At 63.0% G+C, this 55913-nt stretch carries 60 protein-coding genes (2 of these 60 only partly in view); 11 read left to right on the top strand and 49 right to left on the bottom strand.

The features are described from left to right. From ACNFIC_RS19160 to ACNFIC_RS19185, 6 genes are all read left to right on the top strand, one after another. On the top strand, nt 1–440 hold the 3' end of the coding sequence (locus ACNFIC_RS19160) for a 2-hydroxy-3-oxopropionate reductase (protein ID WP_138220274.1). Its footprint begins 454 nt before the window's first position; only the last 440 of its 894 coding nucleotides appear in the window; the start codon falls outside the window, past its left edge; the stop codon is at nt 438–440. Between the two features lie 165 nt (nt 441–605). Then, nucleotides 606–1880, top strand: coding sequence for a glycerate kinase type-2 family protein (locus tag ACNFIC_RS19165; RefSeq protein ID WP_416781637.1), 1275 nt, complete (start codon nt 606–608; stop codon nt 1878–1880). After that, entirely contained in the window at nt 1877–3292 is a 1416-nt protein-coding gene (gene pyk / locus ACNFIC_RS19170; RefSeq protein WP_138220276.1) for a pyruvate kinase, read from the top strand. The genes ACNFIC_RS19165 and pyk overlap by 4 nt, the downstream gene beginning before the upstream one ends. Before the next feature lie 183 nt (nt 3293–3475). Further along, the gene (locus ACNFIC_RS19175; protein WP_138220277.1) at nt 3476–4351 is read left to right on the top strand and encodes an urea transporter; all 876 of its coding nucleotides are present in this window, start codon (nt 3476–3478) and stop codon (nt 4349–4351) included. A 46-nt stretch (nt 4352–4397) separates the two neighbouring features. Further along, the gene (locus ACNFIC_RS19180) at nt 4398–5219 is read left to right on the top strand and encodes an ion transporter (protein ID WP_138220278.1); all 822 of its coding nucleotides are present in this window, start codon (nt 4398–4400) and stop codon (nt 5217–5219) included. A gap of 218 nt (nt 5220–5437) precedes the next feature. After that, nucleotides 5438–6439 carry a sulfate ABC transporter substrate-binding protein gene (locus ACNFIC_RS19185; RefSeq protein ID WP_138220279.1) on the top strand — a complete coding sequence of 334 codons (1002 nt, stop codon included), beginning with the start codon at nt 5438–5440 and terminating at the stop codon, nt 6437–6439. A gap of 53 nt (nt 6440–6492) precedes the next feature. Here the strand turns inward: ACNFIC_RS19185 and ACNFIC_RS19190 are convergent, their stop codons facing one another. Beyond that, complete coding sequence (locus tag ACNFIC_RS19190; RefSeq protein WP_416781638.1) at nt 6493–7419, bottom strand: class I SAM-dependent methyltransferase; 927 nt, start codon at nt 7417–7419, stop codon at nt 6493–6495. A gap of 45 nt (nt 7420–7464) precedes the next feature. Continuing rightward, the gene (locus ACNFIC_RS19195; RefSeq protein WP_416781639.1) at nt 7465–8361 is read right to left on the bottom strand and encodes a DMT family transporter; all 897 of its coding nucleotides are present in this window, start codon (nt 8359–8361) and stop codon (nt 7465–7467) included. Between the two features lie 132 nt (nt 8362–8493). On the opposite strand from ACNFIC_RS19195, the gene ACNFIC_RS19200 reads away from it, so the two are divergent. The 3 genes from ACNFIC_RS19200 to ACNFIC_RS19210 all read left to right on the top strand — a co-directional run bounded on the left by ACNFIC_RS19200 (nt 8494) and on the right by ACNFIC_RS19210 (nt 11657). Then, complete coding sequence (locus ACNFIC_RS19200; RefSeq protein WP_138220322.1) at nt 8494–8931, top strand: Lrp/AsnC family transcriptional regulator; 438 nt, start codon at nt 8494–8496, stop codon at nt 8929–8931. Nucleotides 8932–9382: 451 nt separating this feature from the next. After that, nucleotides 9383–10912: an NCS1 family nucleobase:cation symporter-1 gene (locus tag ACNFIC_RS19205; RefSeq protein ID WP_416781640.1), complete on the top strand. Its 1530-nt coding sequence runs from the start codon at nt 9383–9385 to the stop codon at nt 10910–10912. 16 nt (nt 10913–10928) lie between these two features. Beyond that, nucleotides 10929–11657, top strand: coding sequence for an aspartate/glutamate racemase family protein (locus ACNFIC_RS19210; protein WP_138220283.1), 729 nt, complete (start codon nt 10929–10931; stop codon nt 11655–11657). A gap of 45 nt (nt 11658–11702) precedes the next feature. On the opposite strand, the gene ACNFIC_RS19215 is transcribed toward ACNFIC_RS19210, so the two are convergent. The 13 genes from ACNFIC_RS19215 to ccmA form a co-directional block, all read right to left on the bottom strand. Continuing rightward, on the bottom strand, nt 11703–12041 hold the full coding sequence (locus ACNFIC_RS19215) for an FKBP-type peptidyl-prolyl cis-trans isomerase (RefSeq protein WP_138220284.1): 339 nt from the start codon (nt 12039–12041) through the stop codon (nt 11703–11705). 40 nt (nt 12042–12081) lie between these two features. Next, nucleotides 12082–13023 (bottom strand): DMT family transporter, encoded by a 942-nt coding sequence (locus ACNFIC_RS19220; protein ID WP_138220285.1) that lies wholly within the window; start codon nt 13021–13023, stop codon nt 12082–12084. A gap of 184 nt (nt 13024–13207) precedes the next feature. Further along, nucleotides 13208–14146, bottom strand: coding sequence for a 2-hydroxyacid dehydrogenase (locus ACNFIC_RS19225; RefSeq protein WP_416781641.1), 939 nt, complete (start codon nt 14144–14146; stop codon nt 13208–13210). A gap of 94 nt (nt 14147–14240) precedes the next feature. After that, entirely contained in the window at nt 14241–14648 is a 408-nt protein-coding gene (locus ACNFIC_RS19230; protein ID WP_138220287.1) for a hypothetical protein, read from the bottom strand. A 12-nt stretch (nt 14649–14660) separates the two neighbouring features. Further along, nucleotides 14661–15848 carry a c-type cytochrome biogenesis protein CcmI gene (ccmI, locus tag ACNFIC_RS19235; protein ID WP_416781642.1) on the bottom strand — a complete coding sequence of 396 codons (1188 nt, stop codon included), beginning with the start codon at nt 15846–15848 and terminating at the stop codon, nt 14661–14663. Beyond that, nucleotides 15841–16317 (bottom strand): cytochrome c-type biogenesis protein, encoded by a 477-nt coding sequence (locus ACNFIC_RS19240; RefSeq protein ID WP_138220289.1) that lies wholly within the window; start codon nt 16315–16317, stop codon nt 15841–15843. Before ACNFIC_RS19240 ends, ccmI begins: the two co-directional genes overlap by 8 nt. Next, the gene (locus ACNFIC_RS19245; protein WP_416781643.1) at nt 16314–16850 is read right to left on the bottom strand and encodes a DsbE family thiol:disulfide interchange protein; all 537 of its coding nucleotides are present in this window, start codon (nt 16848–16850) and stop codon (nt 16314–16316) included. Before ACNFIC_RS19245 ends, ACNFIC_RS19240 begins: the two co-directional genes overlap by 4 nt. Beyond that, nucleotides 16847–18820: a heme lyase CcmF/NrfE family subunit gene (locus ACNFIC_RS19250; RefSeq protein ID WP_416781691.1), complete on the bottom strand. Its 1974-nt coding sequence runs from the start codon at nt 18818–18820 to the stop codon at nt 16847–16849. Before ACNFIC_RS19250 ends, ACNFIC_RS19245 begins: the two co-directional genes overlap by 4 nt. Nucleotides 18821–18831: 11 nt before the next feature. Beyond that, on the bottom strand, nt 18832–19275 hold the full coding sequence (gene ccmE / locus ACNFIC_RS19255) for a cytochrome c maturation protein CcmE (RefSeq protein ID WP_138220292.1): 444 nt from the start codon (nt 19273–19275) through the stop codon (nt 18832–18834). Next, a complete protein-coding gene (gene ccmD / locus ACNFIC_RS19260; RefSeq protein ID WP_046854700.1) occupies nt 19272–19448 on the bottom strand; it encodes a heme exporter protein CcmD in 177 nt (58 codons plus the stop codon). Before ccmD ends, ccmE begins: the two co-directional genes overlap by 4 nt. Continuing rightward, complete coding sequence (locus ACNFIC_RS19265) at nt 19445–20212, bottom strand: heme ABC transporter permease (RefSeq protein ID WP_138220293.1); 768 nt, start codon at nt 20210–20212, stop codon at nt 19445–19447. The genes ccmD and ACNFIC_RS19265 overlap by 4 nt, the downstream gene beginning before the upstream one ends. Nucleotides 20213–20258: 46 nt before the next feature. Continuing rightward, entirely contained in the window at nt 20259–20927 is a 669-nt protein-coding gene (gene ccmB, locus ACNFIC_RS19270) for a heme exporter protein CcmB (RefSeq protein WP_138220294.1), read from the bottom strand. Beyond that, nucleotides 20924–21556, bottom strand: coding sequence for a cytochrome c biogenesis heme-transporting ATPase CcmA (gene ccmA / locus ACNFIC_RS19275; protein WP_416781644.1), 633 nt, complete (start codon nt 21554–21556; stop codon nt 20924–20926). The genes ccmB and ccmA overlap by 4 nt, the downstream gene beginning before the upstream one ends. Nucleotides 21557–21754: 198 nt before the next feature. On the opposite strand from ccmA, the gene ACNFIC_RS19280 reads away from it, so the two are divergent. Together ACNFIC_RS19280 and ACNFIC_RS19285 are read left to right on the top strand one after the other, a co-directional pair. Next, nucleotides 21755–23329, top strand: coding sequence for a flagellar hook-length control protein FliK (locus ACNFIC_RS19280; RefSeq protein ID WP_138220296.1), 1575 nt, complete (start codon nt 21755–21757; stop codon nt 23327–23329). Continuing rightward, the gene (locus ACNFIC_RS19285; RefSeq protein ID WP_138220297.1) at nt 23326–23661 is read left to right on the top strand and encodes an EscU/YscU/HrcU family type III secretion system export apparatus switch protein; all 336 of its coding nucleotides are present in this window, start codon (nt 23326–23328) and stop codon (nt 23659–23661) included. Before ACNFIC_RS19280 ends, ACNFIC_RS19285 begins: the two co-directional genes overlap by 4 nt. 77 nt (nt 23662–23738) lie before the next feature. On the opposite strand, the gene ACNFIC_RS19290 is transcribed toward ACNFIC_RS19285, so the two are convergent. From ACNFIC_RS19290 to ACNFIC_RS19455, 34 genes are all read right to left on the bottom strand, one after another. Next, nucleotides 23739–24134 carry a DUF2802 domain-containing protein gene (locus ACNFIC_RS19290; RefSeq protein WP_138220298.1) on the bottom strand — a complete coding sequence of 132 codons (396 nt, stop codon included), beginning with the start codon at nt 24132–24134 and terminating at the stop codon, nt 23739–23741. Between the two features lies 1 nt (nt 24135). Continuing rightward, nucleotides 24136–24615: a chemotaxis protein CheW gene (locus tag ACNFIC_RS19295; protein WP_003254393.1), complete on the bottom strand. Its 480-nt coding sequence runs from the start codon at nt 24613–24615 to the stop codon at nt 24136–24138. Nucleotides 24616–24683: 68 nt separating this feature from the next. Beyond that, nucleotides 24684–25595: a CheW domain-containing protein gene (locus ACNFIC_RS19300; RefSeq protein WP_138220299.1), complete on the bottom strand. Its 912-nt coding sequence runs from the start codon at nt 25593–25595 to the stop codon at nt 24684–24686. Further along, nucleotides 25595–26383, bottom strand: a complete 789-nt coding sequence (locus ACNFIC_RS19305) for a ParA family protein (RefSeq protein ID WP_138220300.1) — start codon at nt 26381–26383, stop codon at nt 25595–25597. The genes ACNFIC_RS19300 and ACNFIC_RS19305 overlap by 1 nt, the downstream gene beginning before the upstream one ends. 125 nt (nt 26384–26508) lie before the next feature. Beyond that, nucleotides 26509–27366: a flagellar motor protein MotD gene (motD, locus tag ACNFIC_RS19310; protein ID WP_138220301.1), complete on the bottom strand. Its 858-nt coding sequence runs from the start codon at nt 27364–27366 to the stop codon at nt 26509–26511. A 3-nt stretch (nt 27367–27369) separates the two neighbouring features. Further along, on the bottom strand, nt 27370–28110 hold the full coding sequence (locus ACNFIC_RS19315) for a flagellar motor protein (protein WP_138220302.1): 741 nt from the start codon (nt 28108–28110) through the stop codon (nt 27370–27372). Beyond that, entirely contained in the window at nt 28110–29237 is a 1128-nt protein-coding gene (locus ACNFIC_RS19320) for a protein-glutamate methylesterase/protein-glutamine glutaminase (RefSeq protein ID WP_416781645.1), read from the bottom strand. The genes ACNFIC_RS19315 and ACNFIC_RS19320 overlap by 1 nt, the downstream gene beginning before the upstream one ends. A gap of 45 nt (nt 29238–29282) precedes the next feature. Next, nucleotides 29283–31511 (bottom strand): chemotaxis protein CheA, encoded by a 2229-nt coding sequence (locus ACNFIC_RS19325; RefSeq protein WP_416781646.1) that lies wholly within the window; start codon nt 31509–31511, stop codon nt 29283–29285. A 12-nt stretch (nt 31512–31523) separates the two neighbouring features. Next, nucleotides 31524–32312: a protein phosphatase CheZ gene (locus ACNFIC_RS19330; protein WP_138220305.1), complete on the bottom strand. Its 789-nt coding sequence runs from the start codon at nt 32310–32312 to the stop codon at nt 31524–31526. Nucleotides 32313–32330: 18 nt separating this feature from the next. Further along, the gene (locus ACNFIC_RS19335) at nt 32331–32705 is read right to left on the bottom strand and encodes a chemotaxis response regulator CheY (protein WP_138220306.1); all 375 of its coding nucleotides are present in this window, start codon (nt 32703–32705) and stop codon (nt 32331–32333) included. A gap of 103 nt (nt 32706–32808) precedes the next feature. Further along, nucleotides 32809–33549, bottom strand: a complete 741-nt coding sequence (gene fliA / locus ACNFIC_RS19340; RefSeq protein ID WP_138220307.1) for an RNA polymerase sigma factor FliA — start codon at nt 33547–33549, stop codon at nt 32809–32811. Continuing rightward, nucleotides 33546–34379, bottom strand: coding sequence for a flagellar synthesis regulator FleN (gene fleN, locus ACNFIC_RS19345; RefSeq protein ID WP_016393812.1), 834 nt, complete (start codon nt 34377–34379; stop codon nt 33546–33548). The genes fliA and fleN overlap by 4 nt, the downstream gene beginning before the upstream one ends. A gap of 93 nt (nt 34380–34472) precedes the next feature. Next, on the bottom strand, nt 34473–35783 hold the full coding sequence (gene flhF, locus ACNFIC_RS19350) for a flagellar biosynthesis protein FlhF (RefSeq protein ID WP_138220308.1): 1311 nt from the start codon (nt 35781–35783) through the stop codon (nt 34473–34475). 11 nt (nt 35784–35794) lie between these two features. Continuing rightward, the gene (gene flhA, locus ACNFIC_RS19355; protein ID WP_138220309.1) at nt 35795–37924 is read right to left on the bottom strand and encodes a flagellar biosynthesis protein FlhA; all 2130 of its coding nucleotides are present in this window, start codon (nt 37922–37924) and stop codon (nt 35795–35797) included. 1090 nt (nt 37925–39014) lie between these two features. Next, nucleotides 39015–40157 (bottom strand): flagellar biosynthesis protein FlhB, encoded by a 1143-nt coding sequence (gene flhB, locus ACNFIC_RS19360; protein ID WP_138218179.1) that lies wholly within the window; start codon nt 40155–40157, stop codon nt 39015–39017. A gap of 2 nt (nt 40158–40159) precedes the next feature. Beyond that, nucleotides 40160–40936, bottom strand: coding sequence for a flagellar biosynthetic protein FliR (gene fliR, locus ACNFIC_RS19365; protein WP_138218180.1), 777 nt, complete (start codon nt 40934–40936; stop codon nt 40160–40162). A 7-nt stretch (nt 40937–40943) separates the two neighbouring features. Further along, nucleotides 40944–41213, bottom strand: coding sequence for a flagellar biosynthesis protein FliQ (gene fliQ / locus ACNFIC_RS19370; RefSeq protein ID WP_138218181.1), 270 nt, complete (start codon nt 41211–41213; stop codon nt 40944–40946). A 22-nt stretch (nt 41214–41235) separates the two neighbouring features. Then, nucleotides 41236–41991 carry a flagellar type III secretion system pore protein FliP gene (gene fliP / locus ACNFIC_RS19375; RefSeq protein WP_138218182.1) on the bottom strand — a complete coding sequence of 252 codons (756 nt, stop codon included), beginning with the start codon at nt 41989–41991 and terminating at the stop codon, nt 41236–41238. Further along, nucleotides 41991–42452, bottom strand: coding sequence for a flagellar biosynthetic protein FliO (fliO, locus tag ACNFIC_RS19380; protein ID WP_138218183.1), 462 nt, complete (start codon nt 42450–42452; stop codon nt 41991–41993). Before fliO ends, fliP begins: the two co-directional genes overlap by 1 nt. After that, nucleotides 42453–42908 carry a flagellar motor switch protein FliN gene (gene fliN, locus ACNFIC_RS19385; protein ID WP_138218184.1) on the bottom strand — a complete coding sequence of 152 codons (456 nt, stop codon included), beginning with the start codon at nt 42906–42908 and terminating at the stop codon, nt 42453–42455. 47 nt (nt 42909–42955) lie between these two features. Continuing rightward, the gene (fliM, locus tag ACNFIC_RS19390) at nt 42956–43924 is read right to left on the bottom strand and encodes a flagellar motor switch protein FliM (protein ID WP_138218185.1); all 969 of its coding nucleotides are present in this window, start codon (nt 43922–43924) and stop codon (nt 42956–42958) included. 10 nt (nt 43925–43934) lie between these two features. Further along, nucleotides 43935–44432, bottom strand: a complete 498-nt coding sequence (gene fliL / locus ACNFIC_RS19395) for a flagellar basal body-associated protein FliL (protein ID WP_416781647.1) — start codon at nt 44430–44432, stop codon at nt 43935–43937. Between the two features lie 151 nt (nt 44433–44583). Further along, nucleotides 44584–45906, bottom strand: coding sequence for a flagellar hook-length control protein FliK (locus tag ACNFIC_RS19400; protein ID WP_416781648.1), 1323 nt, complete (start codon nt 45904–45906; stop codon nt 44584–44586). Nucleotides 45907–45977: 71 nt separating this feature from the next. Further along, nucleotides 45978–46325: an Hpt domain-containing protein gene (locus ACNFIC_RS19405; RefSeq protein WP_138218188.1), complete on the bottom strand. Its 348-nt coding sequence runs from the start codon at nt 46323–46325 to the stop codon at nt 45978–45980. 66 nt (nt 46326–46391) lie between these two features. After that, complete coding sequence (locus ACNFIC_RS19410; RefSeq protein ID WP_416781649.1) at nt 46392–48083, bottom strand: ATP-binding SpoIIE family protein phosphatase; 1692 nt, start codon at nt 48081–48083, stop codon at nt 46392–46394. A 2-nt stretch (nt 48084–48085) separates the two neighbouring features. Next, on the bottom strand, nt 48086–48385 hold the full coding sequence (locus ACNFIC_RS19415; protein ID WP_138218190.1) for an STAS domain-containing protein: 300 nt from the start codon (nt 48383–48385) through the stop codon (nt 48086–48088). A 123-nt stretch (nt 48386–48508) separates the two neighbouring features. Further along, on the bottom strand, nt 48509–48961 hold the full coding sequence (gene fliJ / locus ACNFIC_RS19420; RefSeq protein ID WP_416781650.1) for a flagellar export protein FliJ: 453 nt from the start codon (nt 48959–48961) through the stop codon (nt 48509–48511). Nucleotides 48962–48964: 3 nt separating this feature from the next. Next, the gene (gene fliI, locus ACNFIC_RS19425) at nt 48965–50326 is read right to left on the bottom strand and encodes a flagellar protein export ATPase FliI (protein ID WP_138218192.1); all 1362 of its coding nucleotides are present in this window, start codon (nt 50324–50326) and stop codon (nt 48965–48967) included. After that, entirely contained in the window at nt 50316–51086 is a 771-nt protein-coding gene (fliH, locus tag ACNFIC_RS19430) for a flagellar assembly protein FliH (RefSeq protein WP_416781651.1), read from the bottom strand. The genes fliI and fliH overlap by 11 nt, the downstream gene beginning before the upstream one ends. A 115-nt stretch (nt 51087–51201) precedes the next feature. After that, complete coding sequence (gene fliG, locus ACNFIC_RS19435; protein WP_138218194.1) at nt 51202–52221, bottom strand: flagellar motor switch protein FliG; 1020 nt, start codon at nt 52219–52221, stop codon at nt 51202–51204. After that, nucleotides 52214–53992, bottom strand: a complete 1779-nt coding sequence (gene fliF / locus ACNFIC_RS19440; RefSeq protein WP_138218195.1) for a flagellar basal-body MS-ring/collar protein FliF — start codon at nt 53990–53992, stop codon at nt 52214–52216. The genes fliG and fliF overlap by 8 nt, the downstream gene beginning before the upstream one ends. Nucleotides 53993–54008: 16 nt before the next feature. Beyond that, nucleotides 54009–54341, bottom strand: a complete 333-nt coding sequence (fliE, locus tag ACNFIC_RS19445) for a flagellar hook-basal body complex protein FliE (RefSeq protein ID WP_138218196.1) — start codon at nt 54339–54341, stop codon at nt 54009–54011. 106 nt (nt 54342–54447) lie between these two features. After that, the gene (locus tag ACNFIC_RS19450) at nt 54448–55824 is read right to left on the bottom strand and encodes a sigma-54-dependent transcriptional regulator (protein WP_416781652.1); all 1377 of its coding nucleotides are present in this window, start codon (nt 55822–55824) and stop codon (nt 54448–54450) included. After that, nucleotides 55824–55913: the 3' portion of a sensor histidine kinase gene (locus ACNFIC_RS19455; RefSeq protein ID WP_416781653.1), read on the bottom strand. The gene runs 1122 nt beyond the window's last position; only the last 90 of its 1212 coding nucleotides appear in the window; its start codon lies beyond the right edge, outside the window — the gene reads right to left on this strand; it ends in the stop codon at nt 55824–55826. Before ACNFIC_RS19455 ends, ACNFIC_RS19450 begins: the two co-directional genes overlap by 1 nt.

Consider the following 55913-nt stretch of genomic DNA (forward strand, 5'->3'; position numbering starts at 1 on the left):
AAGCCATGGGCAAGAACATCACCCGCGTCGGCGGCAACGGCGATGGCCAGACCGCCAAGGTAGCCAACCAGATCATCGTCGCGCTGAACATCCAGGCCGTCAGCGAAGCCCTGCTGTTCGCTGCCAAGAACGGCGCCGACCCGGCCAAGGTACGTGAGGCGCTGATGGGCGGCTTCGCCTCCTCGAAGATCCTCGAAGTACACGCCGAGCGCATGATCAAGGGCACCTTCGACCCAGGCTTCCGCATCAACCTGCACCAGAAGGACCTGAACCTGGCCCTGCAAGGCGCCAAGGAGCTGGGCATCAACCTGCCCAACACCTCCAACGCCCAGCAAGTGTTCAGCACCTGCGTAGCGCTGGGCGGCGGCAACTGGGACCACTCGGCGCTGATCAAAGGCCTGGAGCACATGGCCAACTTCTCGATTCGCGACGAGAAATAAGCTTCAAGCTGTAAGCCTCAAGCAGCCAGTGAAAGCCCATCTGCTTTTGCTTGCGGCTTGTAGCTTGAAGCTTGCAGCTCTGGGGACCGCCCCTGGTTCGGCCTGCACGGAGGCAGTTCCAGGGGCGTTTTCAATTGCGCAGAACAACAATAAAGGGAGCCTGCCATGTCGGTCGATCCGCAAAAAATTCTCCGCGACCTGTTCGACACAGCCATCGCCGCCGCCCACCCCCGCCAGGTCCTCGAACCCTACCTGCCCGCCGACCGCAGCGGCCGGGTGATAGTCATCGGCGCCGGCAAGGCCGCCGCCGCCATGGCTGAAGTGGTCGAAAAATGCTGGCAAGGCGAGGTCTCGGGCCTGGTCGTGACGCGCTATGGCCACGGCGCCAACTGCCAAAAGATCGAGGTGGTCGAAGCCGCACACCCGGTCCCCGACGCCGCTGGGCTAGCCGTAGCCAAGCGGGTGCTGGAACTGGTCAGCAACCTTACAGAAGACGACCGCGTCATCTTCCTGCTCTCCGGCGGTGGCTCAGCCCTGCTGGCCCTGCCCGCCGACGGCCTGACCCTCGCCGACAAACAGCAGATCAACAAGGCGCTGCTCAAATCCGGCGCCACAATCGGTGAGATGAACTGCGTGCGCAAGCACCTCTCGGCGATCAAGGGCGGCCGCCTGGCCAAGGCCTGCTGGCCGGCCACGGTGTACACCTATGCGATTTCCGATGTGCCTGGAGACCTGGCCACGGTCATCGCCTCCGGCCCCACCGTGGCCGATCCGAGCACCTCGGCCGATGCCCTGGCGATTCTAAAGCGCTACGACATCGCCGCCCCGCAAGCGGTCATCGACTGGCTCAAAAACCCCGCCTCGGAAACCGTCAAGGCCGATGACCCGGCCCTAGCGCGCAGCCATTTCCAACTGATCGCCAAGCCCCAGCAGTCGCTGGAAGCCGCTGCCGTGAAAGCTCGCCAGGCCGGCTTCAGCCCGCTGATCCTTGGCGACCTGGAAGGCGAGTCGCGTGAGGTGGCCAAGGTGCATGCCGGTATCACCCGGCAGATCGTCCAGCATGGCCAACCGCTCAAGGCTCCCTGCGTGATCCTCTCCGGCGGCGAGACCACGGTCACCGTACGCGGCAATGGCCGTGGCGGGCGCAACGCCGAGTTCCTGCTCAGCCTCACCGAAAGCCTCAAGGGCCTGTCGGGCGTGTACGCCCTGGCCGGTGACACCGACGGCATCGACGGCTCGGAAGAAAACGCCGGCGCCTGCATGACCCCAGACAGCTGCGCCCGCGCCGAGGCCCTGGGCCTGTCGGCCAGCGACGAGCTGGACAACAACAACGGCTACGGCTACTTCGCCGCGCTCGATGCACTGATCGTCACCGAGCCGACCCGCACCAACGTCAACGACTTCCGCGCCATCCTGATCCTCGAGACTGCCCAATCATGACGCCTGATAAAAAAGTGAAGATCCTCGCCACCCTCGGCCCTGCGATCAAAGGCATCGACGACATCCGCCAGCTGGTCGAAGCCGGGGTGAACATCTTCCGCCTGAACTTCAGCCACGGCGAACATGCCGACCACGCCCTGCGCTACCAGTGGATCCGCGAAGTCGAGCAGCAACTGAACTACCCCTTGGGTATCCTCATGGACCTGCAAGGGCCCAAGCTGCGCGTAGGCCGCTTCGCCGAAGGCAAGGTCCAACTGCAACGCGGCCAGGCCCTGCGTCTGGACCTGGACAAGACCCCAGGCGACAGCCGCCGGGTCAACCTGCCGCACCCGGAAATCATCGCGGCGCTGCAACCGGGCATGCACCTGCTGCTGGACGACGGCAAGCTGCGCCTGCGGGTAACCGCCAAGCACAGCGATGCCATCGACACCGAAGTGCTCAACGGTGGCGAGCTGTCCGACCGCAAGGGCGTGAACGTGCCCCAGGCGGTGCTGGACCTGTCACCACTCACCGAAAAGGACCGCCGCGACCTGACCTTCGGCCTGGAGCTGGGGGTCGATTGGGTGGCGCTGTCGTTCGTGCAGCGCCCTGAAGACATCGTCGAGGCCCGCCAGCTGATTGGTGATCGTGCCTATCTGATGGCCAAGATCGAGAAACCCTCGGCGGTCGAGCAACTGGGCGCCATCGCCGAGCTGTCCGACGCGATCATGGTGGCGCGTGGCGACCTGGGCGTGGAGGTGCCCGCCGAAAGCGTGCCGCAGATCCAGAAGCGCATCATCGACACCTGCCGCCAACTGGGCAAGCCGGTGGTGGTAGCCACGCAAATGCTCGAATCCATGCGTTTCTCACCAGCCCCGACCCGCGCCGAGGTCACCGACGTGGCCAATGCCGTGGCCGAAGGCGCCGATGCGGTGATGCTGTCGGCCGAAACGGCATCGGGCGACTACCCGCTGGAGGCGGTGCAGATGATGAGCAAGATCATCCGCCAGGTAGAAAACGGCCCCGACTACCAGGCCCAGTTGGAGGTCGGCAGGCCCAAGGCCGAGGCCACGGTGTCGGACGCCATCAGCTGCGCGATTCGCCGGATCAGCGGCATTCTGCCGGTAGCGGTGCTGGTCAACTACAGCGAGTCGGGCGCATCGACCCTGCGCGCCGCCCGCGAGCGTCCGCGTGCGCCGATCCTCAACCTGACCCCCAACCTCAAGACCGCGCGCCGCCTGAGCGTGACCTGGGGCGTGCATTCGGTGGTCAACGACCGTCTGCGCCAGGTCGATGAGGTGGTGTCCACCGCATTGGAGATTGCCCAAGCCCAAGGCATGGCCAGCCGGGGTGACACCCTGCTGATCACCGCCGGTGTCCCGTTCGGAAAGCCGGGCACGACCAATACGCTGCGCATCGAGACACTGGTCTGAGATCGCTGGGGGCGCTTTGCGCCCCTTTCGCGGCACCAGGCCGCTCCTACTAGAGCATGCGTTTCCGGTAGGAGCGGTCTTGTGCCGCGAACGGAGGGCAAAGCCCTCCCCGTTACGCCGAACCTGCGCAAAAACGAGGCCCGAAGAGGCCCAGCGCTTACCCTTCCACCTTACTGACTGCCCATGTACACGAAAAATTTCGTCAACCCGTGCCCGGACTGGGCCACGGCGTTACTCAACGGTTTCAGCCAGGTGCTGCTGCTGCGCAACCCCCTGTGCGGCCTGTGCTGCCTGCTGGCCATCCTGATGACTGCGCCGTCGCTGGTCGGCGGCGCCCTGCTCGGCGCCTTGGCCGGCCTGCTCACAGCCCAGCGCCGCGGTTATGAGCGCGCCGACCGCCAGGCCGGGCTGTACAGCTACAACGGCGTGCTGATCGGCATCCTGATCAGCGCCGTGCTGCCGTGGTCGGCCATCCTGCCGCCGCTGATCATCGCCGCAGGCGGGCTGTCGAGCATGCTCACCCACCAGTGGCGCAAGCGCGGCGGCAAACTGCTAACGGCGTATACCGCACCCTTCGTGCTGCTGGGCTGGGCCACGCTGATGCTGGCCGAGCCTGGCGCTGCCACCTACGTCGAAGCCGACCCGCTGTACGCCCTGCTGCGCGGCGTGGGGCAGATCTTCCTGCTCGACAAGCCAATGGGCGGGTTGCTGATCGTCATCGGCATGTACTTCGCCAATCCCTACGCCGCCACCTGGGCGGTGATCGGCTCGATGCTCGGCGGCGCCGTGGCGCTGCTGGCCGGTGAAGGACAGGCGGTGTGGATGGGGTTATATGGGTTCAATGCGGCGCTGGCAGCATTGGCCTTCAGTCGCCAAGGCGAACGAGCGTGGGTGACGTTGCTGGCCATTGTCATCGCGCTGCTGTTGCAGCCTCTGTTCAACCTGTTGCCGGTTGCCGGGCTGACGGCGCCGTTCGTGGTCGCCTGCTGGTTGATGCACCTGGGTACGCATCTGACACAGCCTAACCAGCGCAGCGGCGTGCATCGCTTGCACAGCTGAAATCCACCCCCTAGGCTCTGCCCTTCGTACCTGACGGACAGTGCCCATGAACAACCCTGCGAGCCTGCGCGAGCGGCTCTACGTGATCGTCTTCCAGACCGACACCGTCGCTGGAAGACGCTTCGACAAAGTCCTGCTGCTGATCATCCTGGCCAGCCTGGTCACAGTGATCCTCGACAGCATCGACGAGGTACACCAAGGCTATGCCGGCCTGCTGGCCGCCATCGAATGGGGCTTCACAGCGGTCTTCCTGGCCGAGTACCTGACCCGCCTGTACTGCTCGCCCAAGCCACTGCGCTATGCCTTCAGCTTCTACGGGCTGGTCGACCTGCTGGCGATCGTGCCGGGGATCATCGCCCTGTACTACAGCGACGCGCAGTACCTGCTGATCGTCCGCGTGGTGCGCATGCTACGAATATTCCGTGTGCTCAAGCTCAGCCCGTACCTCAAGCAGGCCCACTACCTGCTCGCGGCGCTGCAGGGCAGCAAGCAGAAGATCATCGTGTTCCTGGTCAGCGTATCGACCCTGGTAACAGTGTTTGGCACTTTGATGTACGTGGTCGAGGGGCCTGAACATGGGTTCACCAGCATCCCTAAAGGCATCTACTGGGCCATCGTCACCCTCACCACCGTCGGCTTTGGCGATATCGTGCCGAAGACCCCTCTGGGGCAAGTGCTGTCGTCGCTGGTGATGATTACCGGTTATTCGATCATTGCCGTGCCCACCGGCATCTTCACGGCAGAGCTGGCCAATGCCATGCGCGGGGAACAGTTGCAGCATGATTGCCCGGTGTGTGCCAAGAAGAGCCATGAACATGGGGCGGCGTTTTGTTCGCGCTGTGGCAATGCGCTGTTCGCCAAGCATTGAGGTTGCATTCGATGGCCCCTTCGCGGGCAAGCCCGCTCCCACAGGGACCGCGCAGCTTCTACAGGCTGCGCCTTACCTGTGGGAGCGGGCTTGCCCGCGAAAGGGCCGGTACCGACAGCGGCATAACCAAAGTTGTTTTTGTTCTTTAGCCAGCACAGGGCCAACCGCTATAGTCGCTGGCACTCTGCCCAAGAACCTTTGAACAACAAGGACGCAACGTGAAAAAACTCTTCAGCGCCTCGCTGCTCGCCGCAGGCCTTGCCCTTGGCAACCTGGCCCAGGCTGCCCCGACCCTGCTCAACGTTTCCTACGACGTGATGCGCGACTTCTACAAGGACTACAACCCAGCCTTCCAGAAACACTGGGAAGCCGAGCACAACGAGAAGGTCAATGTGCAGATGTCCTTCGGCGGTTCGAGCAAACAGGCACGCGCCGTGATCGACGGCCTGCCAGCCGATGTCATCACCATGAACATGGCAACCGACATCAACGCCCTGGCCGACAACGGCAAGCTGGTGCCGGACAACTGGGTGACCCGCCTGCCGAACAACAGCGCGCCGTTCACCTCGGCCACCGTGTTCATCGTGCGCAAGGGCAACCCCAAGGCGCTGAAAGACTGGCCGGATCTACTCAAGGACGGTGTACAGGTCATCGTGCCCAACCCCAAGACCTCGGGCAACGGCCGCTACACCTATCTCTCGGCCTGGGGCTACGTGCTCAAGCAAGGCGGTGACGAAACCAAGGCCCGCGCCTTCGTCGGCAAGCTGTTCAAGCAGGCGCCGGTCCTCGACACCGGTGGCCGCGCCGCCACCACCACGTTCATGACCAACCAGATCGGCGATGTGCTGGTAACCTTCGAGAACGAGGCCGAGATGATCGCTCGAGAGTTCGGCCGCGATCAATTCGAGGTGGTCTACCCAAGCGTGTCGGCCGAAGCGGAGCCGCCGGTCAGCGTGGTCGACAAAGTGGTGGCCAAGAAAAACACCCAGGCCGTGGCCGAGGAATACCTGAAGTACCTGTGGTCGCCAGCGGCCCAGGAGATCGCCGCGCAGAACTACCTGCGCCCGCGTGACGCCACGGTGCTGGCCAAGTACACCGACCGCTTCCCGAAAGTCGATTTCCTGTCGGTAGAAAAGACCTTCGGCGACTGGCGCAGCGTGCAGAAGACTCACTTCAATGACGGCGGCGTGTTCGATCAGATCTACACTGACAAGCAATAACAGATGTGCGCAGCACCGGCCTCTTCGCGCTGAAGAGGCCGGTGCTGGCCACATCAAGCCTGACGGAACACCAAGGCCTTCAAGCCACCCTCAGGGTCCGCATCGGGAAACTCCGGCGGATTCTCCAGCCGCTCGACGAACTGCAAGCCTGGCGCATGCTCGGCCATGCCGTCGATCAAGAACTGCGGCCCGATCCCTGGATCATTCACGCAGGCCAGCACGGTTCCCGCATCCGTCAGCAATTCCGGCAAGCGCCGCAAGATCTTGCCGTAGTCCTGGGTCAGCACGAAGCTGCCGCGCTGGAAGGTCGGCGGGTCGATGATGATCAGGTCGTATGGCCCGTACTTGCGCACCTTGCCCCACGACTTGAACAGCTCATGCCCCAGGTACGCGACACGCGAGGCATCGTGGCCATTGAGCCGGTGGTTGTCGCGGCCACGCGACAGCGCCGACTTGGCCATGTCGAGGTTGACCACCTGCTCGGCCCCCCCCGCAATCGCCGCGACCGAGAACCCACAAGTGTACGCAAACAGGTTGAGCACCCGCTTGCCGTCGGCCTGCTCGCGCACCCAACGCCGGCCATAGCGCATGTCGAGGAACAGGCCGGTGTTCTGGCGCACGCCAAGGTCGAGCAAGTAGGTCAGGCCATCCTCGATCACCTCGCGCTGCTGGCAAGGCTCACCCACCAGCCACTGCCCCGGGCTATCCGGCAAGTAGCGGTGCTGGATGAGAATGGCCTGGCCGGTCCACTGTGCACGCATCGCCAGGTTGCGCAGCATCGCTTCGAGTTCGGCCAGCAGGTCGGTGTCCGGCTCACGGAACAACGCCACCGAGAGCACGCCCTGCAGCCAGTCGACCGTGATCTGCTCCAGCCCCGGCCAGCAACGGCCACGGCCGTGGAACAGGCGGCGGGTCTCTTCGGGCGCAGGCTCAAGGGCCGCGAGCAGGTGCTGTTCAAGGGTGTGGATCGGCGAAGTCATGGCGGGTCGCAGGCTGGAAAAGGCGGCATTCTACCCTGTGGGCCTTCACTTCTGAACGGCCAATGGCGCCGAGCGGAACCACCACCCCTGCTGCATGCCGGCCGCCGCCAGCAGGATCAGCCCCACCCCCAGCCACTGCAACGCTGCCAGGTGGTGCCCGAAGGCCACCCAGTCGACCAGGATCGCGGCAATCGGGTAAATGAACGACAATGCGCCGGTCAACGCCGTGGGCAGGCGCTGGATGGCGCTGTACAGCAGCACGTACATCAGCCCCGTGTGCACGACTCCGAGGGTGACCAGACTGACCAGGGCCGATGTCTCGCCGGGCAACCCGCTCGGGCGTACGAATGGCGCCAACAGCAGCACCCCGGTGGCCACCTGGATCAAGGCGATCAGGTGCGGCGGCGTACCCTTGAGACGCTTGATGATCAGCGCCGCAATCGCGTACAGCAACGCAGCCCCGAGTGCCAGGGCAATGCCCGCCAGGTAGTCGTCGCCACTGGCCTGCCCGGCACCGTGGGCACTGACGATCGCCAACATGCCCACGAAGGCCACGCTCAGCCAGGCCAGCTTGGGCGCAGTGATCTTCTCACCGAGGAACACCGCTGCCAGGCCCACCAGCATGAATGGCTGAACGTTGTAGACCGCCGTCCCGATGGCGATCGACGCCCGTGAGTACGAGGCGAACAGCAGCATCCAGTTACCGACGATGGCCAAACCGCTGGCCACTGCCAGCAGAAACGTGGCGCGGGTCAGCACACCCGGCTTGAGAAACCCCATCGCCGCACAGATCAGCAGCAGCGTGCCGGCACCGAACACGCAGCGCCAGAACACCACCTCTGCCACAGGCTGCCCAGACACCAGCACGAACCAGCCAATGCTCCCGGAAATCAGCATGGCCGCGAGCATTTCCAGCGAACCACGGCGCAATGAATCGTCCATCTCACAACTCCTGTACACGATGGGCACAGTATGCGCGGGGGGCAAAGCCCCCTCCAGCGGATATCCAAGGCACAGCTGCGTTCTTGCCTTTACTATCAAGGCAAATCCCACTCATTGCCTAACGAGGTAGCCATGCCTGACGCCATCGACCAACTGTTGATCAACGCCCTGATGGAGGACTCGCGCCGCTCGCTAAAAGCCCTCGCTCAAGTCAGCGGGCTATCGGCGCCCAGCGTCAGCGAACGCCTACGTCGGCTCGAAGAGCGCGGTGTACTGCGCGGCTATACCGTGGACGTCGATCCGCGCTGCTTTGGCTATCAATTGCAGGCCATCGTGCGCATTCGTCCGTTGCCCGGGCAGTTGCAGGAAGTGGAGCGGCAGATCATCGGCATTGCCGAATTCACCGAATGCGACAAGGTGACCGGCGAGGACTGCTTCATTGCCCGTCTGCATGTGCGTTCGATGGAACAGCTCGACACCCTGCTCGACCGCCTCAATGTGCTAGCCGAAACCAACACGGCGATCATCAAGAAAACCCCAGTGAAGCGCCGCCTACCGCCGATGGCGTAGCAATAGCGGTTTAGTGCCTATTTTTTGTACACATAAATGTCACCTTAGGTGCCATCTTTGTGTGCACTTTATGCGTATGACGCCCCATTAAGTTACACACTTTCCACTCATAATGTTGACCAAATGATCAACTAATAAGCCATTCATAAAAATAAATCTGCCCAATCGGTCAATTTATAATTCATTTAATTCATTGAGTTAATGAAAAATAAGAAAAACTAAAACTATTAGTCGCCTATAAACTGGATTCATCCTGGCATGGAAATGGCTTTCATGTGCTCATGTTTTGTATACAAACAAAGCAAAACATAAATACACAATAACCCGCAGCGTCGCCCGACAGCGACCGCTGCGCCCAGAACCCAGTGATGCCAACGCCTGCACCGACGAGATGGCGAGCCCGTGCGCCAGCGCCCGCTCATCGCAGTCAAACGCATCAGGAGCCGCCGGAATGAGTAGCAGCCTTGCCCCTGAACTGACCGTTGCCAGCACCCATCCCACGTCCACGCCGCTTGAAGGCCATCCGGCCGATCTTGGCCTAAGCCCGCGCCTGCACAATCGAGACCTCGCCCCGACCCGCATCGAAGGTCGTCGCTGGGGTGGCTACAGCATTTTTGCGCTGTGGACCAACGATGTGCACAACATCGCCAACTATTCCTTTGCCATGGGGCTGTTCGCACTCGGCCTGGGTGGCTGGCAGATCCTGCTGTCGCTGGCGATCGGCGCGGCGCTGGTTTACTTCTTCATGAACCTGTCCGGCTACATGGGGCAGAAGACCGGCGTACCGTTCCCGGTCATCAGTCGCATTGCCTTCGGTATCCACGGCGCACAAATCCCGGCACTGATCCGCGCGGTGATCGCCATCGCCTGGTTCGGCATCCAGACCTACCTGGCCTCGGTGGTACTGCGGGTGCTGCTGACGGCGGTATGGCCGCAGGTGGCCGCCTACGACCAGGACAGCATCCTGGGGCTTTCGAGCCTGGGCTGGCTGTGCTTCGTGTCGATCTGGCTGGTGCAACTGGTGATCCTGGCCTACGGCATGGAGATGGTGCGCCGTTACGAAGGCTTCGCCGGCCCGGTGATCCTGCTGACCGTAGCCAGCCTTGCAGTGTTCATGTACTTCAAGGCCGACGCGCGGATCGCCTGGTCGGTGGCAGAGCCCCTCACCGGCATGGACATGTGGCGCAACATCTTCGCCGGTGGCGCACTGTGGCTGGCGATCTACGGCACCCTGGTGCTGAACTTCTGCGACTTCGCGCGCAGCGCGCCCTGCCGCAAGACCATTCGCGTGGGCAACTTCTGGGGCCTGCCAGTGAACATTCTGGTATTTGCCGCCATTACTGTTGTGCTGTGCGGCGCACAGTTCCAGATCAACGGCCAGGTCATCGACAGCCCAACGCAGATCGTCGCCAGCATCCCCGATACCACGTTCCTGGTACTGGGTTGCCTGGCGTTCCTGATCGTCACCGTGGCGGTGAACATCATGGCCAACTTCGTCGCCCCTGCGTTCGTGCTCAGCAATCTGGCGCCACGCCACCTGAACTTCCGTCGTGCCGGACTGATCAGTGCAACGCTGGCGGTAGTGATCCTGCCGTGGAACCTCTACAACAGCCCGCTGGTGATCGTGTACTTCCTGTCCGGCCTCGGCGCGCTGCTCGGCCCGCTGTACGGTGTGATAATGGCCGACTACTGGCTGCTGCGTAAGGGCTGCATCAACGTGCCGCAGCTGTACAGCGAGCACCCTGCCGGCGCCTACCACTACAGCCGCGGCATCAACCTGCGTGCGGTAGCGGCCTTCTTGCCGGCAGCGTTGCTCGCCATCGTCCTGGCCTTGGTGCCGCACTTCCAGCACATCGCGCCGTTCTCGTGGCTGATCGGAGCGGGTATCGCCGCCGCTGTCTACCTGCTGATCGCCCCACGCAATCGTCAGTATCTCGACGTGAGTGGTGAGTGCATCGCCGTCGACCACAGCAGCCATTGATTCCTGGAGTTCTGCAATGCGTATTCTGATCGTCAACGTCAACACCACCGAAGCCATCACCGAGGCGATTGCCGAGCAGGCCCGCAGCGTCGCGGCGCCCGGCACCGAAATCGTCGGCCTGACCCCCTGGTTCGGCGCCGAATCCGTGGAAGGCAACTTCGAAAGCTATCTGGCCGCCATCGCCGTGATGGACCGCGTACTGGCCTACGACCAACCGTATGACGCGGTGATCCAGGCCGGCTACGGCGAGCACGGCCGCGAGGGCCTGCAAGAGCTGCTGAATGTGCCGGTGGTGGACATCACCGACGCCGCCGCCAGCACCGCCATGTACCTGGGCCATGCGTACTCGGTGGTCACCACTCTGGACCGCACCGTGCCCTTGATCGAAGACCGCCTGAAGCTGTCGGGCCTGTACGACCGCTGCGCCTCGGTACGCGCCAGCGGCCTGGCGGTGCTGGAGCTGGAGCAAGACCCGCAGCGCGCCGTGGAGGCGATCGTCGAACAGGCCGAGCGGGCCGTGCGCGAGGACAAGGCCGAGGTGATCTGCCTGGGCTGCGGCGGCATGGCCGGGCTCGACGAGCAGATCCGCCAGCGTACCGGCGTGCCCGTGGTCGATGGCGTGAGCGCGGCGGTGACCATTGCCGAATCACTGGTTCGCCTGGGTTTGAGCACCTCCAAGGTGCGCACCTATGCAACGCCCAGGGCCAAGCAGGTGGTCGGCTGGCCGATGCGCTTCGGGCGTTGATGGGGTGACGACCTGCGGCGGCGCAGCATGGGATGAAGGCGCCGCCTAGTCGTCGCGGGTCAGCACTTCGAGCAGTTCGATCTCGAACGTCAGGTCCGAATTCGGTGGGATCGAACCCACGCTACGCTCGCCATAGCCCAATTGCGCCGGTACCTGCAACCGGCGCTTGCCGCCGACACGCATGCCCATCAGGCCCTGGTCCCAGCCCTTGATCACCCGACCGGTGCCGATCACGCACTGGAACGGCTTGCCGCGCGACCAGGACGAGTCGAACTCGCTGCCGTCGGCCAGCCAGCCGGTGTACTGGGTGGTAATCAATGCGCCCTTGACCACGGCCTTGCCGTCGCCTTCCTGAAGATCGGTGATGTGCAGCTCACTGCTCATGGCAGGTTCCTCGAAACAATTGCGAACGGCGGCCGTTTTCTCAGGTATGCACGGTTTTGGCAAGCGCATCGCGCGGCCCATGCAGGCGTAGCGACCACAGCACGCCGCCCATCACCAGCACGATCGCCGCGGCCTCCAGCAAACTCGGGCCACGCTGGCGCCAGAGGAAGGCATACAACAGCGCAAACAGCGTCTCGAACACAATCAACTGCCCAGTGAGGGTCAGTGGCAGGCGCTTGGACGCCGCGTTCCACAGCGTCATTGCCAGCCACGAGCCAAGCACCGCACAGCCCAGGCTCGCCAGCCAGAACAGCACCCAGCGCGCCGGCGCCGCCTGCACCTGCAACTGCTGCGGTTGCCACAGCGCCAGCACCGCCACCATCACCAGGCTGGCAAGCCCGGTCAGCACCCCGCACAACACCGACCACTGATGGCTGTCGAAATGCCCGCACTGCTTGAGGTAGCGGCTGTTCTGCACGCCGTACCAAGTCCAGCAGGCCAGCGCGGCCAAGGCGAACAGCAGGCCCAGCAGCTTGTCGCCCAAGTCACCGTCGGCGAAGGCGAAGGTTTGCAGGTTGATGCACAGCATACCGCCGAGGATCAGCGCCAGCGGGCCGACCAGGCGCGCCAGCGGCACCGCGCCAGTGTCGTTGCGACCGTATAGGGTGATGGTCAGCGGTAGCACACCGACAATCAGAGAGGCCGGTGCCACGCCCAGGCGCTGGATCGCCGCCGCCAGGCAAATGAAGTACAACAGGTTGCCCACCACCGCCAGGCGCAGCAGCATCCACCCATCCGCCGCGCTCAGTTGGCGTAGCTGGCGGGCCATGGGCACGGCCAGCAACAGCGAGATCACCCCGACCATCACGTAGCGCACACTGGCCAGCAGCATCGGATTGAACTCCGGCAAAAGCTGCGGAACCATCAGCACCATGCCCCACAACGCGCCGGCCAGGCCGGCATACATCACCCCACGCTTCACCTGCGCGCTCCTCTGTAGCGATGGCGCAGGCTACCGCTGCGCGCGTCGCCGGGCAAAGGTTGCGTGCGCGCTCAGCTGAATTCGTCGCAAACCTGCTGGCCGGTCATCTCGCACTGCAACCAGGTGGGGCCCTGCTGGCCCCACGACACGCCCAGCAGGACGCCGGGCGAACAACAGAAAAGAATCAGCCGCGAACGGGGGTCAGTACAGGTTCGCCGGCAAAGAAGGCTTGCAGGTTGCGCAACACCAAGTTCACGGTGTCGCGTGCCGCCTCCGGCGACTGGCCCGCCACATGCGGGGTCAGCACAGTGTTACCCAGCGCCTTCAGCGCATCAGGCACGGCGGGTTCGTCATCGAACACATCCAGCGCGGCGCCGGCGATCAGGCCCTGCTGCAAGGCCGCTACCAACGCCTGGGTGTCGACCACGCTAGCCCGCGCGATATTCACCAGGTAGCCCTCGGCGCCCAGCGCCGCAAGCACCTGGGCATCAACCAAGTGGCGCGTGCCGGCGCCACCTGGCGTGGCAACTACCAGGATGTCTACTGCCTCGGCCAGGTGCAGCGGGCTGTCATACCAGGTGTAGGGCACGTCTGGACGCGGGGTGCGGCTGTGGTAGCTGACGTGCATGTCGAACCCCAGGTTTGCACGCCGGGCGATGGCGTGGCCGACTGCGCCAAAGCCGAGGATGCCGATGCGCTTGCCACTGACCGAAGGGCTGATCACGCGGTTCCACTCACCGCGTCGGGTGCTGGTATCGGCGCGAGGGATGTCACGCAGCAACGCCAGCAGAATAGCCAGGGCATGGTCGGCGACCGGGCCGGCATTGGCGCCAGCGCCGTTGGTCACGGGAATGCCGCGTGCGACAGCCGCGGCCAAGTCGACCTGCTCGTAGCCTGCGCCAATCACACAAATGATCTTCAACTGGGGCAGCGCGTCGATCTCGGCTGCGCTCAAGCCTAGCGGGCCACGGGTGAGCACCGCGTCGATCTTCCCGGCATGCCGGGCAATGGCGTCGGCGCGCAGTTTCGGGGACGGCGCGCGGATCAGCCGATAGCCGGCCTGTTCCAGCAGCGGCAGGTAATCGTCGACGGTTTCAACCAACACCAGAACGGTCTTGCTCATGCCACCTCCGGATCTATGCGAAGCGGCATTATGCGGTGACCAACGGTATCACGTCATCACGCGGCTAGCCGTGCGCGCACGGAAGGCAAGCAGGTCATTGCGCAAACGCCCTGCCCAAACCACCGGGCACGCCACTGCTGTCGGTTTCCTGCCAAGGGCCATTGGGGCTCAGCGACCAGCTCCAGCCGCTGTCCCAGCGGTAGTAGGTACGCTGACGGTAAAAGGTGTTGGGCTGTTTCTCCAGCACATACACGCCAAGCTTCGGATCCCAGTGGCTGCCCCCCCCAGGCGGGGGGGCAAAGCTTGCCGAGGTGCGCGGCATGGGTTTGGGGATCGCAGCCGGCGCGCTCGGCTTACTGCCAGGCAGGGGCTTGACCACCGGTCCCTGGGGCGGAACGCTCTCGATCGGCGGCAATGGCTCGCGTTCACGCGGCTCATGCACCGTACACGCGGACAGACCCACGGCCAAGGTGATCAGGGTCAGGCGGACGATGCTGTGCATGGCGGCGTTCTCTCAGGAGTCGGGGCTGTCGATGGTCAGGTGCTGGGTGGCCTGGGTGCCGGTGGCCAGCGGCGCGCTCTGGGCTTTCCATTCGCCACGGGTCGGTTGGCCGGCACGAGAGACACGGGCTACCAGTTGGACTTCGGCAAAGTCCGACAGTTTCATCTGCGCCATCATCGCATCGGCGTCCGACAACTCCACTTCGATCGGCAACTGCGCCACCGTCACCCGCTTGGCCGCCAACGGCATGGGCGGCCCGTTACTGGCACGCGCGAAGATGAACACGCTGTCGTCCGGGCGCACCTTGTCCTTGAGCGCTGCGGCCAGCGCCACCCGCACTTTCAGACGTGCGCTGGGTGCCACCTGGCCACCGCCAGCCTTGAGTTTATCGGCAGCGCGATCGATGCCTCCTTGCAGGGCAACACGCGAAGCATCGCCCTCGGGCAGTTGTGCCAACAGGCGCTGCCAGTAGTCGATGGCGTCTTGGTAACGTTCCCCCTCGAAGGCGGCAATCCCACGCAGGCCCAGGCTGGTGACCTCCTGTGGATCGGCCTTGAGCGCTTCGTCGGTGAGGGCCTGCAACGACGCCGACCAGCGCTTGTCGGCAGCAAAGTACAACGCCTGGGCCCATTGCCCGAGCAACTCCGGCTGGCGCCCTGCCAGGGCAACGGCACGCTCGAAGGCCTTGGCGGCATCCGCAGGGCGCTGCTCAGCCATGTAGGCACGGCCCAGGAAGTACAAGCCTTCAGCCGAATCCGGCTGGGCCTGCACCGCGCGCTCCAGGCGTGCGGTCATCTCCTGCAACGATTGCGGTGCACGGGCGAACTCGCGGGTCAGCTCGACCTTGTCGGCTGCGCCGAAATGCAGGTACAAGCCCAATGCCATGGCTGGCACCAGGACCGCTGCCAGCAATGGGAGGGCCTTGCCCAGTTGGCCCTGGCGCGCAGCCTCGGCACGCTCGGTGTCGGCCAGCAACTCACGGGCAGCCTCATCGCGCCCGTTGGCCAACTGAGCATCGTCGAGGACCCCAGCCGCTTGCTGGACAGCCAACTCGGCCACGCGTTCTTCGTACAGCGCAACGTTCATCGCGGTGCGGTCCTGCTCGGCCTGCTCGCGGCGCTGGCCACGCAGGATCGGGATCAGCAGGAAAGACAGGGCGGCGAGCAGCAACAGGCCCGCGCTAAGCCAGAATTCAGTCATGGGTAGGTTCTTTTTCCAGCAGTTTGGCGAGGCGTTCGCGTTCCTCGGCGGACAGTTCGGTAACGCCACTTACGGCGCTACTGCGGCGACGGCGGACGATCACCGCCAGCACCACGAAACCTCCGGCCAACAGCAACCCTGGGCCGAACCACAGCAGCCAGGTCCGTGCACTCAGGGCCGGCTTGTAGCGCACGAAGTCGCCATAGCGCTCGACCATGAAGTCGATGATCTGCTGGTTGCTCTTGTCCTCGCCGAGCATGCGAAAGATCTCGCGGCGCAGGTCAGCAGCGATAGGCGCATTGGAGTCCGCGATGTCCTGGTTCTGACACTTGGGGCAGCGCAGTTCCTTGGTCAGTTGCTGATAGCGCTCGCGTTCGGCCTCGTCGCGAAACTGATAGGTGTCGATGGCCGCACGGGCCGCGCCGGCCAGGCTCAAGCCCAGTACGACAGCTGCAAGCCAGCGCTTCATTGGCGAGCCTCGTCGACCAGGTCTTGGTACAGCGGCGCCAACTGTTCGCGCCATACTGTGGCGTCGACTACGCCGACGTGCTTGTAGCGGATGATGCCCTTGGCATCGACCAGGAAGGTTTCCGGGGCGCCGTATACACCTAGATCCAGGCCCAGCGAGCCCTGCGGATCGGCGATGTTCAGTTGATAGGGATTGTGGAACTCGGCCAGCCACTTCAAGGCAGCTGCGCTGTCGTCCTTGTAGTTGACCCCATGGATCACCACGCCCTGTTCAGCCAGCTGGTTGAGGTACGGATGCTCGACCTTGCACGACGGGCACCAGGTACCCCACACGTTGACCAACGCCGGACGCCCCAGCAGGTCGGCCTGGGTGAGGCTTCGATCGCCCTGCACCGTCGCCAGCGAAAAGGCCGGGAAAGGCTTGCCGATCATCGCCGAGGGCAGTTCGTCTGGTTTGAGGAACAACCCCTTGTACAAAAATACCGCCACCAGCAGGAACACCACCAGGGGCACCATCATGATCCAACGCTTCATACCGTCGCTCCAGACACACCCAAGGCCTCACGCACACGGGTCTTGACCTTGACGCGATAGCGTCGATCGAAAGCCGCCAGCAAGCTGCCCAGGCCGGTCAGCAGACCGCCCAGCCAGATCCAGCGGACATACGGTTTGATATGCACCCGCACCGCCCAAGCGCCGTTTTCCAGCGGCTCACCCAGGGCCACGTAGAGGTCGCGGGTGAAACCTGCATCGATACCGGCCTCGGTCATCATCGACTGCTGTACCGTGTACAGGCGCTTCTCGGGGTGCAGCACGCTCACTTCACGGCCCTCGCGCGATACCCGGATGGTGCCCTTGTCGGAGATGAAGTTCGGCCCTTCGAAGTGCTTGGCGCCTTCGAACAAGAAATGATAGCCGCCCAACTCGACGCTCTCGCCCGGGGCCATGCGCAGGTCGCGCTCGGCGCTGTTGTTACTCGACAGAACCACACCCAGGGCGCACACCGCCAGCCCCAGGTGGGCCAGGTGCATCCCCCAGTAACTGCGGCTGAGCCCACCCAGCCCTTTAAACAGCCCCTTGTGACGGGTCTTGTCGAGGATGTCACGCAGCCCACCGAGCACCACCCAGGCCGCCAGGGCGAAGACACTCAGGGCCGGCCAGTCGAAGTCATCGACGATCAGCCCCGCCACCGGGGCCAGCACCGCGCTACCAATCAGCACCGGGGTGAGCATGCTGGCCAGCCACTTGCCGGGGGTATCTTTCCAACGCACCAGCACGCCCACACTCATGATCACCATCAGCAAGGCCATCAGCGGCAGGAACAACGCATCGAAATACGGTGGGCCCACCGACAGCTTGGCGCCGGTCAAGGCGTCCAGCACCAGTGGGTATAGGGTGCCCAGCAAAATCATTGAGGCGGCCACCACCAGCACCAGGTTGTTGGCCAGCAGCAAGGTCTCGCGCGACCACAGGGCGAAGCCCACCTGGCTCTTGACCACCGGCGCGCGCACGGCGAACAGCGTGAGCGAGCCGCCGACCACCACCAACAGGAAGATCAGGATGAACACCCCGCGCGACGGATCCGCAGCAAACGCATGTACCGAGGTCAGCACCCCGGAGCGGACCAGGAAGGTGCCCAGCAGGCTCAGCGAGAATGCCGCGATGGCCAGCAGCACGGTCCAGCTCTTGAACACCCCGCGTTTTTCAGTCACCGCCAGCGAGTGGATCAACGCCGTGCCCACCAGCCACGGCATGAACGAGGCGTTTTCCACCGGGTCCCAGAACCACCAGCCGCCCCAGCCCAATTCGTAGTAGGCCCACCACGACCCCAGGGTGATGCCTACCCCCAGGAACGCCCAGGCGACGATAGTCCAAGGCCGTGACCAGCGCGCCCAGGCCGCGTCCAGGCGCCCGCCGAGCAGCGCGGCGATGGCGAAGGCGAAGGCCACCGAGAAACCCACGTAGCCCATGTACAGCATCGGCGGGTGGACGATCAGGCCGAAATCCTGCAGCAAGGGGTTGAGGTCGCGCCCATTGACCGGCACCTGCGGCAGCAACCGCGAGAACGGGTTGGAGGTGATGATCAGGAAACTCAGAAAGCCCACGCTGATCATCCCCATGACCGCCAGCACCCGCGCCAGCATCACCTGCGGCAATTGACGCGAGAAGATCGACACGGCGAAGGTCCAGCCGCCGAGGATCAATGCCCAAAGCAGCAACGAGCCTTCGTGGGCACCCCACACGGCGCTGAACTTGTAGTACCAGGGTAAGGCGCTGTTGGAGTTGCCGGCTACGTAGGCCACCGAGAAATTGTCGGTCATGAAGGCATGGATCAGGCAGGCGAAGGCGAACGCCAGGAAGGCGAACTGGCCCCATGCCGCCGGTCGCGCCAGCCCCATCCACAAGCGGTCGCCGCGCCAGGCACCGAGCAGTGGCACGCTGGCCTGCACAGCGGCGAAGCAGATCGCCAGGATCATCGACAGTTGCCCAAGCTCGGGGATCAGCAGCGCAGCGTTCATGGCTTGGCCTCCGCTTGACCGCTCTCCTTCAGGGCCTTGGTGACCTCGGGCGGCATGTACTTCTCGTCGTGCTTGGCCAGCACCTCATCGGCCACGACCACGCCGTCGGCGTTGAGCTTGCCCAGGGCGACGATGCCCTGCCCCTCGCGGAACAGGTCGGGGAGAATGCCACGGTAGGTGATCGGCACTGACTTGCTGAAATCGGTGACCACGAAACGTACATCGAGCGAGTCCGAGGAGCGCTGTACAGAACCTTTCTCGACCATGCCGCCAGCGCGAATGCGAGTGTCCAGCGGTGCTTCGCCGTTAGCGATCTGGGTCGGGGTGTAGAACAGGTTGATGTTCTGCTGCAGGGCACTCAGGGCAAAAGCCAAGGCCACACCGACACCGGCCAGCAGGCCGAGAATGATAAACAGGCGTTTCTTGCGCTGCGGATTCACGGTTTGTTCTCCCGGCGCAGTCGTCGCGCCTCTTCTTGCAGGTAGCGACGACGGGCCAGCAACGGCGCAGCGACATTGAGCGCCAGCACCGCCAGACAAATCCCATAGGCCGACCAGACATACAGACCATGGTGCCCCATGGCCAGAAAATCACTGAACGACGCGAAGCTCATCGCACGCCCTCCCGCCCCAGGCTGTTCAACACCGCATCCCTGACCCAACTGGCACGGGCTTCGCGCTTGAGCACTTCAAGGCGCATGCGCAGCAGCAGCACCGCACCGAAGAAGCAATAGAAGCCCAGTACCGTGCACAGTAGCGGCAGCCACATCTCGGCAGGCATCGCAGGCTTTTCGGTCAGGGTGAAGGTGGCGCCTTGGTGCAAGGTGTTCCACCACTCGACCGAGTACTTGATGATCGGGATGTTCACCACCCCGACGATAGCCAGCACCGCGCAGGCCTTGGCGGCGCTGTCACGGTTACTGATCGCCTGGCCCAGAGCGATGATGCCAAAGTACAGGAACAGCAGAATCAGCATCGAAGTGAGCCGCGCGTCCCACACCCACCAACTGCCCCAGGTAGGCTTGCCCCAGATCGCGCCCGTCACCAGCGCCAAGGCGGTCATCCAGGCACCGATAGGGGCCGCGCACTGCAAGGCCACATCGGCGATTTTCATCTTCCATACCAAGCCCACCACGCCCGCCACGGCCAAGAGCACGTAGCAGGACTGCGCCAGCATCGCCGCCGGCACGTGGATATAAATGATGCGGAAGCTGTTGCCTTGCTGGTAATCCTGTGGGGCGAAGGCCAGGCCCCAGACGATCCCCACCAGCAGCAGCACAGCAGCGGCCAGCGCCAGCCAGGGCAGCAGGCGCCCGCTGATGGCGTAGAACCATTTGGGTGAGCCGAGTTTGTGGAACCACGTCCAGCTAATTTTCATCAGGGTACATCCAGGGTATTGGCCGGGCTGCGGTGCCCGGGACTCGTTATTCGCCGACGCTGATTTTCAGCCCGGCGGCGATCGCAAAGGGTGCCAGGGTCACGGCCAGGGCCGCGAGGCTGGCGAGCCAGAGCAGGTGGCCGGTGGCTGGCATATTCTGCAACGCCGCCTGCAGCGCACCACTGCCCAGGATCAATACAGGGATATACAACGGCAATATCAGCAGCGCCAGCAGCAGTCCGCCGCGCTTGAGGCCGACCGTCAGGGCCGCGCCGACCGCACCGAGCAAGCTCAACACCGGAGTCCCCAACACGAGCGAAGCCAACAGCACCGGCAGGCAACTGGCGGGCAAGCCCAGCATCAGTGCCAGCAATGGCGACAGCAGTACCAGCGCAAGCCCCGAAAACGTCCAGTGCGCCAGTACCTTGGCCAGCACCAGCATAGCCAGCGGATGCGGCGACAGTACCCACTGTTCGAGCGAGCCATCCTCGAAATCGCTGCGAAACAGCCCGTCCAGTGAGAGCAGTACAGCCAACAGCGCAGCCACCCAGACCAGTCCGGGCGACAAGGTTTGCAACAATTGAGTTTCGGGACCGACCGCCAACGGAAACAGCGCCACCACGATGGCGAAGAACACAAGCGGATTGGCAAGCTCTGCCGGACGGCGGAACAACAGACGCGCCTCGCGGCGCAGTAAAAGAACAAACACGCTCATGCCGACCATTGCCCCAGGTTCAGTTCACGGTAACCGGATGGCTTGAGACCCAGGCTGTGGTGAGTCGTCAGCACGACCGTACCGCCTCGCTCGCAATGGGCGGCCAGATGCGCTTCCAGTTGTGCGACGCCTTGCTTGTCCAAAGCGGTGAAAGGCTCATCGAGAATCCACAGCGGCGGGCTGTCCAGGTAAAGCCGGGCCAATGCCACGCGGCGCTGCTGCCCGGCAGACAGCGTATGACAAGGCACATCCTCGAAACCGCGCAGCCCGACCGCCGCCAATGCCTTCCAAAGGGCGCTGCGAGAGGCCGGCTGATGCAGCGCGCAGAGCCAGGCCAGGTTCTCTTCGGCGCTGAGCAAATCCTTGATCCCGGCGGCATGGCCTATCCACAGCAGGATGCTGGCCAGCGCATGCCGCTGCTCGGCCAAGGGCCTGCCGTTGAACAGGATCTGCCCGGCCGTTGGCTGCATCAGCCCGGCCAGCAGGCGCAGTAGGCTGGTCTTACCGCTACCATTTGGCCCTGCGATCTGCAACATGTCGCCAGGTTGCAGGTCGAAGTCCAGGTGTTCGAACAGCAGTCGCCAGTCGCGCTCGCAGGCCAGGCCCACGGCTTGGAGATGAAGGGTCACGATATCGCCTTATGCTGTGTCGGCCCATGAGCGGCGCTGTGCTCTTCGCGGGAGAAGCCGCGAACAAGGCAATGCCGCCGTGTAGCCGTTGTCTCAAGTCGCCCCAAGCCCTGCCGTTATACTGGCAGGCGGGCGGGCAGCATTATTGCACGCGCGCCGCGCCGCAACGAGGGCTGGTTCGACAGGTTGTATACAATCATGACTGAAATCAATAGTCTCGGCGCACAATCTGCGCTAAGCCCACAGGCAGCCAAGGCCAACATGACCGGTGAACTGTTGCGCCTAATGCAGCCACAGCCGGGTCTGGTGGCAGACGGCGAGACGGCACGCGCCGAAGTGTTGTCGCTGCGCCAGGTCGGCCAGGACTACCAGATGGTGCTGCGCATTACCCTAAGCGGTGGCGTGCAGGCCCAGGTTCAGGCCAGTGCAAGCGCTCCCCTGCCCCAGGGCAGCCAAGTCAGCGTCACCCAGACCCAGAGCAACGAACTGGCGGTGGTGATACAGAATAACAAGGCCAACAACGTCGCCACCCTGACCCGCCTGGACACCCTCCAGACGCCGGTTGGCACCCTGCTACAAGGCAAGGTGGTGACCACCCAGGCCTTGATGCAGAACCCTGCACAGACGGCCAGCTACCGCTCGCTGGTGACCCTGCTCAGCAGCAGTCAGGCCGGCGCGACCTTGACCATCGACAGCCCTCGACCACTGCCTGTAGGCAGCTTGCTCAGCGCCGTGGTGCAGGGCGACCAATCCCTGCGTTTCGTGCCGCTCAGCGGCCGTCAGGACCAGTTGGCGGTGGCGCAGCAGTTGCTGAACCAACAGAGCCAGCAAGCCTCCCTGCCGGGCTTGCTCGATGCCCTGCAGCAAATCATTCGCAACGCCGATACCGGCGCCGAGCTGCGTGCCAGCGCCGAGCGGCTGCTCGCCAGCCTGCCCGACGCGCGCCAGTTGAGCGACCCGAAAACCCTGGCCCAATCCTTGAACAACAGCGGCACGTTTCTCGAAGCCAAACTGCTGCAAGGCGGCCAGGCGGGGAACCTGGCACCCGACCTCAAGGCGCAACTGATCCGCCTGGTCGCTCAGTTACCCACGCCGCCTCCCGGCGCCGGCGTAAACCCGGCGCTGGCCGCCAGCACCCTGGCCCAGGCGTTGCCCGGTTTCGCGCGCAGTGCGCTGGGCATGCTCGGCCAAGTCACCCCTCGCCAGTTGCCGGGCACCTTCCCGCTGCCCTCACGGCTGCTGCAAAGCCTGGAAAATGCAGGCGACCTGCAGCAATTGCTGCGCCTGGCAGCTGCCGCCGTCTCACGTTTGCAGAGCCATGCACTGTCCAGTCTGCAACAGAGCGGCACGCTGGAAAACGGCAACCTGCAAACCAGCTGGCAGACCGAAGTGCCGATCCGCCACGGCCAGGAGTTCATCCCGCTTCAGGTCAAGTTGCAACGGGAGGAAACCCCCGAACAACAAGCCAATCGTGAACGCGAGCGCGAACCGCGTGAGCCGGCAGAGGCGCTGTGGCGCATCGAACTGGCATTCGACCTGGCGCCGCTGGGCCCACTGCACGTCCAGGCGCAACTGGCCCAAGGTCGGCTGTCCGGCCAACTGTGGGCCGAACAACCGCACACCGCGCAATGGATCGATAGCCAGCTCGGCAGCCTGCGCGAGCGCCTGCTGGCTCGGGGACTGGATGTCGGAGATCTACAGTGCCACCCCGGCACACCGCCGCAAGGCCCGCGCACACGCCTGGAACAACGTTGGGTGGACGAAACCGCATGAAGCACCAGCAACCGCGCCAAGCCATCGCCTTGAGCTACGACGGCCAGCAGGCACCGACCCTGAGCGCCAAGGGCGATGATGAGTTGGCCGAGGCGATCCTCGCCCTCGCCCGCGAGCACGAAGTACCGATCTACGAGAACCCCGAGCTGGTGCGTCTGCTCGCGCGCCTGGAGTTGGGCGAGCAGATCCCCGAGGCGCTATACCTGACCATCGCCGAAATCATCGCCTTCGCCTGGCAACTACGCGGCAAGATGCCAGCAGGCTTTGACGACAGTGGCCCACAGGCGCGCGATATCACCCCGCACTTGGCCCAACTGCCTGCCCCTGACTGAGCCACAGCAGACACGGGGCGGCGTCACTGGCCGCCTGTTTCAGGCCGACCAGTGACGGATAGACAGCCTGCCAACGATCAATCGGCGCGGTGCAGCTTGCTCATCAGCTGTGCCTCGGCCTGGGTCAGCCCGCAGGTCTGGGTCAGCTCCTCGACGCTTGCGCCCATGCCCACCAGCTTGGCGGCCTGGGCGAAGGTCACGTTGTTGGGATCACGTTGCTCCAGTTGCTGGAGCCTGTCTGGCAAAGGCGCCACCACTGCGCGCAGTTCGTGGATCGCCTCGCCCATGCGCACAGTGCCGTTCTGGTAGTCGTCCAGGCGCTTGGCCAGATCCTTGATACGCTGGTCGCGCACGGCATCGCCTTCGGCCTGCTGGGCGGCCAGCTCGCGCTGGCGCTTGCTGTAGTTGAGGAAGAACCACAGGCTCAGCGCCCACAGCAGCGCCAGGAAGATGACAGCAACCTCGAAAATCAACTCAGATGTTCTCCAGCTCGGACCACTCTTCCTCGGTCATCATCTTGTCCAGCTCGACCAGAATCAGCAGTTCGCCGTTCTTGTTGCACACGCCCTGGATGAACTTGGCCGACTCTTCGTTGCCGACGTTCGGCGCAGTCTCGATCTCCGACTGACGCAGGTACACGACCTCGGCGACGCTGTCGACCAGAATACCAACCACCTGCTTGTCCGCCTCAATGATCACGATGCGGGTATTGTCGGTCACCTCAGTGGGCATCAGGCCGAAGCGCTGGCGGGTGTCGATCACCGTCACCACATTGCCACGCAGGTTGATGATACCCAGGACATAGCTGGGCGCGCCCGGTACTGGCGCGATTTCGGTGTAGCGCAGCACTTCCTGCACCTGCATGACGTTGATCCCGTAGGACTCATTGTCCAGGCGGAAGGTTACCCATTGCAGGATCGGATCTTCAGAACCTTGTGCAGACGACTTTTTCATTCCCCTAGCCCTCTAAAACCGCCCTTGGCGGTGTGATCTTCGATAACCGCGGCAGAAGCGGCGTTGATTCAGTTGTGTTGGGTGTTCATCTGCTTGACCGCGCCACTGGCGATCAACTCGGCAAGCTCGGCCACATCGAGCAACGCGCACATGTGCTCGATCACCGTACCGGCCAGCCACGGGCGCTGGCCACGCTGGCTGCGCCACTTGATCTCGTTGGGGTCCAGGCGCAGCGAGCGGCTGACTTGATGCACCGCCAGCCCCCACTCGTAACCCTGTACCGAAATGACGTATTGCAGGCCCTGGCGGAAATCCTCACGGTAGCGGTCGGGCATCACCCAGCGGGCGGTGTCCAGTACTTTGAGGTTGCCGGCCTGGCAGGTCAGGATACCGAGGAACCAATCTGGCTGGCCGAACAGCGGGGTCAGCTCCTGGCCGGCCAGGCTGTAGATCGAGCCCAGGCAAACCAAGGGTACCGCCAGGGTCAGCCCCGCCACATCGAACAACAGGCACTCGAACGGCTCGGCGGCCCACGCCGGGCGGCCATCGACCGTGGCCGGCGGCACGGGCGCCGCCGGAGCGGGCAAATGCACCTCCACCAGCGGGGCCACAGGCTCGGCCACCTGGACCTGGGTCAACACCGGAATGCTGGCCTCGGCCACGACTTCGGTGTCCACCAGGCTGACGACCGGCTCCGGCAGCGGCCGGCTCGGGGGCAACACGGTGGGCAGTACCTTGGCTTGCGGCTCGGCGAATGGCCGCGGTGCGGCTTGTACCGGCGCGGCCTGGCGCCGAGCATCGGCGGCCTGTTCTGCGCGCACGGCGGCTTCGAATTCATCGCTGGAAACGCTGCTCGCAGGGGCGGCAAGCGCCTCGGGCTGCGGCTCCTCGAACACCTCGGTGGCTTCTTGCAGCAGGCCATCGAGGTAGGACTGCAAGGCCAACTGCGGCTTGCTGGTGATGTGCGGGGCTGGGTTCATCAGGCCACCTGCAGTGCGGTGCGGTAGGTGAGCAGGTGCTTGAGCAGTGCGCGATAAGCGACCACGCCCCGGCTCTTGCCGTCGAATTGCGAAGGGGTGACGCCATTGCGGCTGGCGTCACGCAGGCGCGTGTCCACCGGAATGTAGCCTTGCCAGACCTGCTCGCCATAGGTATCGCGCAGCACTTTCAAGGTGCCGAGGGAGGCCTGGGTGCGGCGATCGAACAGGGTCGGGACGATCTGGTACGGCAGCGCTTGCTTGCGCGAGCGGTTGACCATGGCCAGGGTGCCCACCATGCGCTCCAAGCCCTTGACCGCGAGGAACTCGGTCTGCACCGGGATCACCAGCTGTTGGCTGGCGGCCAGGGCGTTGACCATCAACACGCCGAGCAGCGGCGGACTATCGATCAGGGCGAAGTCGAAATCCTGCCACAGCTGCGCCAGACTCTTGGCGATCACCAGGCCCAAACCGCTCTGCCCCGGCGACTGACGCTCGAGTACCGCCAACGCGGTGCTGGAAGGTAGCAGTGAGATGCGCTCGTCACTGGTCGGCAGCAGCAGTTGTCCGGGCAAGCCCTCGGGCACGCTGCCCTTGTGCAGGAACAGGTCGTAGCAGCTGTGTTCGAGCGCGTCAGGGTTATGCCCGAAATAGCTGGTCATCGAGCCGTGCGGATCGAGGTCGACCACGACCACGCGCTTACCCGCCTCGGCTAGCAGGCCGGCCAAGGCGATGGTGGTGGTGGTCTTGCCGACGCCACCTTTTTGATTGGCTACTGCCCAGACTCTCATAGGACAACTTCTATCTCATTGATTTGGCGCGAGACTCTGTAGGCGCGGGCGGTTCCCGCGAATACCGGCAATGCCGGTGCAACATCACTGCACTGCGCTGCCATCGGCGTCGGTGAATTGACGAATCATTGCCTCACCAGCGGTGCTGGCGAGGCTGGTGCACTTTGTGTGCCAGCCCGGCGCAATGCCGCATCCGGCGTCGCATTTGCACTGCCACTGCCGGTCAGGCTACGGCGCACTTCGAGGTTGCGCGAAATCACCAGCACCACGCGCCGGTTGCGCGCACGGCCTTCGGCAGTGTCGTTGCTGGTCACCGGCTGATACTCGCCGTAACCCACCGAGGCCATGCGCGCGGGATTCACCCCTTCCATCGCCAGCAGGCGCACGATGCTTGCCGCACGCGCCGAAGACAGCTCCCAGTTGGTCGGGTACTGCGCGGTACGGATCGGCAGGTTGTCGGTGAAGCCCTCGACATGCACCGGGTTGGCGAACGGCTTGAGTATGTTGGCCACCTTCTCGATGATCTCGAAGGCAACGTCACTGGGCATGGCATCGCCACTGCCGAACAACAATGCCGAGTTGAGTTCGATCTCCACCCACAGTTCGTTGCCGCGCACGGTCATCTGGTTGGACTTGATCAGGTCGCCAAAGGCGTCGCGCACATCATCTGTGATGGTCTTGAGCGGGTCGACGCTGGTCTGGGCCAGGCCTGCATCGGTCTGCTCGCTGTCCTTGATCAGCGGTTCGGCCGGCTTGACCGTCAACGGGCGCTCGTCACCAATCGGAATCGGCCTGACACTGCGCTCAGGATCGTTGAACACCCCGATCAACGCCTGCGAGATCTGCTTGTACTTGCCCTCGTTGATCGAGGAAATGGAGTACATGACCACGAAGAAGGCGAACAGCAAGGTGATGAAGTCAGCATACGACACCAGCCAGCGCTCGTGGTTTTCATGCTCCTCTACGCGACGACGACGGGCCATGGGTTACTCCATGAAGCCTTGCAGCTTCAACTCGATCGAGCGTGGGTTCTCGCCCTCGGCGATCGACAGCAGACCTTCGAGAAGCATCTCGCGGTAGCGCGACTGGCGCAGGGTAATGGCCTTGAGCTTGTTGGCGACCGGGAGCAGGATCAGGTTGGCGCTGGCGACACCGTAGATGGTGGCGACGAAGGCCACGGCGATACCACTGCCCAGTTGCGTCGGGTCGGCCAGGTTGCCCATTACATGGATCAAGCCCATTACCGCACCGATGATGCCGATGGTCGGCGCATAACCGCCCATGCTCTCGAACACCTTGGCGGCCTGGATGTCGCGATTCTCCTGGGTCAGGAAATCGACCTCGAGGATGCTGCGAATGGATTCAGGCTCGGCGCCGTCGACTAGCAACTGCAAACCTTTGCGCGCGTAGGGGTCGGGTTCGGCATCGGCGACCCCTTCCAAACCCAGCAGGCCTTCCTTGCGCGCAGTCAGGCTCCAATTCACCACACGGTCGATACCACCGGCCAGGTCCACGCGTGGCGGGAAGAAGATCCAGCCCACGATCTGCAAGGCACGCTTGAACGCAGGCAGCGGCGACTGCAACAACGCAGCAGCCAACGTACCGCCGAGCACGATCAGCGCCGCCGGACCGTTGACCAAAGCGCCAACATGGCCGCCTTCGATGAAGTTGCCACCGACGATGGCAATGAAAGCCAGGATCAGACCGATAAGGCTCAGGACATCCATCAGACGCAGGCCTCGACCAGGTGTTTGCCGATATCGTCCAGGCTATAGACGGCGTCGGCGAGGTTGGCTTTGACAATCGCCATCGGCATCCCGTAGATCACGCAGCTGGCCTCGTCCTGGGCCCAGACGGTACTGCCGTTCTGCTTGAGCAGACGTGCGCCTTCGCGGCCATCGGCGCCCATGCCAGTGAGCACCACGGACAGCACCTTGTCGCCGTAGGACTTGGCCGCCGAACCGAAGGTGATATCGACGCATGGCTTGTAGTTCAGACGCTCATCGCCCGGCAGGATCTTCACCGTGCCACGGCCGTCGATCATCATCTGCTTACCACCAGGGGCCAGCAGCGCCAGGCCCGGACGCAGTACATCGCCGTCCTCGGCCTCCTTCACGCTGATCTTGCACAGTTTGTCCAAGCGTTCGGCGAAGGCCTTGGTGAACGCAGCGGGCATATGCTGAATCAGCACGATCGGCGCCGGGAAGCTGGCGGGCAGTTGGGTGAGTACACGCTGCAGCGCGACCGGCCCCCCAGTGGAGGTGCCGATGGCCACCAACTTGTAAGGCTTGCGCTTGGGGGCTGGCGAGTGACTGGCAGCCGGCGCAGCAGCGCGCACTGGCGCAGGCGCCACAGGCCGTGACGCCGGGGTGCTGGCGGTAAAGCTGCTGGTCGGAGTGGGACTGGCTGTCGGCGCCGCTGCCGGGGCCGGGCTTGCATAGCCACTGAAACGACGATTGCTGCGCGAGATGGTGTGGACTTTCTCGCACAGCAGTTGCTTGACCTTCTCGGGGTTGCGCGAGATGTCTTCGAAATTCTTCGGCAGGTAGTCGACCGCGCCGGCATCCAAGGCATCCAGGGTGACCCGGGCGCCTTCGTGGGTAAGCGAGGAGAACATCAGCACGGGCGTCGGGCAACGCTGCATGATGTGCCGTACTGCCGTGATGCCGTCCATCATGGGCATTTCATAGTCCATGGTGATGACATCGGGCTTGAGCGACAGCGCCTGGTCGATCGCTTCCTTGCCATTTGTCGCGGTACCCACGACCTGGATCGTCGGGTCGGCCGAGAGAATTTCCGAGACACGGCGGCGGAAGAAACCGGAATCATCCACCACCAGGACCTTGACTGCCATAAACACTCCATTAGGCGGCGCCCCCGATAGGGCGCGCCACCAGAATCAAATACGCCGGGCGGCGTAACGCTTGAGCATGCTCGGAACATCGAGGATCAAGGCAATACGGCCGTCACCGGTAATGGTGGCGCCGGACATGCCCGGGGTGCCCTGCAACATCTTGCCCAGCGGCTTGATCACCACCTCTTCCTGACCCACCAGCTGATCGACCACGAAGCCGATACGCTGGGTGCCGACCGACAGGATCACCACATGGCCCTCGTGCTGCTCCTCGTGCTCCTGGTCCTGGACCAGCCAGCGTTTGAGGTAGAACAGCGGCAAGGCCTTGTCCCGCACGATCACCACTTCCTGACCATCGACCACGTTGGTGCGCGACAGGTCCAGGTGGAAGATCTCGTTGACGTTGACCAACGGGAAAGCGAATGCCTGGTTGGCCAGCATCACCATCAGGGTCGGCATGATCGCCAGGGTCAGCGGCACCTTGATGACGATCTTCGAACCCTGGCCCTTGGCCGAGAAGATGTTGATCGAGCCGTTGAGCTGGGAGATCTTGGTCTTCACCACGTCCATACCCACACCGCGACCGGACACGTCGGAGATCTCGGTCTTGGTCGAGAAGCCTGGGGCGAAGATCAGGTTGTAGCAGTCCGACTCGCTCAGGCGATCAGCTGCGTCCTTGTCCATCAGGCCCTTCTCGACCGCTTTGGCACGCAGCACGCTCGGGTCCATGCCCTTGCCGTCATCGGAGATCGACAGCAGGATGTGGTCGCCTTCCTGTTCGGCCGACAGCACCACACGACCGGTACGTGCTTTACCGGAGGCTTCGCGCTCTTCCGGCATCTCGACACCGTGGTCGACCGCGTTGCGCACCAAGTGCACCAGTGGGTCGGCGAGGGCCTCGACGAGGTTCTTGTCCAGGTCGGTCTCTTCGCCCACCAGCTCCAGGTTGATCTCTTTCTTGAGCTGACGCGCCAGGTCACGAACCAGGCGCGGGAAGCGCCCGAAGACCTTCTTGATCGGCTGCATGCGGGTCTTCATGACCGCAGTCTGCAGGTCGGCAGTGACCACATCGAGGTTGGACACGGCCTTGGACATGGCTTCATCGCCGCTGTTCAGGCCCAGGCGCACCAGACGGTTACGCACCAGCACCAGTTCGCCGACCATGTTCATGATCTCGTCCAGGCGCGCAGTATCGACGCGCACGGTGGTTTCCGCTTCGCTGGCAGTCGGCTTCTCGCCAGCAGGCGCTGGGGCTCGTGCCGGCGCAGGCGCCGCTGCCGGCTTGGTCGCAGGAGCCGCGGCTGCGGCAGGTGCCGGCGCAGGTTTGGCAACCGGCTTGCTGTCGGCCTTGGGCGCTGCGGCCACCGCAGCAGCAGGCGCCTCGGCAGCGACCGCATCACCGCTGAACTTGCCCTTGCCATGAAGCTCGTCGAGCAGCGTTTCAAACTCGTGCTCGCTGATGTGGTCGCCGCCGGCCGCCGCCGGTGCTTCAGATGCGCCTGCGCCAGGCAGCGCATCGACGGCGAACGTACCCTTGCCGTGCAACTGGTCGAGCAGCGACTCGAACTCGTCGTCGGTAATGTCATCGCTGGCCGGCGCAGACGCAGCCTCCGGCGCACTGGCCGGCGCAGGCGCGCTGAACTGGCCCTTGCCATGCAGTTGGTCGAGCAGAGACTCGAACTCCGAATCGGTGATCTCGTCACCGCCGCCGCTGAGCGCTTCGCCCTGCAATTGCTCGTGCACGGCAGCCTCGGCCTTGACCGCATCGAGCGAATCGAGCAACTGCTCGAACTCGGTGTCGGTAATGTCCGGTTCGCCATCGGGCTCGGCCGCGGCCTCGACCACAGGTGGCGTTTCGAGCACTTCAGCCGGTGCCTCAGCGCCACCCGGCTCGGCCAGGCGCGACAGCGCTGCCAGCAGCTCCGGCGTCGCCGGCGTGACATCGGTACGCTCGCGTACCTGGCTGAACATGCTGTTGACCGTGTCGAGTGCCTCAAGCACCACATCCATCAATTCCGCATCGACCCGGCGCTCACCTTTACGCAGGATGTCGAACACGTTCTCGGCGATGTGACAGCACTCCACCAGCTCATGCAGCTGAAGGAAGCCGGCGCCCCCTTTTACAGTGTGGAAACCGCGGAAAATCGCATTGAGCAGGTCCGCATCATCAGGCCGGCTTTCCAGCTCGACCAGTTGCTCGGACAGTTGCTCGAGGATTTCGCCGGCTTCTACCAGGAAATCCTGGAGGATTTCTTCATCGGCGCCGAAGCTCATTAAACGTGCTCCTTAAAAACCCAGGCTGGACAGCAGATCGTCGACGTCGTCCTGACCGGACACCACGTCTTCACGCTTATCGGCATGAATCTGCGGACCTTCACCCCGAGTCGGATGTTTTTCTTCATCTTTTTCAGCGCGAAGCTGCTGGTGGTCATGTTCGATACCGGCAAACCGATCGACTTGACTCGCCATCAGCACGAGCTTGAGCAGATTGCTTTCGACTTCGGTGACCAGCGAGGTCACTCGCTTGATCACCTGGCCGGTGAGATCCTGATAATCCTGCGCAAGCAGAATGTCGTTGAGGTGGCCGGCAACCTTACGGTTACCTTCCGCGCTCTGCGCCAGGAAACTGTCGACGCGCTTGACCAGCTCACGGAATTCCGGCGCAGCCACTTCGCGACGCATGAATCGCTGCCAGTCGACCGACAGTGCCTGCGCCTCGGCAGACAAGTCGTTGAGCACCGGCGTGCTCTCCTCCACCAAGTCCATGGTGCGGTTGGCTGCGCCTTCGGTAAGGCGCACCACGTAGGAGAGGCGCTCGGTGGCATCGGTTATCTGCGAGACTTCCTCGGCCTGCGGCATGGCCGGGTCGATCTGGAAGCTGACGATTGCACTGTGCAGTTCACGGGTGAGCTTGCCGACCTCCTGATACAGCCCACGGTCGCGGGTCTGGTTCAGCTGGTGTATCAGCTGTACCGCCTCGCCGAACCGGCCGCGCTCAAGGCTCTCGACCAGTTCCTGGGCATGCTTTTTCAGGGTTGATTCGAACTCACCCAGAGAGTTGTTGGTTGACTCCATGGCGCCCCCTGACGTGACTCAGCCGTTGACGCGTTCGAAGATCTTTTCGATCTTTTCTTTGAGCACCTGGGCGGTAAAAGGCTTGACCACATAGCCATTGACGCCAGCCTGGGCCGCTTCGATGATCTGGTCGCGCTTGGCCTCGGCGGTCACCATCAGCACTGGCATACCCTTGAGGCGCTCGTGAGCGCGGACCTTGCGCAGCAGGTCGATGCCGGACATGCCAGGCATGTTCCAGTCGGTCACCAGGAAGTCATAGTGACCGGCCTCGAGCATCGGCAGAGCCGTGACGCCATCATCGGCCTCGTCGGTGTTGGTGAAGCCCAGGTCACGCAACAGGTTCTTGATGATCCGCCGCATCGTCGAAAAGTCGTCAACGATGAGGATTTTCATTTCTTTGTTCAATTAGACCTCCAAGCAGTCTTAAACGCGCTCGGCGCCGAGCGCGCGCTCAATCAATTCGGCACCACAAAAAACGACTGCATCGAACCTGCGTTCAACGCGCCCGCCATTCCCCCAGGCGGCTGCGCAAGCGCGCGGCACACTGGCTATGCAGCTGGCTGACCCGCGACTCGCTGACCCCCAGGACCTCACCGATTTCCTTGAGGTTCAGCTCTTCGTCGTAGTACAGCGCCAGGACCAGGCGTTCACGCTCCGGCAGGTTGGCGATCGCATCGGCCAGCGCTGACTGGAAACGTTCGTCCTCCAGATCGCGCAACGGCTCCAACTGCCCACTCGCTCCGTCCTCGTGCAACCCTTCGTGTTCGCCGTCCTGCAAAAGATCGTCGAAACTGAATAGGCGGCTGCCCAAGGTGTCGTTCAGAATCCCGTAGTAATCGTCGAGACTCAATTGGAGTTCGGCAGCAACCTCGTGATCTTTAGCGTCGCGGCCTGTTCTTGCCTCGACACAGCGAATCGCGTCGCTGACCATGCGCGTGTTGCGGTGTACCGAACGCGGTGCCCAATCCCCCTTGCGCACCTCGTCGAGCATCGCGCCACGGATACGAATACCGGCATAGGTCTCGAAACTGGCACCTTTGCTGGCATCGTATTTATTGGCGACTTCCAGCAGGCCAATCATGCCTGCCTGGATCAGATCCTCGACCTGCACGTTGGCCGGCAAACGCGCCAGCAGGTGGTAAGCGATACGCTTGACCAGCGGCGCGTAGCGCTCCACCAGCTCGTACTGCGCATCCTTGGCAGCCTTGCTGTACATCTTGAAACCGCTCGCATTCATAGAACTGGCCCCGCACTGGTCGGTTGCACTAGACGCTCGACGAAGAATTCAAGATGTCCACGCGGGTTGGCAGGCAGCGGCCAGCTATCGACCTTCTGCGCGATGGCCTTGAAGGCCAGCGCACACTTGGACCGAGGGAAGGCCTCGTAGACCGCCCGCTGCTTCTGTACCGCCTTGCGAACGCATTCGTCGTAAGGCACGGCACCGACGTATTGTAGGGCGACGTCCAGGAAACGGTCCGTGACCTTGGTCAATTTGGCGAACAGGTTGCGCCCTTCCTGGGGGCTCTGGGCCATGTTGGCCAGCACGCGGAAACGGTTCATGCCGTAGTCGCGGTTGAGCAGCTTGATCAACGCATAGGCGTCGGTGATCGAAGTGGGTTCATCGCACACTACCAACAACACTTCCTGCGCCGCACGCACGAAACTGACTACCGAGTCACCAATACCTGCAGCGGTGTCGATGACCAGCACGTCGAGATTGTCGCCGATCTCGCTGAACGCCTGGATCAACCCCGCGTGCTGCGCCGGCGCCAGGTGCACCATGCTTTGCGTGCCAGAGGCAGCCGGCACGATGCGCACCCCGCCCGGCCCTTGCAAGAGCACATCACGCAGCTCACAACGTCCTTCGATGACGTCAGCCAGGGTACGCTTGGGGGTGAGTCCGAGCAGCACGTCGACGTTAGCCAGGCCCAGGTCGGCGTCGAGCAGCATGACCCTGCGCCCCAGCTCGGCCAACGCCAGGGACAGGTTCACTGAAACGTTGGTCTTGCCGACGCCACCTTTGCCGCCAGTCACGGCGATCACCTGTACGGGATGCATGCTACCCATGTCTGTTGTTTACCTTGTCTCGCTTGGACCCAAGCCACATGAGGGGCTTTACGCTCGACCCCAGGATGTAGGTACTTTGCACAGTATTCACCCTCAACCCGCCCGTTTGCCAGGGTTCTGGTAGAGATCAGCGAACATGTCAGCCATGGCCTCCTCGCTGGGCTCGTCCTGCATCTGCACGCTCACTGCACGACTGACCAGTTGGTGCTTGCGAGGGAGTTGCAGGTCGTCAGGAATGCGCGGCCCATCGGTGAGATAGGCAACGGGCAGTTCGTGACTAATGGCCAGGCTCAGCACTTCGCCAAGACAAGCCGTCTCATCAAGTTTGGTCAGGATGCACCCGGCCAGGCCGCAGCGCTTGTAGCTATGGTAAGCGGCGGTGAGCACCTGTTTTTGACTGGTAGTGGCCAGCACCAAGTAATTCTTCGAAGCGATACCACGCCCGGCCAGGGTTTCGAGCTGCATGCGCAGTGCTGGGTCACTGGCCTGCAAGCCAGCGGTGTCGATCAGCACCACGCGCTTGCGCAGCAGCGGCTCGAGCGCCTGTGCCAGGGACTCGCCCGGATCAACGTAGGTCACCGGCACATTGAGGATTCGACCCAAGGTCTTGAGCTGCTCTTGCGCACCGATACGGAAGCTGTCCATGCTCACCAGCGCCAGGTTGTTCGCGCCGTACTTGAGCACGTAACGCGCGGCGAGCTTGGCCAGGGTGGTGGTCTTGCCCATGCCGGCCGGACCGACCATGGCGATGACGCCACCTTCTTCGATCGGCTCGATCTCAGGCACCTCGATCATGCGCGCCAGGTGCGCCAGGACCATACGCCAGGCCTGGCGTGGCTCGTCGATTTCAGCCGTGAGTTCGAGCAACTCGCGGGCCAGCCCACCCGACAGGCCCAGGCGCTGCAGACGACGCCACAGGTTGGCCTGCTGCGGCTTGCTGCCTTGTAGCTGGCTCCAGGCCAGCGAGCCGAGCTGTACTTCGAGCAACTCGCGCAGGCCAGACAACTCAGAGCGCATGGCATCGAACAAGCGTGGATCGACTGGCGCAGGCGCAGTCGGCGCGACCGCTGCCGGCGCCTCGACGTGTGGCTCCACCAAGGGCTCCGAAGCCGTCAGCGACAGCCCGGCGAATAACTGGCGGTTGCCCTCGAGCGCCTCGCTGCGATTTTCGATTTCGGCCTGGGCGGTGACGATGCGCGACTGGGTCTTGCGCAGCTCATCCTCCAGCTCGGCGTTGGGCACGCGCGGGGCCAGGGCAGACAGCTTGTAGTCCAGCGCGGCCGTCAGCTCGACACCGCCAGCGATGCGCCGGTTACCGATGATGGCGGCATCGGAGCCCAGCTCATCACGGACCAGCTTCATGGCCTGACGCATATCAGCGGCGAAAAAACGCTTAACTTGCATAACCCACTACCTCAGCCATTTGGGCCCACGGTGGCAACGATGGTGACTTGCTTGTTGTCAGGTATTTCCTGATACGCCAAAACATGCAAATTCGGTACAGCCAGGCGACCGAAACGTGACAGCATCGCGCGAATCGGCCCGGCCACCAGCAAGATGGCGGGCTGGCCCTGCATTTCCTGACGCTGGGCTGCCTCGATCAGCGAACGCTGAAGCTTTTCGGCCATGCTTGGCTCAAGAAGAACACCATCTTCCTGACCCTGCCCGGCCCTTTGCAGACTATTGAGCAAGATTTGTTCCAACCTTGGCTCAAGCGTAATGACAGGTAGCTCGGACTCAATGCCGACAATGCTTTGCACGATGGCGCGACACAATCCGACACGCACTGCTGCCACGAGCGCGGCGGTATCTTGACTCTTGCTGGCATTGTTGGCGATGGCTTCGGCAATACTGCGGATGTCACGCACGGGCACTTGCTCGCTGAGCAATGCCTGCAGAACCTTCAGCAGCCCCGACAAGGAAATGACGCCTGGCACCAGCTCTTCGGCGAGCTTTGGCGAAGCCTTGGCCAGCACCTGCAATAGTTGCTGGACTTCTTCGTGACCGATCAGCTCGTGACAGTGCTTTTGCAATATCTGGTTGAGGTGGGTGGCGACCACGGTGCTGGCATCTACCACGGTGTAACCCAACGACTGCGCCTGGGCGCGCTGGGCGATGTCGATCCACACGGCCTCCAGGCCAAACGCTGGGTCTCGCGCTGCGATGCCATTGAGCGTACCGAACACCTGACCTGGGTTGATTGCCAGCTCCCGATCTGGATAGATCTCGGCCTCGGCCAGGATCACCCCCATTAGCGTCAGGCGATAGGCGCTGGGCTGCAGATCGAGGTTGTCGCGAATGTGCACAGTGGGCATGAGGAAGCCCAGATCCTGGGACAGCTTCTTGCGCACGCCCTTGATCCGCGCGAGCAGTTGGCCGCCCTGGTTACGGTCTACCAAGGGGATCAGCCGGTAGCCGACCTCGAGGCCGATCATGTCGATCGGGGTGACATCGTCCCAGCCCAGCTCCTTGGTCTCCATGGCGCGCTGCGGCGAGGGCAATAAGTCCTGCTGGCGTTGCGCTTCTTGTAGGGCTGCGACCTTGGCCTTCTGCTGCTTCTTCCAGACCAGGTAGGCGCCACCACCGGCCAATACGCCAAGGCTGATGAAGGCAATATGCGGCATGCCGGGCACCAGCCCCATGATCACCATCAACGCTGCCGATACAGCCAGCGCCTTGGGTGAATCGAACATCTGCCGGTTGATCAGCTTGCCCATGTCTTCGGAGCCCGAAGCGCGGGTCACCATGATCGCCGCCGCCGTGGACAACAGCAGTGATGGCAATTGCGCCACCAAACCGTCACCAATGGTCAGCAGGGCGTAGACCTTGCCAGCGTCGCTGAACGTCATGCCGTGCTGCAGCATGCCGATGAGCATGCCGCCGATCAGGTTGATGAAGAGGATCAACAGGCCGGCGATGGCATCACCCCGCACGAACTTGCTGGCACCGTCCATGGAGCCGTAGAACTCGGCTTCCTGGGCGACTTCGGCGCGGCGGGCCTTGGCCTGGGCTTGATCGATAAGGCCGGCATTGAGGTCGGCGTCGATGGCCATCTGCTTGCCGGGCATGGCGTCGAGGGTAAAGCGTGCACTGACCTCGGAGATGCGCCCCGCGCCTTTGGTGACGACCACGAAGTTGATGATCATGAGGATCGCGAACACCACCGCACCGACGACATAGTTGCCGCCGATCACCACTTCACCGAAGGCCTGGATCACTTTACCGGCGGCGCCGTGGCCTTCCTGACCATGGAGCATTACGACGCGGGTGGAGGCGACGTTCAGGGCCAGACGCAGCAGGGTTGCCACCAGCAGGATGGTGGGGAACGCGGCGAAGTCCAGCGGGCGCAGGGCGTACACGCAGACCAGCAGGACAACGATCGACAGGGCGATGTTGAAGGTGAAGAACACGTCGAGCAGGAACGGCGGTATCGGCAACATCATCATTGCCAACATCACCAGCAACAGCAACGGCACGCCGAGGTTGCCCCGGCCGAGACCGGCCAGGTTGTTACGGGCGTTGCTGATTAACTGAGTGCGATCCACCGCGAGTCCTCTTCAAGCAAAAACTTTGACGCCTGTGTGGCGCTTGGCGCTGGCTGTGCAAGAAGCTTTCCAACTTTTTTGACCTGGGGTTTTTTGGGGTGGACGGGGCGGGGTCGATGAACAGCGTGTTGGTTTTGGCAGATGTATGGGCATTCATCGACGATGTCGACTTTTAGTCACCTTTTCGCCTTTACGGCGACCTACTTTTGCTCTTGGGCAAAAGTAGGCAAAAACCGCTCGCTCCATCATCCGGCCCCTGCGCTGAGCGCAGGGGTTCCCTCGCTCCGGCGCCTTTCGGGCCCGCGCGGCCTACGACTTGCTGCGCAAGTCTACATCTCGCGCCTTCGGCTACGCCGAAGGGTGCTGCGCACCTGGCCCTACAGACGCCTACACTCGGCCTCCTGAAGTCGCAATTGGCGGCGCCTGGGCTATTGCGCGCTTAGAAGCAAGAGCAGCAGAATTATTTGTTTGAAGTGATGGATGTATTTCGCAGTGGTAAGGCACTCCAGCAAGCCTGCTCAAAGTGCAAGGTCTGAAGTTTTGAGCAATTCAGGCTTTGCACAATCCTGTAGGAGCGGGCTTGTCCCGCGAAGCAGGCAACGCGATGGATGGCACCGACTACGCCGGTGTTCGCGGCACAAGGCCGCTCCTACAGGTGCAGCGCTGGATTCAGGCTTGGCGCAGTCCTGTAATCCAGAGTTCCCACAACTGTAACTAGCGGTTAGCTGCGCAAGTACAGGCGCCACCCCTAACTTCGCGACTTCAGTAGGCCGAGCGGAGGTGACTGGAGGGCCCAAGGTGCGCAGCACCCTTCGGCGCAGCCGAAGGCGCGAGATGTAGACTTGCGTAGCAAGTCGGAGGCCGCGCGGGCCCGCAAGTCACCGTAGCGAGGGAACCCCGGAGCGAAGCGCAGGGGCCGAATGAATGGAGCGAGGATTTTTTGGTGACTTTTTGATCCTTCAAAAAGTTACCCGCCGTAAGGGCGGAAAGGTGACTCAAAGTCAACATCAATAATGAATGCGCATACCGCCATCAAAACCAACAAACAAACCAAACAAACCAAACAAACCAAACAAACCAAACAAACCAATCACTCATCACGCCGCAAATCATCAGGAATCGGCAAATCCTTCTTCAAAGGCTCAGGCGCCTTCCCACGCCCAGCCCGATACTGCCGAATCTGAAACACATAAGCCAACACCTGCGCCACCGCCAGGTAAAGCCCCGCCGGAATCTCCTGCTCAAGCTCGGTGGAATAGTAGATAGCCCGCGCCAACGCCGGCGACTCAAGGATCTGCACCTTATGCTCCACCCCGATCTCGCGAATCTTCAAGGCAATGAAGTCAGTCCCCTTGGCCAACAGCAGCGGCGCCACCCCGCCCTTCTCCGGGTCGTACTGCAACGCCACGGCATAGTGCGTCGGGTTGGTGATGATCACATCAGCCTCAGGCACCGCCGCCATCATGCGCCGCTGCGAGGCCTCGCGCTGCAGTTGACGGATACGCTGCTTGACCTCGGGCTTACCCTCGCTGTCCTTGTACTCATCCTTGACCTCTTGCTTGGTCATCTTCAGCTTCTTGTGGGTCTGCCACAGCTGGAACGGCACATCCGCCGCCGCGATCAGCAACAACCCTGCCGACATCCACAGCGCACTCCAGCCCACCACCTGCACACTATGGATGATCGCCTGCTCCAACGGCTCGTTGGCGATCGACAGCAACGCCTGACGGTCGCTGGACAGCACCAGCAGCGCCACGATCAGGATCACGAAGAACTTCGCCAACGCCTTGAGTAACTCGGTCAAGGCATGCATCGAAAACATACGCTTGATCCCCGACAGCGGGTTCATGCGGCTGAACTTCGGTTGCAGCAAGCTGCCGGAGAACAGGAAACCACCCAGCGCGATAGGCGCAACGAAAGCCACCACAAACAACAGGATCAGCACAGGCTGCGTCGCCCAGATGGCCATCTTGCCCGACGCCAGCAGGAACGCGCCCATGCTGCGCTCATCCACGATCACCTCGCGAGTGAGGGAGAAGTTCATGCGCATCATGCTCATCAACGACTCGGCCAGGGAACCGCCGAACGCAAGCAAGCCACCAGCTCCGGCCAAGGTAACGCCCACAGTGTTGAGTTCCTTGGACCGGGCGATCTCACCTTTTTCGCGCGCGTCGCGCTTACGCTTGTCGGTGGGTTCTTCTGTCTTGTCCTGACCGCTCTCGCTCTCTGCCATGCTCAGCGCGCCCGTGCAAGTTCACGCAGCCACTGTAGCGTTTCGCTGGCCAGCGCCTGGTAGTGGGAAAGGATATCGGCCAAGCCTACCCAGAAGATGCCGATACCCAGCACCAACGTCAGCGGAAAACCGATGGAGAAAATGTTCAACTGCGGTGCCGCACGGGTCATCACACCGAACGCGATGTTCACCACCAGCAGCGCGGCGATCGCCGGCAGGATCAGCAGCAGCCCTGCCCCTAGCACCCAGCTCAGGCGCCCAGCCATCTGCCAGAAATGATTGACCACCAAGGCATTGCCGATAGGCAAGGTGGTGAAGCTCTCGGTTAACACCTCGAACACCACCAAATGACCGTTCATCAGCAAGAACAGCACGCTCACCAGCATGGTCATGAACTGGCTGACCACCGCCACGTTGACCCCGTTGGCCGGATCGACCATCGAGGCGAACGCCATACCCATCTGCACAGCGATGATCTGCCCGGCGATCACGAACGCCTGGAACAGCAACTGCAGCGCAAAACCGAACAGCGCGCCGACGATGATCTGCTCGCCACACAGCATCACCCCGCGCAGACTCAACGGATCGATCTCAGGCAGCGGCGGCAACCCCGGCACGATCACCACGGTGATTGCCACCGCCGCATACAGACGCACCCGCGCCGGCAGCATGCGGGTCCCGAAGATCGGCATGGTCATCAGCACCGCCGTAACCCGGAACAACGGCAGGATGAACGTCGCGACCCAGGTGCCGATCTGCGTGTCGGTCAGCTCCAGCATGGCGGCATCAACCGATCAACTGCGGAATGCTGGTGTACAGGCCAATGAAATACTCCATGAACTTCTGCACCAGCCACGGGCCCGCAACGATCAGCGTGACCAGCATCACCAGCAGGCGCGGCAGAAAGCTCAGGGTCTGTTCGTTGATCTGCGTGGCGGCCTGGAACATCGCCACCACCAGGCCCACCAGCAAGCTGGGAACCACCAGGATGGCGACCATCAGCGTGGTTAGCCAGAGGGCGTCTCGAAACAGGTCGACGGCAACTTCAGGGGTCATGGGTCGCTCTCCTGGGGCAGCGTCAAACGCCGCCGAAACTGCCGGCAAGGGTGCCCATGATCAGCGCCCAGCCATCCACCAGCACGAACAGCATGATCTTGAACGGCAACGAGATGATCAACGGCGAGAGCATCATCATACCCATCGCCATCAGCACACTGGCCACCACCATGTCGATGATCAGGAACGGAATGAAGATCATGAAGCCGATCTGAAAGGCGGTCTTCAGCTCGGAGGTGACGAATGCCGGCACCAGGATGGTCAGCGGGACCTGGTCAGGCCCGGCGATATCGGTGCGCTTGGACAGGCGCACGAACAAGTCCAAGTCGCTCTGCCGGGTTTGCGCCAGCATGAAGTCCTTGAGCGGGCCCTGGGCCTTGTCGATGGCTTGCTGAGCAGTCATCTGTTCGGCCAGATAGGGCTGGATGGCCCCACTGTTCACCTTCTCGAACACTGGAGCCATGATGAACATGGTCAGAAACAGCGCCATGCCTGTGAGCACTTGGTTCGACGGTGTCTGCTGCAAGCCCAGCGCCTGACGCAAGATAGAGAACACGATGATGATACGGGTGAAGCTGGTCATCAGGATGACGAACGCGGGAATGAAGCTCAGCGCCGTCATGATCAGCAGAATTTGCAGACTGACCGAATACTCCTGCTGCCCGTCCGCCCCATTGGACAGGGTGATGGCCGGAATCGACAGCGGGTCGGCAGCCAGGGCCAACGGCGCCGCCAACAACAGCGCCAGGGTCAACAGCAAGCGCGCAGCGCCGTTCATCACGTCTTGTCCTTATGATCCTTGCCCATCAGCTCGAGCAGCCGCTGGGCGAATTCCGGCGTGGCCTGGCGCGACGCAGCCGGCACCTCGACAGGTTCGGCCAGCACGTGCAGGGCCTCGATACTGCCTGGCGTGTGACCGATCAGGATCTGCTCCTTGCCGACTTGCACCAGCAACAGACGGTCACGCGGACCGATGGCGCGGATGCCGACGATATCGATCACCGGCGCGCCCTGTCGGGCGTTGCCCTGCATGCGGCGCAGCACCCAGGCCAGGCCGAAAATCAAAGCCACCACCAGCAGCAGGCCGAACACCGTCTGCGCCAATTGCGCGCCCAAGCCACCGGGCGCCGCAGGCGCGGCGGCGGCGGCAGTCGCAAGCGCAGGCTCGGCGGCGGCGATCACCGCTTCGCTAGCCAGCAGCGCAGCCAGGGCCGCGATGGCCCGCAATGTGGCTTTCACTCAGCGCAACTTCTTGATGCGTTCGCTGGGGCTGATCACGTCAGTCAGGCGGATGCCGAACTTCTCGTTGACCACCACCACTTCACCGTGAGCTACCAAGGTGCCGTTGACCAGCACATCCAGCGGCTCGCCGGCCAGGCGGTCGAGTTCGATGACCGAGCCCTGGTTGAGCTGCAACAAGTTGCGGATGCTGATTTCGGTGCTGCCGACTTCCATGGAGATGCTCACCGGAATGTCGAGGATCACATCCAGGTTAGGGCCTTCGAGGCTGACGTTCTCGTTCGGCTTCGGCGAGCTTGCGAACTCCTCCATCTGCAAGCGATCGCCACCGCCGTCGCCGGCCAGCAGCGCGTCGATGTCGGACTGGCCGGCATCGCCGGTCTCCTCGAGCGCCGCAGCCCACTCATCGGCCAGGGCCTGCTCTTCTGGAGAATTGATCTCGTTTTCGTTAGCCATGATTTCCTCGACAGGCATTCAATTCGTTGGGTTCGAGCGTTACGCCTTCAACGGCGCACGATCGGGTCGATGATCTGCAGGGACAGCGTGCCCTTGTGCGAGCCCAACCGCGCCTTGAACGACGGCACGCCATTGGCACGCAGCACCAGATGCTCGGGCAGCTCTACCGGGATCACGTCGCCCGGCTGCATGTGCAGGATGTCGCGCAGTTTCATCTGGCGGCGGGCAACGGTGGCCGAAAGCGGCACGTTGACGTCCAGCACGTCCTCGCGCAGGGCCTTGACCCAGCGCTCATCCTGATCATCCAGGTCGGACTGGAAGCCAGCGTCGAGCATCTCGCGCACCGGCTCGATCATCGAGTACGGCATGGTTACGTGCAGGTCGCCACCGCCGCCGTCAAGCTCGATGTGGAAGGTCGAAACCACCACCGCCTCGCTCGGGCCGACGATGTTGGCCATGGCCGGGTTGACCTCGGAGTTGATGTACTCGAAGTTGACCGGCATGATCGCCTGCCAGGCCTCCTTGAGGTCAACGAAGCACTGGTCCAGCACCATGCGCACCACACGCAGCTCCGTGGGAGTGAATTCACGACCCTCGATCTTGGCGTGACGGCCGTCGCCGCCGAAGAAGTTGTCCACCAGCTTGAACACCAGCTTGGCATCAAGGATGAACAGCGAAGTACCGCGCAGCGGCTTGATCTTGACCAAGTTCAAGCTGGTAGGCACGTACAGCGAATGCACGTACTCGCCGAACTTCATCACCTGCACGCCGCCTACCGCAACGTCCGCAGAGCGGCGCAGCAGGTTGAACATGCTGATGCGGGTGTAACGGGCGAAACGCTCGTTGATCATTTCCAGGGTCGGCATGCGACCCCGAACGATACGATCCTGACTGGTCAGGTCGTAACTTTTGATGCTGCCCGGGTCGCCAGCACTCTCGGTTTGTACCAGACCATCGTCCACCCCATGCAGCAGGGCGTCGATCTCATCCTGGGACAGCAGGTCCTGCACGGCCATCTGTGTGCTCCTACTGCAATACGAAATTGGTGAACAGCAATTGGTCGATGACCGGCTTGCCGACTTCCTTCTGGGCCACTTCCTGGACCACCGCGGTGGCTTTCTGGCGCAGCATTTCCTGGCCTACCGAACTGGCAGCCAGGGTGTCGAAACCTTGGCCGGAGAACATCATCACCAAGTTGTTGCGGATCACCGGCATGTGCACTTTCAGGGCATCCAGATCTGCCTGGTTGCGGCCCTGCATGGTGATGCTCACCTGCATGTAGCGCTGACGCCCGTTCTGGTTGAAGTTGACCACGAAGGCCGGCGCCAGGGGCTCGTAGATCGCGGCCTGCTTGACGTTGGCGGCCGCTGCGTCGGGTGCTGGCGCAGGCTCGCTCTTGTGCATGAAGAACCACGTGGCGCCCACCGAGAGGCCGACCGCCAGCAGCAGGGCCACTACCAGCAGCAGGATCAGCTTGAGTTTGCCTTTAGCGGCGGGGTCTTTCACTGCTTCGCTCTTCGCCATGCCAATAATCCGTCGTCCATCGAGGTTTCAAAGAAGGATGACGAGGCTTGAGCAAGTGTTATGCCAGATTTGTCGGCGCTATCGTTCGAGCGAATAAACCCAATGTATCGCAGCGCACCTGGGATCGATGCGCCGCGATCGACCAGGCATTTCAGGCGTAGTAATCGACCGCGCTGTCGCCGATCACCACCTGTTGTTCCAGCGGGCGAGCAGCATCCGCCAGCTCATTACCCTCGGCCGCACCACCGGCCGCACGGCGCGCAGCCACGCCGGACAGGTTCGAGCCCTGCTGCTGGGCTTGCTGTTGCTGCTGGCCACGAGACTGGTCGGCGACGCTGACATCAGGCTGGGAAAGCCCCTGCTGGGCGAACAACTCACGCAGGCGATAGACCTGACTGTCGAGCGCGTCGCGCACACCGGCGTGACCGCTGACGAAGTGGATCTGGGTCGACTGATCCGCCGCCACATTGACGCGAATGTCCAAACGCCCCAGCTCGGCAGGCTCAAGCTGGATATCCGCCGACTTGAGGTTCTGGCTGGACAGGTACATGACCCGGTTGACCAGCCCCTCGGTCCAGGCGCCCTGGTTCATCGCCAACGGCTGCGCCAAGGGGCTCGGGGTCACCGGCACGGCATTAGCCGTCTTGGCAGTCGCCGCCTGGGTCAGATTGGCCAGGCGATTGGCGAAATCATCCACGCGAGTGTCACTGCTGGCGCCCTTGAGGTCTTTCAGGCCGTCGTCGATCAAGCCCGCAAAGGCCTTGTCGCCCCCTTCGGATTGGCCAGGTTCGGCGTCAGCCTTTTCGACCAGGTTCGCCAAGGTATTGACGGCACCCGAGTTGGGGTCGCTCGATTGCGCGGCGGCGTTCTCGTTGCGACTGCTGGCATGCGCCGAGGTCGTCCCTTTGGCTTGGGCACTGTGCTCCAGAGCCATGCGCAGCGCCGGCATATCAGCCAGCGGATCGGCCTCGGGATCGAATGCCTCGGCCACAGCCTCCTGCACCGGCTGTTCGGCGGCTTGCGGCTGCGCGGCAGCCTGTTGCAGAACGGGCGCTACGGCTTCGGCCTGAGCCTGGAGCAACTGCGCGCCAGGCTGGGCATCGGTGACCTGCCCGGCTACCAGGTTCGAATCCAAGGACGCTGCCGGGTCGCTGCTGCCATCCTGGCTGGCGTCAGCCACTGGAGTCGCTGGCAAGCTATTGCCGTCATCGGCAACGGTTGGCGCGGCAACGTCGTCCTTCTTGCCGCCAGCGGCAGGTTCAGGCTTGTCCTTTGGCTTGGGCTGCGCCGGGGCCTGGGCAACCTTGTCATCACGCTTGGACACCGCGTCACGGCCTTGCCGGGCCATGACCTTGTCGAAGCCCGAGCCCTGATCGGCGGGTGCCTGCAGCGGTTTGTCCACACCCCCGGTGACCGAACGCGAGGTCTTGTTCAGCAGGCCGGCTTGCAACAATGGATTGGGTGCGACAGGCATTGAAAGGTCTCCACGCCAGAAACTTGAAAAAACGTCTGGGTAAAGACAGGCAAAAGTCGAGCCAGGTCTGGTTACTGTGCAGAAATCCGCTGCCGTTCGTTGCGGTAGAAGCGCTGCACTTCGAGGTATTCCTGGTCGATACGATTGATCAGGTCCTCGATACCGTAAAGCGGCAATTGCTTGACCCGCTCCTCCAATTGCTGGCAAAGCCCAGCCAGGCCCACTGCCCCCATGTTGCCACTGCTGCCTTTGAAACTGTGGGCGGCCAAGCCCAGTTCGGCGGCGTCCTTGGCCTCATGCAGCTGGCTCAGCCGCCGCTCGGAGTCTTCAAGAAAGGTTTCCAGCAATTGCAGGTAGCCATCTTCCATGACCTCGCGCAGATCGCTTAGGACCTTGTGATCAATATGTATGTCCATCACTTGCTCACTCCCTGATCAAGCCCACCTGAAGCTAGGTCGGGCAACGCTGCCCGACCCGCCCTCGCTCTACCACTGGAACATCACCCGCGCCAATCGACCGCCTTCCAGCCACTGCGCGTCGTGCCCCAAGCGACTGACCAGGCCTAGCCCTCGGCCGTGAAAGCCATGCTCGACAGGGCGGCGTGCCAACACCTCATCCGCATCAAAGCCCGCACCGCTGTCACGGACCTCGATCGTCAGACGCCCACCTTGGGGATACGGTTCCACCTTCAGGCCAATACGCACGAAACCGTCCGGCGCTTGCGCCAAGCGCTCGCTGCGTAGGCGATAGTACTCGCAGAAGCCCTGAGCGTCGCGCTTGATCCTGGAATCCAGGCCCAGCACACCATGCTCCAAGGCATTGGAGTAGAGTTCGCTGAGCACACTATGGAGGATGCCGCTGCTTGGCCGCAGGCCATGAATTTCCTGCAAGAGTTGCACCAGGTACGGAATCGGATTGAAGCGACTCAGGCTCTCGCCGCGCAACTCGAACTGCATCGACCAATCCAGCGGGCTAGAACGCCCGCTGTCGGAGTACACCACCGGCTGTGCGCTGACCTCCTCGGGCCCGAGCATGCGCACATCGCACAAGCTGATATCGTCCCGCGACTGCCCACCAAAATGTGCCAGCGCCTGCATGACCTCTTCGAATAGCAGGCTTGGATCACGGTTGTCAGCCAACACCCGCTGCAGGCGCTCGACACCGAACAGGCGCTCGCTGACATCAGTGCTATCGACCACGCCATCGGACAGCAGCAGCAAGCGCTCGCCCACCGCCAACGGCAGCACCTCGGTGCGGTCGTCGAACTGCTCGCAAGGCAGGATACCGAGCGGCAAATGCCGTGACGGCAACACCCCCAGCACCTCGCCCGTTGCGGACAAACGATAGCCATCAGGCATGCCACCGTTCCAAACCTCGACCGTACCGCGCTGAAAACCCACCTTGACCAGCAGCGCACAGCAGAACATGTCCACCGGCAGGATGCGCTTGAGCTTGGCGTTCATCTCGCGCAGCGTTTCCACCAGGCCGTAGCCCTTGGCAGTCATGCCGTAGAACACTTCGGCCAACGGCATGGCACCCACCGCAGCGGGCAGGCCGTGCCCGGTAAAGTCACCGAGCAGCACGTGCATGTCGCCACCAGGGGTGAAGGCCGCCAGTAACAGGTCACCGTTGAACAAGGCGTAAGGCGATTGCAGGTAGCGAATATTTGGCGCGTTGAGGCAGCCGGAGTGCGCAACCTTGTCAAACACTGCCTTGGCCACACGCTGCTCGTTGAGCAAGTGATGGTGGTGCCTGGCGATCTGGTCACGCTGTTGCAACACGGTTGCCTGCAACCGACGCAGGCGATCCATGGCGCGGATCTTGGCCGCAAGGATGATCGGACTGTAGGGCTTGGCCATGAAATCGTCGCCTCCAGCCTCAAGGCAACGCACCAGCGCCTGCTCCTCGTTGAGCGAAGTGAGGAAGATGATCGGGACTAGCGCTTCGCCGGCCAGCGCCTTGATTCGCCGGGCTGCCTCGAAACCGTCCATGACCGGCATCAGCGCATCGAGCAACACCAACTGCGGGCGCTGTTCGAGAAACAGCGCCACCGCCTGCTCACCGTTTTCCGCCGTCCACACCTGATGCCCCTGACGGCGCACGATCTGCGCCAGCAACAGGCGATCGGCGGCGCCATCTTCGGCCACCAGCACACGCAACGCCGGTTCGGCAGACATGCTCAACTAATATCAAAGAGTTGTTCGAAATTGGAGATAGCCAGGATCTTGCGCACGTCAGGGCTGGCGTGGACCACCCGAATGTCAGGCTCATTACCGCCCACATAGTCGCGCAACAATAGGAGCATGCCCAATGCAGAGCTATCCAGGTAAGTGGCATCCTTGAGGTCGACCACAACCGACTCCAGTCGAAGACCCTCGTAGACCTGCTTGAATTGCGCGTGCTTGCCGAAGTCGAAACGACCCTTGACCCTGATCGTCAGCTTCTTCTTGTCCGGCGAAAGATCGGTTTCGAGTGCCATGCGAGCGATTCCTTCGATGATGGCGAATGCTACTGGAAGGTTTAGCAGGGGGCATCCTGAGCTGCAAGGTGGCCGCTGTCGCGACTGCGCACGGGCCTGCCTGACAACACCAGCGCGTCGAGGTCAGAAGGTGCTCTGGCGTGGCAGGCGCTGTGACAACTCATCCAGCAAGCGCTGTTCACGCTTGTCCTCGGCGCGACGCGCCTCGTCCATGTAACGCTGCACCAACTTGCGCAGGCCTTCCACACGGGCATACGCCTGCTGCCAACTGCCACGTGCGTTGTTGAGGTTGTTCTGGTGCCACGCCATGCTCTGGCGTTGCTGGGTCATGGCGGTTTCCAACTGCCCGAGAAAGCGCTGGTAGTTGACCAGCCAGCTGCCATTGACACCCTGCCCGCCGCGATTGATCCATTGCGCCTGATAACCTTCACGAAACGTCTCAAGCTCTGCCAGCTTGGCCTGTGCCTGGGCGAGTTGCTGCTGGAAATGCCCGACGCGCTGCGCGGCCTTGCGCTCAGTCTCCTCGGCCATCTCGACCACCGGAGCCAAACGCGCAGCGCGACTTGGCAGCCCCACGGCCTATCGCCCCGCTGCCGGCGGGGTGAAAATCGCCTCGAGTTCGGCCCGGCTCTGAGCCATGGGCACGTTCTCGTCCAAGGCCTGGCGCAGGTAATCAACCATCTTCGGTTGCAAGGCGATGGCCAGGTCCGTCTCCGGGTCGCCGCCGGCCACATACGCCCCGACACTGATCAAGTCGCGGCTCTGCGACAGGCGCGACCACAGCTGCTTGAGCTTCTGCGCCTGGCGCAGGTGATCGGCGTCGACCACCTGCGGCATCACCCGGCTGATCGAGGCCTCGATATCGATGGCAGGATAGTGCCCTTCTTCAGCCAACCGCCGAGACAGCACGAAATGGCCGTCGAGCACGCCACGGGCGGAGTCAGCGATCGGGTCCTGCTGGTCATCGCCTTCGGAAAGCACGGTGTAGAAGGCTGTGATCGAGCCACCACCAGGCTCGCCGTTGCCGGCACGCTCCACCAGCTTAGGCAACTTGGCGAACACCGAAGGCGGATAACCACGCGTAGCAGGCGGCTCACCAATGGCCAGGGCAATTTCACGCTGGGCCTGGGCAAAGCGCGTCAGCGAGTCCATCAGCAACAGCACGTTCTTGCCCTTGTCGCGGAAGTATTCAGCGATACGCGTGCAGTACATGGCCGCACGCAGACGCATCAACGGCGCATCGTCCGCCGGGGACGCCACCACCACCGAGCGCTTGAGGCCTTCCTCGCCAAGAATGTGCTCGATGAACTCCTTCACCTCGCGGCCCCGCTCGCCAATCAGCCCGACCACGATGATCTCCGCCTCGGTAAAGCGGGTCATCATGCCGAGTAACACCGACTTACCGACACCGGTACCGGCGAACAGCCCCAGGCGCTGGCCACGACCGACGGTGAGCAGGCCGTTGATGCTGCGAATGCCCACGTCCAACGGCTGGCTGATCGGGTCGCGGTTGAGCGGGTTGATGATCGGGCCGTCCATCGGCACCCAATCCTCTGCCTTCATTCCGCCCTTACCATCCAACGCGCGACCGGCACCATCGAGCACGCGACCGAGCATGCTCATGCCCATGGGCAGACGGCCACTGTCATCCAGCGGTACCACTCGCGCACCCGGGGCAAGGCCGGCGATGCTGCCAACCGGCATCAGGAACACCTTGGTGCCGGCAAAGCCCATCACTTCGGCCTCCACCTGCACAGGATGGTAGCTGTCGTCATTGATTACCAGGCAGCGACTGCCTACAGCGGCGCGCAAGCCCTCGGCCTCCAAGGTCAGGCCGACCATGCGTAGCAGACGGCCTTCGACCACCGGCTGGTCCGGTAGCTTCACGGCGTCCTGATAGCCCTCAAGACGCTTGGCGAAGCTGGTGCGTTCAAGGCGCATCGGTCTCACCCACGCGCGCGTCGAGCGCCAGTGAAATATCCGGGGCAGCCGGGTGCAGCGCCTGGTCATGGGACTGGTCGAACAGTTGCGCGATGGCTTTTTCGATACGGGTTTCCATGCTCGCATCGATGCGGCTGTGGAGGGTCTCGATACGGCAACCGCCCGGCAGCAACGCTTCGTCTTCGAGCAGCTTCCAGTTTTCCTCGTGCCGCTCGCGCAGCGCCTTGACCTGCTCGAAATCCTGCGGGTTGAGGTGGATGCGGATGTTGTCGGCGCCCATCGGCAGCAGCTTCAGGGCTTCGCGCAGCACATGGGTGATCTGGCTGGAGTCGCTGCGCAGCTCGCGGCCGATGACTTGGCGCGCCATGTGCGCGACCAGTTGCACCATGCCTTTCTCGATATGGGTGTCCTGCTCGGCGACCGGCTCCAGCAGGTGGCCCATCAGCTGTTCGAGCTGCTGCAGCTTGGCCGCCAGAGCCACTTCGGCCTCCTGGCGCACCTTCAGCTGAGTGCTATGGAAACCTTCGCGCTCACCGGTGGCGAAGCCTTCGTTGTAAGCCTCCTGACGGATGGCTTCGAGTTCTTCGAGGGTCAGCGGCTGGACTTCTTCCAGCGGCACCTCTTCGACTTCTTCAACGACCTCAGGCTCAGGTTCCGGTTCAGGCTCGGGCTCCGGGTCGAAGCTAGGCAGCGCCCAGACATCGACACCTTCGAGGTCGCGGGCGCGGATCAGGTCGCTGGGGTGTTCGGTGGTGGACATGGCAACGCCTACAGATGAAATGGGGTCGAGCGACAAGCTTCAAGCTGCAAGCCACAAGAAAAAGCAGATACGTACGCCGGCCTTCTCTTGCAGCTTGAGGCTCGCAACTTGAGACTTAAATCATTTCCTCGGCGCCCTTGCCACCGAGCACGATCTCGCCAGCGTCGGCCATGCGCCGGGCGATGGTGAGGATTTCCTTCTGCGCCGTCTCCACGTCGCTGACCCGTACCGGCCCCTTGGCCTCCAGGTCGTCGCGCAGCAGCTCCGAAGCACGCTTGGACATGTTCTTGAAGATCTTGTCCTTGACTCGCTCGTCGGCGCCCTTGAGCGACACCACCAGCACATCGGAAGACACTTCGCGCAACAACGCCTGAATGCCACGGTCGTCGACATCGGCCAGGTTGTTGAACACGAACATCAAGTCTTCGATCTGCTCGGACAGGTCGCTGTCGATTTCGCGGATCGCATCCATCAGTGCGCCTTCGACCGAGCTGTCGAGGAAGTTCATGATGTCCGCAGCACGCTTGATACCACCCAGCGTGGTACGCGCGGCGTTGGAGTTGCCCGAGAACTGCTTCTCCAGAATCTGGTTCAGTTCCTTGAGCGCCGCCGGCTGCACGGTGTTGAGCGACGATACGCGCAGGACGATGTCCAGGCGTACCTTGTGGTCGAAGTTGCCCAGCACCTCGCCGGCCTGGTCGGGGTCGAGGTAGGCGACCACGATGGCCTGGATCTGCGGGTGCTCGTAGCGGATGACGTCAGCCACCGCGCGCGGCTCCATCCACTTGAGGCTGTCCAGGCCGCTGGTATTGCCACCCAACAGGATACGGTCGATCAGGCCGTTGGCCTTGTCCTCGCCCAGAGCCTGATTGAGCATCTTGCGAATGTAGCCATCGGAGCCGACACCCAGACTGGTCTGGTCGCCCACCACCTCGACGAACTCGCTCATCACCTGTTCGACCTGTTCGCGATGGATATTGCCCATCTGCGCCATGGCCACGCCGACCCGCTGCACTTCCTTGGGCCCCATGTGGCGCAGGACCTGCGCCGCGTCGGTCTCACCGAGCGAGAGCAGGAGGATCGCCGCTTTGTCGACGCGGCTCAGCTTGGCGGTAACGGCTCGGTTGTCACTCATCGTCGTTGATCCACTCTTTCACGACCTGGGCCACGCGACCCGGATCTTCGGCCACCAGGCCCTTGATTGCGTTGAGCTGCGCCTCATAACCCTCGGTCGGGCTCGGCAACAGGATGCTTGAAGGACCACCCAGGCTGACGCGGTCGTTGGCCAGTTCGCCATCCAGACCGATCATACCGCCCAGTTCCATGTCGCTGTCCGTGGCAGCCTGCTTGCCGCCACCGGTGATGTTGTTGAGCACAGGCCGCAGCACACCGAACACCAGCACCAGGATGAACAGGACGCCCATCACTTGCTTGACGATGTCCCAGAACCACGGCTGCTGGTAGAACGCGATGTCGGCCAGCTCCTCGCCACGGTCGGCGGCGAATGGCACGTTGATCACCGTCACGCTGTCGCCACGGCTGGCATCGAAGCCCACCGCATCCTGCACCAGGCGGGTGAAGCGCGCCAGATCCTCGGCGCCCCAGGGCGTACGGGTGACTTCGCCGCTGGCTGCGCCGGGCTTGACCTGATCGTCCACCACCACGGCCACCGACAAGCGGGTCAGGCGACCCTGCTGCTGACGAGTGTGACTGATGGAGCGGTCCAGCTCGAAGTTCTTGGTGCTTTGCTGGCGCTTGTCGCTGGGGTACGGCGCCAACATCGGCTGACCAGTGGCCGGGTCCATGACCTGCTGGCCATTGGAGTCGACCAGCGGCTGGCCTGGCTGGATCGGACCTGTCGCACCAGCGGTGCCGCCAGTGGTCTGCGGCGCCGATGCAGGACCTGGCGGCTGGTTGCTCAACGCACCCGGTACGCCTTGCGGCCCCTGGCTGCTGGAGCGCTGTTCGTTGACCGATTGCTCGCTACGCAGCGCGGGCTGGTCAGGATTGAACTGCTCGGAGGTGGACTCGACGGCACTGAAGTCGATATCGGCCGAGACTTCGGCCTTGTAACGGTCGTTGCCCAGCACCGGTTGCAGGATATTGTGCACACGCTGGGTGAGCATGCCTTCCATGCGACGGCTGTAATCGAACTGCTTGCCGGCCATGGTCAGGGCGGTGTCCTGAATCTGCTCGGAGAGCAAGTTGCCCTTCTGGTCGACCACGGTGACTTGGGACTTGTCCAGCTCAGGCACGCTGGTAGCGACCAGATTGACGATAGCCATCACCTGCCCGGCCTCCAGGGCGCGCCCCGGATACAGCTCGACCAGTACCGAAGCGCTTGGCTTGCGCTCGTCACGCACGAACACCGAGCTTTTCGGAATGGCCAAGTGCACACGGGCGGCCTTGACGTTGTTCAGGCTCGAAACGGTCCGCGCCAGCTCACCCTCCAGGCTACGGCGATAGCGGGTGGCTTCCATGAACTGGCTGGTGCCCAGGCCCTGCTCCTTGTCGAGCAGCTCGAAACCGACGTTACCGTCGCTCGGCGCCACCCCGGCTGCTGCAAGTTTCAGGCGCGCACGGGAGAGATCGTCGGCCTTGACCAACAGTGCGCCAGAGTTTGGCTCCACGCGATAGGGAATGTCAGCGCCGCCCAGGGTCTCCATGACCTGCTTGGTGTCCATGCCGGCCAGACTGGGGTACAGCGGACGGTAGTCCGGCTGTTGCGACCACAGCACAACGGCAAAACCGATGGCCACGCTAGCGGCCAGGCCGACCAGCAGACCGATCTGGCGCAGCATGGGCATCTGCGAGATATTCTCCAGGAACGACAGGCCGAACAGCGGCGGCTTGGCTGCTGGCGGGCCGCTCTTGGCGGGGGCGTTATCGACGACTGCTTCGGCCATGACTCAACTCTCGCCCTTAAACCGGCATCTGCATGATGTCCTGGTACGCTTGCACCAGTTTGTTACGAACCTGGGTAAGTGCCTGGAACGACACGGAAGCCTTCTGCGAAGCGATCATCACATCGGTCAGATCCACGCCGCTCTTGCCAATCTCGAAGGCGTTGGACAGTTGGCTGGAAGCCTGCTGAACGTCGTTCACCTTGCCAATCGCCTGGCCAAGCATGTCGGCGAAGCTGCTCTGCCCTGGTGCCAGCTCAGGAGCGGCGACAGTCTTGGGCAGGGACATGGCGTCGGCCTGCATGGCACGCATGTCCAACATCAGACGATTGAATTCAACACCTTGGGTCATGGACTTCTCTCTCCGGCGGCCGCATTTTTTTGACAGTCATGCAGCGGATAGGCTGGAGCTAGCAAGAGGAGTGCCAGCCCACCCATCGAACATTCAAAACGGTGTTTCAGCCGAATAGGCTGGCCTCCACATCAAGCCCGGCATCACGCATCTGCGCAAGCTTGTAGCGCAGCGTACGCGGGCTGATGCCCAGTCGCTCGGCGGCCTCCTTGCGACGCCCACGCTCGGCACGCAAGGTATCGATGATCATCTGGTACTCGTGACGGCGCATGTCGTCGCCAAGGCCACCCGCCTCAACCGTCAATTCCCCGGATAATGGCTCAATAGTGGCCACTTGCGGCGCCGACAACGGAATGACACCTCCCAGACAGAAATCCGCCGCTTCGATCACCCCGCCCTGCTGCAGGATCAGGGCCCGCTGCAACGCATTGTCCAATTCACGCACGTTACCCGGCCAGGCATAGCCTTGCAGACAGGCGCGAGCATCGGCCGACAGGCGCACGGGGGCGTGTTTCATCTTGCCGACATGCCGGGCCAGCAACCGCTCAGCCAGTGGCAGGATATCCGCCGGGCGCTCGCGCAGGGCGCGCCAGGCCAAAGGGAACACCGACAGCCGGTAATAGAGATCTTCACGGAACCGTCCAGCCGCCACTTCGCCCGTCAGGTCGCGGTTGGTGGTGGCCAGTACACGGATATCCAAGGCGATCGGCTTGCGCCCCCCTACCCGCTCCACTTCGCGCTCTTGCAGTACACGCAGGAGCTTGGCCTGGAGCGCCAGGGGCATTTCGGAAATCTCGTCGAGCAGCAGGGTGCCGCCATCGGCCTGCTCGAACTTGCCAGCCTGGGCCGCGATCGCACCGGTGAAGGCGCCCTTCTCATGGCCGAACAAGGTGGCTTCGAGCATGTTATCGGGGATCGCAGCACAGTTTATCGCCACGAACGGCGCATCGGCCCGCGGCGATTGCTGGTGAATGAAGCGTGCCAACACCTCCTTGCCAGTGCCCGACTCACCCGAGATCAACACGGTCGAATCGCTGCGCGCCACCCGCGCAGCCAGCTCCAGCAACTGCCGACTGGCCGGTTCGCAGGCCACTGGGCCCTCCTGCTCGGCAGCCCCCAAGTGACCCGCCGCGTGCCGCTCCACCAGACTGAGCAGGGCACGCGGCTCGAACGGCTTGACCAGATAGTCAACCGCCCCCTGGCGCATGGCTTCGACAGCCCGCTCGACCGCGGCGTGGGCGGTCATGAGCAGCACGGGTAGCTCAGGATGGTTGCGCCCCAGCTGGGCGAGCAACTGATGCCCGTCCATGCCCGGCATGTTCACATCGCTGACCACCAGACTGAATGCCTCCTGCCCCACCGCCTGCAAGGCCTCTTCGGCCGACCCCACCGCACGGTGGGCGAATCCGCCGATTTCCAGGGTATCGACCAGCGCCTGGCGCAACACCCGATCATCCTCGACCAACAGCACCTTGATATCCATCAGTGCTCCTCCATTGCGCCGATCAGCGGCAGTACCACGTGGGCACAGGTACCGCGCCCAGGCTTGGAACGCAGTCGCAGCGTCCCTTG

Source organism: Pseudomonas sp. NY15463 (assembly GCF_048068415.1).
Classification (GTDB): Bacteria; Pseudomonadota; Gammaproteobacteria; order Pseudomonadales; family Pseudomonadaceae; genus Aquipseudomonas; species Aquipseudomonas mosselii_C.

What these genes read in the sequence shown, in the direction of transcription:
- ACNFIC_RS19165 (WP_416781637.1), top strand. Translation starts at nt 606, where the DNA reads ATGTCGGTCGATCCGCAAAAAATTCTCCGCGACCTGTTCGACACAGCC.
- pyk (WP_138220276.1), top strand. Translation starts at nt 1,877, where the DNA reads ATGACGCCTGATAAAAAAGTGAAGATCCTCGCCACCCTCGGCCCTGCG.
- ACNFIC_RS19175 (WP_138220277.1), top strand. Translation starts at nt 3,476, where the DNA reads ATGTACACGAAAAATTTCGTCAACCCGTGCCCGGACTGGGCCACGGCG.
- ACNFIC_RS19180 (WP_138220278.1), top strand. Translation starts at nt 4,398, where the DNA reads ATGAACAACCCTGCGAGCCTGCGCGAGCGGCTCTACGTGATCGTCTTC.
- ACNFIC_RS19190 (WP_416781638.1), bottom strand. Translation starts at nt 7,419, where the DNA reads ATGACTTCGCCGATCCACACCCTTGAACAGCACCTGCTCGCGGCCCTT.
- ACNFIC_RS19195 (WP_416781639.1), bottom strand. Translation starts at nt 8,361, where the DNA reads ATGGACGATTCATTGCGCCGTGGTTCGCTGGAAATGCTCGCGGCCATG.
- ACNFIC_RS19200 (WP_138220322.1), top strand. Translation starts at nt 8,494, where the DNA reads ATGCCTGACGCCATCGACCAACTGTTGATCAACGCCCTGATGGAGGAC.
- ACNFIC_RS19205 (WP_416781640.1), top strand. Translation starts at nt 9,383, where the DNA reads ATGAGTAGCAGCCTTGCCCCTGAACTGACCGTTGCCAGCACCCATCCC.
- ACNFIC_RS19210 (WP_138220283.1), top strand. Translation starts at nt 10,929, where the DNA reads ATGCGTATTCTGATCGTCAACGTCAACACCACCGAAGCCATCACCGAG.
- ACNFIC_RS19215 (WP_138220284.1), bottom strand. Translation starts at nt 12,041, where the DNA reads ATGAGCAGTGAGCTGCACATCACCGATCTTCAGGAAGGCGACGGCAAG.
- ACNFIC_RS19225 (WP_416781641.1), bottom strand. Translation starts at nt 14,146, where the DNA reads ATGAGCAAGACCGTTCTGGTGTTGGTTGAAACCGTCGACGATTACCTG.
- ACNFIC_RS19230 (WP_138220287.1), bottom strand. Translation starts at nt 14,648, where the DNA reads ATGCACAGCATCGTCCGCCTGACCCTGATCACCTTGGCCGTGGGTCTG.
- ccmI (WP_416781642.1), bottom strand. Translation starts at nt 15,848, where the DNA reads ATGACTGAATTCTGGCTTAGCGCGGGCCTGTTGCTGCTCGCCGCCCTG.
- ACNFIC_RS19240 (WP_138220289.1), bottom strand. Translation starts at nt 16,317, where the DNA reads ATGAAGCGCTGGCTTGCAGCTGTCGTACTGGGCTTGAGCCTGGCCGGC.
- ACNFIC_RS19245 (WP_416781643.1), bottom strand. Translation starts at nt 16,850, where the DNA reads ATGAAGCGTTGGATCATGATGGTGCCCCTGGTGGTGTTCCTGCTGGTG.
- ccmD (WP_046854700.1), bottom strand. Translation starts at nt 19,448, where the DNA reads ATGAGCTTCGCGTCGTTCAGTGATTTTCTGGCCATGGGGCACCATGGT.
- ACNFIC_RS19265 (WP_138220293.1), bottom strand. Translation starts at nt 20,212, where the DNA reads ATGAAAATTAGCTGGACGTGGTTCCACAAACTCGGCTCACCCAAATGG.
- ccmB (WP_138220294.1), bottom strand. Translation starts at nt 20,927, where the DNA reads ATGAGCGTGTTTGTTCTTTTACTGCGCCGCGAGGCGCGTCTGTTGTTC.
- ACNFIC_RS19280 (WP_138220296.1), top strand. Translation starts at nt 21,755, where the DNA reads ATGACTGAAATCAATAGTCTCGGCGCACAATCTGCGCTAAGCCCACAG.
- ACNFIC_RS19285 (WP_138220297.1), top strand. Translation starts at nt 23,326, where the DNA reads ATGAAGCACCAGCAACCGCGCCAAGCCATCGCCTTGAGCTACGACGGC.
- ACNFIC_RS19295 (WP_003254393.1), bottom strand. Translation starts at nt 24,615, where the DNA reads ATGAAAAAGTCGTCTGCACAAGGTTCTGAAGATCCGATCCTGCAATGG.
- ACNFIC_RS19300 (WP_138220299.1), bottom strand. Translation starts at nt 25,595, where the DNA reads ATGAACCCAGCCCCGCACATCACCAGCAAGCCGCAGTTGGCCTTGCAG.
- ACNFIC_RS19305 (WP_138220300.1), bottom strand. Translation starts at nt 26,383, where the DNA reads ATGAGAGTCTGGGCAGTAGCCAATCAAAAAGGTGGCGTCGGCAAGACC.
- motD (WP_138220301.1), bottom strand. Translation starts at nt 27,366, where the DNA reads ATGGCCCGTCGTCGTCGCGTAGAGGAGCATGAAAACCACGAGCGCTGG.
- ACNFIC_RS19315 (WP_138220302.1), bottom strand. Translation starts at nt 28,110, where the DNA reads ATGGATGTCCTGAGCCTTATCGGTCTGATCCTGGCTTTCATTGCCATC.
- ACNFIC_RS19320 (WP_416781645.1), bottom strand. Translation starts at nt 29,237, where the DNA reads ATGGCAGTCAAGGTCCTGGTGGTGGATGATTCCGGTTTCTTCCGCCGC.
- ACNFIC_RS19325 (WP_416781646.1), bottom strand. Translation starts at nt 31,511, where the DNA reads ATGAGCTTCGGCGCCGATGAAGAAATCCTCCAGGATTTCCTGGTAGAA.
- ACNFIC_RS19330 (WP_138220305.1), bottom strand. Translation starts at nt 32,312, where the DNA reads ATGGAGTCAACCAACAACTCTCTGGGTGAGTTCGAATCAACCCTGAAA.
- ACNFIC_RS19335 (WP_138220306.1), bottom strand. Translation starts at nt 32,705, where the DNA reads ATGAAAATCCTCATCGTTGACGACTTTTCGACGATGCGGCGGATCATC.
- fliA (WP_138220307.1), bottom strand. Translation starts at nt 33,549, where the DNA reads ATGAATGCGAGCGGTTTCAAGATGTACAGCAAGGCTGCCAAGGATGCG.
- fleN (WP_016393812.1), bottom strand. Translation starts at nt 34,379, where the DNA reads ATGGGTAGCATGCATCCCGTACAGGTGATCGCCGTGACTGGCGGCAAA.
- flhF (WP_138220308.1), bottom strand. Translation starts at nt 35,783, where the DNA reads ATGCAAGTTAAGCGTTTTTTCGCCGCTGATATGCGTCAGGCCATGAAG.
- flhB (WP_138218179.1), bottom strand. Translation starts at nt 40,157, where the DNA reads ATGGCAGAGAGCGAGAGCGGTCAGGACAAGACAGAAGAACCCACCGAC.
- fliR (WP_138218180.1), bottom strand. Translation starts at nt 40,936, where the DNA reads ATGCTGGAGCTGACCGACACGCAGATCGGCACCTGGGTCGCGACGTTC.
- fliQ (WP_138218181.1), bottom strand. Translation starts at nt 41,213, where the DNA reads ATGACCCCTGAAGTTGCCGTCGACCTGTTTCGAGACGCCCTCTGGCTA.
- fliP (WP_138218182.1), bottom strand. Translation starts at nt 41,991, where the DNA reads ATGAACGGCGCTGCGCGCTTGCTGTTGACCCTGGCGCTGTTGTTGGCG.
- fliN (WP_138218184.1), bottom strand. Translation starts at nt 42,908, where the DNA reads ATGGCTAACGAAAACGAGATCAATTCTCCAGAAGAGCAGGCCCTGGCC.
- fliM (WP_138218185.1), bottom strand. Translation starts at nt 43,924, where the DNA reads ATGGCCGTGCAGGACCTGCTGTCCCAGGATGAGATCGACGCCCTGCTG.
- fliL (WP_416781647.1), bottom strand. Translation starts at nt 44,432, where the DNA reads ATGGCGAAGAGCGAAGCAGTGAAAGACCCCGCCGCTAAAGGCAAACTC.
- ACNFIC_RS19400 (WP_416781648.1), bottom strand. Translation starts at nt 45,906, where the DNA reads ATGCCTGTCGCACCCAATCCATTGTTGCAAGCCGGCCTGCTGAACAAG.
- ACNFIC_RS19410 (WP_416781649.1), bottom strand. Translation starts at nt 48,083, where the DNA reads ATGTCTGCCGAACCGGCGTTGCGTGTGCTGGTGGCCGAAGATGGCGCC.
- ACNFIC_RS19415 (WP_138218190.1), bottom strand. Translation starts at nt 48,385, where the DNA reads ATGGCACTCGAAACCGATCTTTCGCCGGACAAGAAGAAGCTGACGATC.
- fliI (WP_138218192.1), bottom strand. Translation starts at nt 50,326, where the DNA reads ATGCGCCTTGAACGCACCAGCTTCGCCAAGCGTCTTGAGGGCTATCAG.
- fliH (WP_416781651.1), bottom strand. Translation starts at nt 51,086, where the DNA reads ATGTCCACCACCGAACACCCCAGCGACCTGATCCGCGCCCGCGACCTC.
- fliG (WP_138218194.1), bottom strand. Translation starts at nt 52,221, where the DNA reads ATGAGTGACAACCGAGCCGTTACCGCCAAGCTGAGCCGCGTCGACAAA.
- fliF (WP_138218195.1), bottom strand. Translation starts at nt 53,992, where the DNA reads ATGGCCGAAGCAGTCGTCGATAACGCCCCCGCCAAGAGCGGCCCGCCA.
- fliE (WP_138218196.1), bottom strand. Translation starts at nt 54,341, where the DNA reads ATGACCCAAGGTGTTGAATTCAATCGTCTGATGTTGGACATGCGTGCC.
- ACNFIC_RS19450 (WP_416781652.1), bottom strand. Translation starts at nt 55,824, where the DNA reads ATGGATATCAAGGTGCTGTTGGTCGAGGATGATCGGGTGTTGCGCCAG.